This is a genomic window from Cronobacter universalis NCTC 9529, from assembly GCF_001277175.1.
Lineage (GTDB): Bacteria > Pseudomonadota > Gammaproteobacteria > Enterobacterales > Enterobacteriaceae > Cronobacter > Cronobacter universalis.
Window position 1 is genome coordinate 2,569,673 of the sequence record NZ_CP012257.1, and the last position, 56,309, is coordinate 2,625,981.

General features: G+C 59.8%; 53 protein-coding genes (1 of these 53 cut by a window edge). 14 read left to right on the forward strand and 39 right to left on the reverse strand.

Annotation, left to right across the window (positions count from 1 at the left end; translation table 11 throughout):
• Positions 1-51 precede the first annotated feature (51 nt).
• The 3 genes from AFK65_RS11845 to yobA are packed head-to-tail and all read right to left on the reverse strand — an operon-like array spanning position 52 to position 1,653.
• Positions 52-390: a YebY family protein gene (locus AFK65_RS11845; protein WP_007698868.1), complete on the reverse strand. Its 339-nt coding sequence runs from the start codon at positions 388-390 to the stop codon at positions 52-54.
• A gap of 14 nt (positions 391-404) precedes the next feature.
• Positions 405-1,274 (reverse strand): copper homeostasis membrane protein CopD, encoded by an 870-nt coding sequence (gene copD, locus AFK65_RS11850; RefSeq protein ID WP_038856927.1) that lies wholly within the window; start codon positions 1,272-1,274, stop codon positions 405-407.
• 4 nt (positions 1,275-1,278) lie between these two features.
• Complete coding sequence (gene yobA / locus AFK65_RS11855) at positions 1,279-1,653, reverse strand: CopC domain-containing protein YobA (RefSeq protein WP_038856926.1); 375 nt, start codon at positions 1,651-1,653, stop codon at positions 1,279-1,281.
• A gap of 146 nt (positions 1,654-1,799) precedes the next feature.
• Here yobA and AFK65_RS11860 point away from each other — a divergent pair, with 146 nt between their 5' ends.
• Complete coding sequence (locus tag AFK65_RS11860; protein WP_007698883.1) at positions 1,800-2,030, forward strand: DNA polymerase III subunit theta; 231 nt, start codon at positions 1,800-1,802, stop codon at positions 2,028-2,030.
• Positions 2,031-2,099: 69 nt separating this feature from the next.
• On the forward strand, positions 2,100-2,762 hold the full coding sequence (exoX, locus tag AFK65_RS11865; RefSeq protein ID WP_007698885.1) for an exodeoxyribonuclease X: 663 nt from the start codon (positions 2,100-2,102) through the stop codon (positions 2,760-2,762).
• On the opposite strand, the gene ptrB is transcribed toward exoX, so the two are convergent.
• The 4 genes from ptrB to AFK65_RS11885 form a co-directional block, all read right to left on the reverse strand.
• Entirely contained in the window at positions 2,759-4,822 is a 2,064-nt protein-coding gene (gene ptrB, locus AFK65_RS11870; RefSeq protein ID WP_007698888.1) for an oligopeptidase B, read from the reverse strand. The genes exoX and ptrB overlap by 4 nt on opposite strands.
• Positions 4,823-4,911: 89 nt before the next feature.
• On the reverse strand, positions 4,912-5,592 hold the full coding sequence (locus AFK65_RS11875; RefSeq protein ID WP_007794391.1) for a tellurite resistance TerB family protein: 681 nt from the start codon (positions 5,590-5,592) through the stop codon (positions 4,912-4,914).
• Positions 5,593-5,706: 114 nt separating this feature from the next.
• Complete coding sequence (yebF, locus tag AFK65_RS11880) at positions 5,707-6,054, reverse strand: protein YebF (protein WP_007698894.1); 348 nt, start codon at positions 6,052-6,054, stop codon at positions 5,707-5,709.
• A gap of 320 nt (positions 6,055-6,374) precedes the next feature.
• Positions 6,375-6,725, reverse strand: coding sequence for a YebG family protein (locus tag AFK65_RS11885; protein WP_007698897.1), 351 nt, complete (start codon positions 6,723-6,725; stop codon positions 6,375-6,377).
• Between the two features lie 132 nt (positions 6,726-6,857).
• Here AFK65_RS11885 and purT point away from each other — a divergent pair, with 132 nt between their 5' ends.
• Positions 6,858-8,036 carry a formate-dependent phosphoribosylglycinamide formyltransferase gene (gene purT / locus AFK65_RS11890; protein ID WP_038856925.1) on the forward strand — a complete coding sequence of 393 codons (1,179 nt, stop codon included), beginning with the start codon at positions 6,858-6,860 and terminating at the stop codon, positions 8,034-8,036.
• Positions 8,037-8,089: 53 nt separating this feature from the next.
• Here purT and AFK65_RS11895 read toward each other — a convergent pair whose 3' ends face one another.
• The 3 genes from AFK65_RS11895 to zwf all read right to left on the reverse strand — a co-directional run bounded on the left by AFK65_RS11895 (position 8,090) and on the right by zwf (position 12,307).
• On the reverse strand, positions 8,090-8,728 hold the full coding sequence (locus AFK65_RS11895; RefSeq protein WP_007698899.1) for a bifunctional 4-hydroxy-2-oxoglutarate aldolase/2-dehydro-3-deoxy-phosphogluconate aldolase: 639 nt from the start codon (positions 8,726-8,728) through the stop codon (positions 8,090-8,092).
• Positions 8,729-8,785: 57 nt separating this feature from the next.
• Entirely contained in the window at positions 8,786-10,597 is a 1,812-nt protein-coding gene (gene edd / locus AFK65_RS11900) for a phosphogluconate dehydratase (RefSeq protein ID WP_038856924.1), read from the reverse strand.
• 234 nt (positions 10,598-10,831) lie between these two features.
• On the reverse strand, positions 10,832-12,307 hold the full coding sequence (gene zwf, locus AFK65_RS11905; protein ID WP_007698918.1) for a glucose-6-phosphate dehydrogenase: 1,476 nt from the start codon (positions 12,305-12,307) through the stop codon (positions 10,832-10,834).
• Between the two features lie 353 nt (positions 12,308-12,660).
• Between zwf and AFK65_RS11910 the strand changes: the two genes are divergently transcribed.
• The gene (locus AFK65_RS11910; protein ID WP_007698921.1) at positions 12,661-13,527 is read left to right on the forward strand and encodes a MurR/RpiR family transcriptional regulator; all 867 of its coding nucleotides are present in this window, start codon (positions 12,661-12,663) and stop codon (positions 13,525-13,527) included.
• A gap of 129 nt (positions 13,528-13,656) precedes the next feature.
• Positions 13,657-15,099, forward strand: a complete 1,443-nt coding sequence (gene pyk / locus AFK65_RS11915; RefSeq protein ID WP_038856921.1) for a pyruvate kinase — start codon at positions 13,657-13,659, stop codon at positions 15,097-15,099.
• A 67-nt stretch (positions 15,100-15,166) separates the two neighbouring features.
• On the opposite strand, the gene lpxM is transcribed toward pyk, so the two are convergent.
• The 3 genes from lpxM to znuA all read right to left on the reverse strand — a co-directional run bounded on the left by lpxM (position 15,167) and on the right by znuA (position 18,552).
• Positions 15,167-16,135, reverse strand: a complete 969-nt coding sequence (gene lpxM / locus AFK65_RS11920) for a lauroyl-Kdo(2)-lipid IV(A) myristoyltransferase (protein ID WP_007698926.1) — start codon at positions 16,133-16,135, stop codon at positions 15,167-15,169.
• Positions 16,136-16,260: 125 nt separating this feature from the next.
• Complete coding sequence (gene mepM / locus AFK65_RS11925) at positions 16,261-17,592, reverse strand: murein DD-endopeptidase MepM (protein WP_007698929.1); 1,332 nt, start codon at positions 17,590-17,592, stop codon at positions 16,261-16,263.
• A gap of 15 nt (positions 17,593-17,607) precedes the next feature.
• Positions 17,608-18,552 carry a zinc ABC transporter substrate-binding protein ZnuA gene (znuA, locus tag AFK65_RS11930; RefSeq protein WP_007698942.1) on the reverse strand — a complete coding sequence of 315 codons (945 nt, stop codon included), beginning with the start codon at positions 18,550-18,552 and terminating at the stop codon, positions 17,608-17,610.
• Between the two features lie 78 nt (positions 18,553-18,630).
• Here znuA and znuC point away from each other — a divergent pair, with 78 nt between their 5' ends.
• Both znuC and znuB read left to right on the forward strand, forming a co-directional pair.
• Entirely contained in the window at positions 18,631-19,386 is a 756-nt protein-coding gene (znuC, locus tag AFK65_RS11935; protein ID WP_038856919.1) for a zinc ABC transporter ATP-binding protein ZnuC, read from the forward strand.
• Complete coding sequence (znuB, locus tag AFK65_RS11940) at positions 19,383-20,168, forward strand: zinc ABC transporter permease subunit ZnuB (RefSeq protein WP_007698948.1); 786 nt, start codon at positions 19,383-19,385, stop codon at positions 20,166-20,168. The genes znuC and znuB overlap by 4 nt, the downstream gene beginning before the upstream one ends.
• An 84-nt stretch (positions 20,169-20,252) precedes the next feature.
• Here the strand turns inward: znuB and ruvB are convergent, their stop codons facing one another.
• From ruvB to aspS, 6 genes are all read right to left on the reverse strand, one after another.
• On the reverse strand, positions 20,253-21,263 hold the full coding sequence (ruvB, locus tag AFK65_RS11945; protein ID WP_007698951.1) for a Holliday junction branch migration DNA helicase RuvB: 1,011 nt from the start codon (positions 21,261-21,263) through the stop codon (positions 20,253-20,255).
• Between the two features lie 8 nt (positions 21,264-21,271).
• Positions 21,272-21,883, reverse strand: a complete 612-nt coding sequence (ruvA, locus tag AFK65_RS11950; protein WP_007698953.1) for a Holliday junction branch migration protein RuvA — start codon at positions 21,881-21,883, stop codon at positions 21,272-21,274.
• A gap of 144 nt (positions 21,884-22,027) precedes the next feature.
• On the reverse strand, positions 22,028-22,549 hold the full coding sequence (gene ruvC, locus AFK65_RS11955) for a crossover junction endodeoxyribonuclease RuvC (RefSeq protein ID WP_007698955.1): 522 nt from the start codon (positions 22,547-22,549) through the stop codon (positions 22,028-22,030).
• Between the two features lie 88 nt (positions 22,550-22,637).
• A complete protein-coding gene (locus AFK65_RS11960) occupies positions 22,638-23,378 on the reverse strand; it encodes a YebC/PmpR family DNA-binding transcriptional regulator (protein ID WP_004384823.1) in 741 nt (246 codons plus the stop codon).
• Between the two features lie 27 nt (positions 23,379-23,405).
• Complete coding sequence (gene nudB / locus AFK65_RS11965) at positions 23,406-23,849, reverse strand: dihydroneopterin triphosphate diphosphatase (protein WP_007698967.1); 444 nt, start codon at positions 23,847-23,849, stop codon at positions 23,406-23,408.
• Between the two features lies 1 nt (position 23,850).
• Positions 23,851-25,629, reverse strand: a complete 1,779-nt coding sequence (aspS, locus tag AFK65_RS11970; protein ID WP_038856917.1) for an aspartate--tRNA ligase — start codon at positions 25,627-25,629, stop codon at positions 23,851-23,853.
• Positions 25,630-25,894: 265 nt separating this feature from the next.
• Here aspS and AFK65_RS11975 point away from each other — a divergent pair, with 265 nt between their 5' ends.
• From AFK65_RS11975 to cmoB, 5 genes are all read left to right on the forward strand, one after another.
• Positions 25,895-26,461, forward strand: coding sequence for a hydrolase (locus AFK65_RS11975; RefSeq protein ID WP_038856914.1), 567 nt, complete (start codon positions 25,895-25,897; stop codon positions 26,459-26,461).
• Positions 26,458-27,276 carry a DUF72 domain-containing protein gene (locus AFK65_RS11980; protein ID WP_007698981.1) on the forward strand — a complete coding sequence of 273 codons (819 nt, stop codon included), beginning with the start codon at positions 26,458-26,460 and terminating at the stop codon, positions 27,274-27,276. Before AFK65_RS11975 ends, AFK65_RS11980 begins: the two co-directional genes overlap by 4 nt.
• A 67-nt stretch (positions 27,277-27,343) precedes the next feature.
• Positions 27,344-27,739 carry an MAPEG family protein gene (locus AFK65_RS11985; protein WP_007698985.1) on the forward strand — a complete coding sequence of 132 codons (396 nt, stop codon included), beginning with the start codon at positions 27,344-27,346 and terminating at the stop codon, positions 27,737-27,739.
• Between the two features lie 40 nt (positions 27,740-27,779).
• Positions 27,780-28,523 (forward strand): carboxy-S-adenosyl-L-methionine synthase CmoA, encoded by a 744-nt coding sequence (gene cmoA, locus AFK65_RS11990; protein WP_007698987.1) that lies wholly within the window; start codon positions 27,780-27,782, stop codon positions 28,521-28,523.
• Entirely contained in the window at positions 28,520-29,491 is a 972-nt protein-coding gene (gene cmoB / locus AFK65_RS11995) for a tRNA 5-methoxyuridine(34)/uridine 5-oxyacetic acid(34) synthase CmoB (protein ID WP_007698988.1), read from the forward strand. The genes cmoA and cmoB overlap by 4 nt, the downstream gene beginning before the upstream one ends.
• 36 nt (positions 29,492-29,527) lie before the next feature.
• Here the strand turns inward: cmoB and lysM are convergent, their stop codons facing one another.
• From lysM to cutC, 4 genes are all read right to left on the reverse strand, one after another.
• The gene (gene lysM / locus AFK65_RS12000; RefSeq protein ID WP_007698990.1) at positions 29,528-29,974 is read right to left on the reverse strand and encodes a peptidoglycan-binding protein LysM; all 447 of its coding nucleotides are present in this window, start codon (positions 29,972-29,974) and stop codon (positions 29,528-29,530) included.
• Between the two features lie 150 nt (positions 29,975-30,124).
• A complete protein-coding gene (locus tag AFK65_RS12005) occupies positions 30,125-31,777 on the reverse strand; it encodes a J domain-containing protein (RefSeq protein WP_032804709.1) in 1,653 nt (550 codons plus the stop codon).
• Entirely contained in the window at positions 31,777-33,477 is a 1,701-nt protein-coding gene (locus AFK65_RS12010) for a molecular chaperone HscC (protein ID WP_038856910.1), read from the reverse strand. The genes AFK65_RS12005 and AFK65_RS12010 overlap by 1 nt, the downstream gene beginning before the upstream one ends.
• A 211-nt stretch (positions 33,478-33,688) precedes the next feature.
• Positions 33,689-34,420 carry a copper homeostasis protein CutC gene (gene cutC / locus AFK65_RS12015; protein WP_038856909.1) on the reverse strand — a complete coding sequence of 244 codons (732 nt, stop codon included), beginning with the start codon at positions 34,418-34,420 and terminating at the stop codon, positions 33,689-33,691.
• A gap of 85 nt (positions 34,421-34,505) precedes the next feature.
• Between cutC and AFK65_RS12020 the strand changes: the two genes are divergently transcribed.
• Positions 34,506-35,657 (forward strand): MalY/PatB family protein, encoded by a 1,152-nt coding sequence (locus tag AFK65_RS12020; RefSeq protein WP_038856907.1) that lies wholly within the window; start codon positions 34,506-34,508, stop codon positions 35,655-35,657.
• Here AFK65_RS12020 and AFK65_RS12025 read toward each other — a convergent pair.
• The 3 genes from AFK65_RS12025 to AFK65_RS12035 form a co-directional block, all read right to left on the reverse strand.
• Entirely contained in the window at positions 35,647-36,813 is a 1,167-nt protein-coding gene (locus AFK65_RS12025) for a zinc-dependent alcohol dehydrogenase (RefSeq protein WP_038856905.1), read from the reverse strand. The genes AFK65_RS12020 and AFK65_RS12025 overlap by 11 nt on opposite strands.
• A gap of 3 nt (positions 36,814-36,816) precedes the next feature.
• Complete coding sequence (locus AFK65_RS12030) at positions 36,817-37,359, reverse strand: SRPBCC family protein (RefSeq protein WP_038856903.1); 543 nt, start codon at positions 37,357-37,359, stop codon at positions 36,817-36,819.
• Positions 37,360-37,508: 149 nt separating this feature from the next.
• Positions 37,509-38,072, reverse strand: a complete 564-nt coding sequence (locus AFK65_RS12035; protein ID WP_038856902.1) for a VOC family protein — start codon at positions 38,070-38,072, stop codon at positions 37,509-37,511.
• Between the two features lie 185 nt (positions 38,073-38,257).
• On the opposite strand from AFK65_RS12035, the gene argS reads away from it, so the two are divergent.
• Complete coding sequence (gene argS / locus AFK65_RS12040; protein WP_007699008.1) at positions 38,258-39,991, forward strand: arginine--tRNA ligase; 1,734 nt, start codon at positions 38,258-38,260, stop codon at positions 39,989-39,991.
• 65 nt (positions 39,992-40,056) lie between these two features.
• Here the strand turns inward: argS and AFK65_RS12045 are convergent, their stop codons facing one another.
• From AFK65_RS12045 to AFK65_RS12105, 13 genes are all read right to left on the reverse strand, one after another.
• Positions 40,057-40,683: a helix-turn-helix domain-containing protein gene (locus tag AFK65_RS12045; RefSeq protein WP_007699011.1), complete on the reverse strand. Its 627-nt coding sequence runs from the start codon at positions 40,681-40,683 to the stop codon at positions 40,057-40,059.
• A 605-nt stretch (positions 40,684-41,288) separates the two neighbouring features.
• Positions 41,289-42,428, reverse strand: coding sequence for a beta-galactosidase BglB (gene bglB, locus AFK65_RS12050; protein ID WP_038856898.1), 1,140 nt, complete (start codon positions 42,426-42,428; stop codon positions 41,289-41,291).
• The gene (locus AFK65_RS12055) at positions 42,428-44,014 is read right to left on the reverse strand and encodes an MFS transporter (RefSeq protein ID WP_032804713.1); all 1,587 of its coding nucleotides are present in this window, start codon (positions 44,012-44,014) and stop codon (positions 42,428-42,430) included. Before AFK65_RS12055 ends, bglB begins: the two co-directional genes overlap by 1 nt.
• A gap of 273 nt (positions 44,015-44,287) precedes the next feature.
• The gene (flhE, locus tag AFK65_RS12060) at positions 44,288-44,689 is read right to left on the reverse strand and encodes a flagellar protein FlhE (protein WP_038856897.1); all 402 of its coding nucleotides are present in this window, start codon (positions 44,687-44,689) and stop codon (positions 44,288-44,290) included.
• Positions 44,689-46,767 carry a flagellar biosynthesis protein FlhA gene (gene flhA, locus AFK65_RS12065; RefSeq protein ID WP_038856895.1) on the reverse strand — a complete coding sequence of 693 codons (2,079 nt, stop codon included), beginning with the start codon at positions 46,765-46,767 and terminating at the stop codon, positions 44,689-44,691. The genes flhE and flhA overlap by 1 nt, the downstream gene beginning before the upstream one ends.
• Positions 46,760-47,908: a flagellar biosynthesis protein FlhB gene (flhB, locus tag AFK65_RS12070; RefSeq protein WP_032804714.1), complete on the reverse strand. Its 1,149-nt coding sequence runs from the start codon at positions 47,906-47,908 to the stop codon at positions 46,760-46,762. Before flhB ends, flhA begins: the two co-directional genes overlap by 8 nt.
• A 132-nt stretch (positions 47,909-48,040) precedes the next feature.
• On the reverse strand, positions 48,041-48,682 hold the full coding sequence (gene cheZ / locus AFK65_RS12075; RefSeq protein WP_038856893.1) for a protein phosphatase CheZ: 642 nt from the start codon (positions 48,680-48,682) through the stop codon (positions 48,041-48,043).
• Between the two features lie 10 nt (positions 48,683-48,692).
• On the reverse strand, positions 48,693-49,082 hold the full coding sequence (gene cheY / locus AFK65_RS12080) for a chemotaxis response regulator CheY (protein WP_004388326.1): 390 nt from the start codon (positions 49,080-49,082) through the stop codon (positions 48,693-48,695).
• 17 nt (positions 49,083-49,099) lie between these two features.
• Positions 49,100-50,149: a protein-glutamate methylesterase/protein-glutamine glutaminase gene (locus AFK65_RS12085; protein WP_007699027.1), complete on the reverse strand. Its 1,050-nt coding sequence runs from the start codon at positions 50,147-50,149 to the stop codon at positions 49,100-49,102.
• Complete coding sequence (cheR, locus tag AFK65_RS12090; protein WP_007699031.1) at positions 50,146-51,012, reverse strand: protein-glutamate O-methyltransferase CheR; 867 nt, start codon at positions 51,010-51,012, stop codon at positions 50,146-50,148. Before cheR ends, AFK65_RS12085 begins: the two co-directional genes overlap by 4 nt.
• Before the next feature lie 282 nt (positions 51,013-51,294).
• Entirely contained in the window at positions 51,295-52,965 is a 1,671-nt protein-coding gene (tar, locus tag AFK65_RS12095) for a methyl-accepting chemotaxis protein II (protein WP_038856887.1), read from the reverse strand.
• A gap of 96 nt (positions 52,966-53,061) precedes the next feature.
• Positions 53,062-54,015, reverse strand: coding sequence for a Csu type fimbrial protein (locus tag AFK65_RS12100; protein WP_038856885.1), 954 nt, complete (start codon positions 54,013-54,015; stop codon positions 53,062-53,064).
• On the reverse strand, positions 54,012-56,309 hold the 3' portion of the coding sequence (locus AFK65_RS12105) for a fimbria/pilus outer membrane usher protein (RefSeq protein ID WP_038856883.1). It continues 93 nt past the right edge of the window; 2,298 of the gene's 2,391 nt are visible here — the last part of the coding sequence; the start codon falls outside the window, past its right edge — the gene reads right to left on this strand; the stop codon is at positions 54,012-54,014. Before AFK65_RS12105 ends, AFK65_RS12100 begins: the two co-directional genes overlap by 4 nt.

The following is a 56,309-nucleotide window of genomic DNA, read 5'->3' on the forward strand; positions in this document are numbered from 1 at the left end:
CCGCAACGCGCCTTGCTGCGCAGTTGCGGTTTTTTTATGCGTGGCAGGAAATTAGCAGAGTTTCTGCGCGCGCTCGATAAACGGCGCCAGGCTCATCTTCTGCCCCGGGTGCGCCGGATCGTCAATCTGAATGACCGAAATCGGCTGGCCGGTTACTTTCCCCTGCGCCAGCTGCTTTTCAGCGATATCGTTCAGCGGATACTGCATCAGCGTGCTGGGATTGATAGCAAACAGCGCATCGCCAGGACGGCACGCGAGCATCACCTCTTCTCGGTTGAACGCCCATTTGTCTTTGCCTATCTCATAGCGGCTGACCGTAATAATCTGCGGCGCGGCGAGAGCCATGCCGGAACAGGAGAGCATCAGCAGCGCAAGCAGCGATTTCTTCATTTCTTTCTCACCAGTTAAAAAGGTTCCCAGGTGGCGAACAGGCTGACGCTTAGCAGCACCAGCGCACCGAGCGCCACCTCCAGTTTAGTCATCAGGATAAACCGGCGCTGCGCCGTCGCCTGACGTGAAAATTTCGGCACCAGAACATAGCGGTTAATCAGCGCGATGACTACCATCACCGACACCAGCGCGATTTTAAATGCCAGCATACGGACATAGCCACTTTGCAAAGGCCACGCCACGCCGAGGATCAGTACGCTGTTCACAAGGCCTGTCGCGATAACCCCCGCCACGGCCACATGTCCGTAGCGTGAAAAGCGCATCATGGCGGTAATGGCGTCCGCGCGCCACGTCGCCTCTTTCGCCATACGCATCAGCATTAAGAGTGGTACGAGACCGCCAAACCACCAGGCGGCGCACAGCACATGCAGCGCATAACAGAGCCGCTGGAGCGCGCCGGCCAGCCCCTCGTGCATCGCGCCATGCCCGACGCCCGCGAGCAACACGAGCTGCGCGCAAAACAGTAACAGCAACAGTCCACTGCGCCGCAACGCCCGCCAGAAACACGGCAGCGTCACCAGCGCCAGCAGGATTTGCCACAGCCACACCGCGCCAAAGCGCGTCGATAACATCGCCTGCCAGATAGCCGGGCGCAGGCTGTCCGCCGCGCCGTCGCCCATCAGCCCCGCCTGCACCGCGAAAATCGCCACGGCGCAGATAATCGTCGCCAGCGCAGCGCAGAGCCAGAGCGCGCGCAGGCGCTGCGCGAGAGACTGTCCGATCGCGGCAGGCGCCAGCCACGCGCAGAACAGCGCCCCGCCCGCGCCGAGCATCAGCGCGGCGACATGTACGAAGCGCAGCGCGACATAAACGCTTTCCAGCACGACGTTACTTCACGCTAAACCGGTAGCTGCCTTTGGTTTTATGGCCATCCACCGACACCACGTGCCACTGCACCTGGTACTCGCCGCTCGCCAGCGGCGCGGCAAGCGGCGCTACCAGCTGTTTATCGTCATTCGGCGCGCGTTTGACCGCGCCGGTGTCCGTTTTTTTGCCATCAGGGCCGGTCAGCGTTACGCCGCTGAACGCAGGCTCAATGCCTTCGGAAAAGGTTAAGGTCAACGCCTCGGGCGATGCGTCGACCGTCGCGTTCGCGGCGGGCTGCTGCGCTTTCAGATGCGCATGCGCCAGTACGGCGGGCGTGGTCATGACGGCGGCGACAAGCGCCAGCGCACGGCAAAAACGTGCGGCAAACAGTGCCATATCAGTCATTCCTTTTTATTATAAATCAGGCGCAAGAATACCCTCGCGCTGATGGCAAGTCGAGCCGGGAAGGCACATCCCGCCACATAAGGCTTGTCATCCGGCGCGCGGCGCAGTACCTTCACGGCGATTAAGAGGAGCACACCATGAACCAGAACCTTGCCCTGCTTCCGCAGGAAGAGATGGATAAAGTGAACGTCGATCTGGCGGCGTCCGGCGTGGCGTTTAAAGAGCGCTACAATATGCCGGTCATCGCCGAAGCCGTAGAGCGCGAACAGCCTGAGCATTTGCGCGACTGGTTTCGCGAGCGTCTTATCGCGCATCGCCTGGCGTCGGTGAACCTCTCCCGCCTGCCTTACGAGCCTAAAATGAAATAACGGCTTTCTGCCTCGCCCCCGATCCAGTGATGATGGCGGGCGTCTGTTTTCCCTTCCGGCGGAGCGCATATGCTACGGATTATTGATACCGAAACCTGCGGCCTGCAGGGCGGCGTTGTCGAAGTGGCGTCGGTGGACATCATCGACGGCGCGATAGTCAACCCGATGAGCGATCTGGTGCGCCCGGACCGCCCTATCAGCCATCAGGCGATGGCGATACATAACATTACCGAGGCGATGGTCGCGGATAAACCGTATATCGAAGAGGTGATCCCGCGCTACCACGGCAGCCAGTGGTATGTGGCGCATAACGCCAGCTTTGACCGTAAAGTCCTGCCCGAAATGCCGGGCGAGTGGATCTGCACCGTCAAGCTGGCGCGCCGCCTGTGGCCAGGCATTCGCTACAGCAATATGGGGCTGTACAAATCCCTCAAGCTACAGGTGGAAACGCCTGCGGGCCTGCATCATCACCGCGCGCTGTTTGACTGCTACATTACGGCGGCGCTGCTGCTGGAGATCATGAAAGTCTCCGGCTGGACGCCGGAAGAGATGGTGAATATCACCGGCCGCCCGCAGCTTATCGCCACGCTGCCGTTTGGCAAGTACCGCGGCGAGCCGGTGGCGGATATCGCCGGGCGCGATCCGGGGTATCTGCGCTGGATGCTCAATAACGTCAAACAGCTTAACCCGGATTTGCGTCTGACATTAAAGCACTACCTCGATAACGATTAATCCGCGAGCTGGTCCGGCGGCAGCGTGCCCTGGGCCAGCCCAATCAGAAACGCGTACTCCATCGCCACCCCCTCGTACGATTTAAAGCGCCCCGATTTCCCGCCGTGCCCGGAATCCATATCGGTACAGAGCAGCAGCAGATTGTCATCGGTTTTCAGCTCGCGCAGTTTCGCCACCCATTTCGCCGGCTCCCAGTACTGCACCTGCGAATCGTGCAGGCCGGTCGTCACCAGCAAATGCGGATAGCGCTGCGCGCTGACGCAGTCGTAGGGGCTGTAGCTTTTCATGTAGAAATAGTACTCCCTGTCCGCCGGGTTGCCCCACTCCTCAAATTCACCGGTGGTGAGCGGAATGGATTCATCGAGCATCGTAGTGACGACATCGACAAACGGCACCTGCGCAATCACGCCGCGAAAGAGCTCCGGACGCTCGTTAATCGCCGTGCCCATCAGCATGCCGCCCGCGCTGCCGCCCATGCCGAACAGGTATGCCGGATCGCCATGGCCCTGCGCCAGCAGCGCGTCGCACACGTCGAGATAATCGTTAAAGGTGTTTTTCTTCTTCAGGAACTTCCCTTCTTCATACCACTGCTGGCCGAGCTCGCCGCCGCCGCGCACATGGGCGATGGCGTAGACGAAGCCGCGATCCAGCAGGCTCAACCGGCTGGCGCTGAAATCGGCGTCGATACAGGTGCCGTAAGAGCCGTAGCCGTAGACCAGCAGCGGGTTTTTCCCTTCGCGGAAATGGTCTTTGTGATAAACGAGCGACACCGGCACTTCAACGCCGTCGCGCGCGGTGATCCAGAGGTGTTCGCTCTGGTAGTTGGCGGCGTCAAACCCCGCCACTTCGGTCTGTTTCAGCACGCGACGCTCGCCGGTTTCCATGTTCAGCTCAAAAAGCGTGTCCGGCATGGTCATCGACGAGTAGCCGTAACGCAGCTTGCTGGTCTCCGGCTCCGGGTTGTAGGCAACCCAGGTGACATACGCCGGATCGTCAAACGCGATGCCGGTTGATTCATGGGTTTTGCGGTTGATTTGCCGCAGGCTGGTGAGGCCGCGCTGGCGCTCTTCCACCACCAGCCAGTCGGCAAACAGCGTAAAGCCCTCCAGCATCACATGCTCGCGCGCCGGAATAATCTCTTCCCAGCGCGCTTCATCGCGCACGCGGCTGCGGTACAGCCCGAAGTTTTTCCCGGCGCGGTTGGAGCGGATGTAAAACATATGCTGGAAGTGATCGACGCTGTATTCATGATCTTTACGGCGCGGCAGGAAGCTTAGCGGCGGCGCGTCCGGGAGATCGGCGTTCACCAGCAACACTTCCGTCGTGGTGGCGCTGCCGAGGAAAATCAGAATGAAATTCTGCGACGTGGTCTTATAGAGGCTGACGTAAAACGTCTCGTCTTTCTCTTCATAGACCAGCTCATCCTGATCGGCCGCGGTGTCGAGCGTGTGTCGCCAGATCTGGTACGGCAGCAGCGTCACGGGATGTTTACGCACGTAATAGAGCGTGCGGGAGTCGTTGGCCCAGACGAAACTCGCCGAGACGTTTTCCAGCACCTCCGGGTACCACTGCCCGGTGTCGAGATTGCGAAAGCGCAGCCCGTACTGGCGGCGTGACAAAAAATCTTCCGCCACCGCCATCACCGTGTTATCCGGCGCGATATCCATACCGCCGAGCGTATAGAATTCGCTGCGGGCGGCGCGCTTATTGCCATCCAGCAGGATTTCCCACTCTTCCCACTCGCTGTGTATCACCGACTGACGCTGATAAATCGCGTATTCGCAGCCCGTTTCGTAAATCTGCCGGTAGCGATAGCCATTTTTCACATAGGGCGCCGAGACATCACGCGGCGGAATGCGGCTGACCATTTCAGAGAGCAGCCGCTCTTCCAGCGCGCTTTGCGTGGACATGACGCGTCGCCCGTAGTCATTCTCCTGGCGTAAGTAATCCAGTACGTCTGGCTGCGCGCGCGTGTCGTCCCGCAGCCAGTAATAGTTGTCGATGCGGGTGTCGCCATGCTGAGTGATGGCGTAGGGGATCTGTTTCGCTTTCGGTGGCATGTCGCTGTTCTTTTTGTTTAACACCCTGTAAGGGTGGCAAAACCCGCGCGCGTTGCAAGCGAAACATGCCTGTTTATGGCATTATCTGCTTATCCCGGCAGCGCTTTTTTCTCCTGCTGGATGTCGCGCTCAATCTCGTCACGCACCTCCTGCGGGATTTTCAGGGCGTCGCCAAGCGCCTGCAGATAGCTGCGCTCCATAAAGTGATCGATATCGATCGCGGCACAGCTCAGGAAGTAAAGCTCCAGCGCCTCTTCTTCGTTTTTCACGTCGGCGGCAAGACGCATCGGGTCGAGCGGCTGATTGATCGCCTGCTCCACCAGTATCCGCCCCTGCTCTTCAATGCCCGCTTCGCGCAGCTGGCGCTCAATGGCCGCGCGCTCGCTGTCATCGATATGCCCGTCGCTTTTGGCGGCAAACACCAGCGCCAGCACGAGACGCTCGGCGCGGCGATCCAGCGGCGTCTGCTGCTGGCCGTACTGCGGCTCGTCCTGGTGCGCCGCGCGGATTTTATCTTTGTACTTGTTCCACAGTACCGTACCCGCCACGGCCCCGCCGCCCACCAGCAATGCGCCGCCGCCATATTTCGCGAGCAGCTTGCGCGACGATTTGCTGGCCACCAGTAAGCCCGCGAGACCGCCGAGCGCGCCAGGCGTTATCAGGTTGCTTAACCCTTTGGAGCGCAACGCGTCCTGAATGCCGGACTTACCGGACGACGCACCGCCGCTTTGTCCCAGCATCGACTGAAGCTGTGTTAACCAGTTGCTCATTATTGTCCTCTGCGCTGATGAGTGATAACCCAAGCGTAAGCGAGCGGACGTCAAGATGTGTCGGGGAACCGCAAGGAAGGGAAAAGACGCGGCCCCGAACAGGGCCGCAGAGGATCAGTGCTGGTAATGCGCCTCGCCTTTGACGCAGTCGACCATCACTTTATAGTGAATGTCGGTGTTTTTACCGCGCACGGTCAGCGGCACTGTCCATTTATCGTCTTTGCCGACGATCTCTTTGCTGTTGATCCAGGCGACCGGATCGGCCTGCCCTAACGTTTTCTGATCGTCCGCCCACTTCACAATGCGGTTTTGCAGGTAGTCGCGCTTGACGCTCGCTGCGATGCCTTCCGCCGTCATGCCTTCACATTTAGGGAAATGCACCTGGCGCGGATCGTCAGCGTGCGCGGCGTTTGCCGCGGTGAGTAATGCAAAAGAAATCAGGGCTCCTGCGAATTTTTTCATCGTACTTCTCCGAAGACGGGGGATGAAAAAAGTCTGGTACAAAAACAGCGAAGCGCAAGGGAACCCCAACAAGATGAGGGGATAAAACAGAGGGAATAATTTAAAAGCGGACAGCGGACAGCGGACAGCGGACAGCGGACAGCGGACAGCGGACAGCGGACAGCGGACAGCGGACAAAGATAACAGAGAAGAATACGCGCGTGGCAACAGCCACTGCGTTCAGCAGGCGCAGGGCGCGTCACCGGTGCGCAAAATCGCGGCGTAACTGAAAACCGCGCCGCTGGCCAGGTAAACCCGCCAGCGGCACAGGGAGAAGGCTATCAGGCCGCTTTCGTGCGTTTACGCGCGCTGTGCAGCGCGACGGCGCCCTCTTCATCTTCAGCCGTCTCTTCCGGGACAGCCTCTGCCGCGCTGTCAGTCTGCTCGCTGGTCTCCTGCGGCAGACGACCGGTGCGCACGATGGTGCTGAGGTTGTCTTTCTGCTCCGCCATCCACAGCGCCAGCTGTTCGACCTGACCTTCCGCGAAACCGACAGGCGCCTGGCCCAGCCAGCCTTCCAGGGCTTCGGCTAAGTCCAGCATTTTGTCCCAGGCGTCGGCTTCCTTCTTACTGGCAAATGACATTTTTTCCACACCCTCACGGATAACGACGTATTTAATTTCTACCGCCATGATGCAACTCCCGTTACTGTATTTATATACAGTATAAACCTGTGCGAATCGAAATGCAAACAGCGCGCGATGCGCAAAGCAAACGTTTTCGTATATACTGCCGCCAGAATTTCACACAGCAGGAATATCGCTATGGCTATGTTAGGAACCGCACTGCGCCCGTCAGCAACCCGCGTAATGCTGCTCGGCTCAGGAGAGCTCGGAAAAGAAGTGGCGCTTGAATGCCAGCGTCTGGGCATTGAGGTCATCGCCGTCGATCGCTACGCCGATGCGCCCGCCATGCAGGTGGCGCACCGCAGCCACGTTATCAATATGCTCGACGGCGCGGCGCTGAAAAAACTGGTGGCGCAGGAGATGCCGGATTTCATCGTGCCGGAGATTGAAGCCATCGCGACCGACGCGCTTGTCGAGCTTGAACAGCAGGGCCAGCGCGTGGTGCCCACCGCGCGCGCCGCGCGTCTCACCATGAACCGAGAAGGTATTCGCCGCCTCGCCGCCGAAGAGCTTGGCCTGCCGACCTCCGCGTATCGCTTCGCCGAAAACGAAGCGGAATTTCGTGAAGCGGTGGAGGAAATCGGCCTGCCGTGCATCGTCAAACCCGTCATGAGCTCCTCCGGCAAGGGCCAGAGCTTTATTCGCAGCGAAGAGATGCTGGACGGTGCCTGGCGGTACGCGCAACAGGGCGGACGCGCAGGGGCGGGCAAAGTCATCGTTGAAGGCGTGGTGCAGTTCGATTTTGAGATTACCTTACTGACCATCAGCGCCGTTGACGGCGTGCATTTCTGCGCGCCGATAGGCCATCGCCAGGAAGATGGCGATTACCGCGAATCCTGGCAGCCGCAACAGATGAGTGATGTGGCGCTCGCGCGCGCGCAGGAGATTGCGCAAAAGGTGGTAGAGGCGCTCGGCGGTTACGGTCTGTTCGGCGTAGAGCTGTTTGTCTGCGGCGACGAGGTGATATTCAGTGAAGTGTCGCCGCGCCCGCACGATACCGGGATGGTGACGCTTATCTCTCAGGATCTCTCAGAGTTCGCGCTGCACGTACGCGCGTTTCTCGGCCTGCCGGTCGGCGGCATTCGCCAGTACGGCCCAGCCGCCTCGGCGGTGATCCTGCCGACGCTGAAAAGTGATGACGTGAAGTTTGGCGAACTCTCCGGGGCGCTGGGCGCCGGTCTGCAACTGCGCCTTTTCGGCAAGCCGGAAATCGACGGTTCACGCCGCCTCGGCGTGGCGCTCGCGACAGGCGAGACGGTCGATGACGCCATCGCGCGCGCGAAGGCCTCCGCCGCCGCCGTGATCGTTAAAGGATAAAAAAACGCGCCGCCCGTGAAGGCGGCGCGCTGCATTTCAGGTCGCGTAAAAAGTTACTGCGCGCCTTCCACCGCTTCGCGGGCAAGTTTGGTAATACGATCCCAGTCGCCCGCTTCCATCGCGTCCGCCGGCACCAGCCAGGAGCCGCCGATGCACAGCACGCTTTTCAGCGCCAGGTAGTCGCGGTAGTTGGCAGGCGAGATGCCGCCGGTCGGGCAGAAACGCACCTGGGAGAACGGGCCGGCGATAGCCTGCAACGCTTTGGTGCCGCCATTGGCTTCCGCCGGGAAGAATTTGAACTCTTTCAGGCCGTAATCCATGCCCAGCATCAGTTCGGAAACGGTGCTGATGCCCGGGATCAACGGAATAGTGCCTTCGGTCGCGGCCTTCAGCAGCGGCTCGGTGAGGCCCGGGCTGATGGCGAACTGCGCGCCGGCCTCGGTGACGTCTTTGAGCTGCTGCGCGTTCAGCACGGTGCCCGCGCCAATGATGGCGTCCGGCACTTCGTTGGCGATAGCGCGGATAGCGTCCAGCGCGCACGGGGTGCGCAGGGTCACTTCCAGCACGCGCACGCCGCCTGCCAGCAGCGCTTTCGCCATCGGGACCGCGTGCTCCAGTTTGTTAATCACAATCACCGGCACAACCGGACCGCTTTTCAGGATCTGTTCGGCACTCGTTTTCCAGTTTTTCATCTGTGGATCTCTCCCGCCATTTTTAAAGAGTGTGGCGCGCGCCTGCGCACCTGATAGTTAAAAGTCGATGCAGGTCGCGCCCTGCTCCGCCCCGGACAGTTTTTCACGCAGCGCACCGAACAGCTCGCGCCCCGTTCCCACGCGCTGGGCGCTGAGATCCGGGTGGTAAGGCTCGCGCCGCGCCAGTTCGGCGTCATCCACCAGCAGCGTCAGTTCGCCGGTCTGTCCGTTGACGCGAATGATATCGCCGTCGCGCACTTTCGCGAGCAGCCCGCCGTCGTATGCTTCGGGCGTCACATGAATGGCCGAAGGCACTTTCCCCGACGCGCCGGAAAGGCGACCGTCCGTGACCAATGCGATTTTGAAACAGCGGTCCAATAATACACCAAGCGGCGGCATAAGTTTATGTAATTCTGGCATCCCGTTCGCTTTCGGCCCCTGATGGCGCACGACTATCACGCAGTCGCGGTCCAGCCGCCCGGCCTCAAAGGCAGGCAAGACGTCGTGCTGACTTTCGAAGACCACGGCGGGCGCTTCCACGACCTGGTTTTCCACCGGCACGGCAGAGGTTTTCATCACCGCGCGGCCCAGATTGCCGCTCAGCACTTTGGTGCCGCCATGTTTAGAGAACGGTTTATCGATGGTGGCGATGATAGCGTTATCCAGCGAAGCCTGCGCCCCGTCGCGCCAGGCGAGTTCGCCGTTATCGAGCCACGGCTCTTGGGTGTAGCGCGCAAGACCAAAACCGGCCACGGTGTTGACATCTTCATGCAGCAACCCGCCTTTCAGCAGCTCGCGCATCAGCACCGGTACGCCGCCCGCGGCCTGGAAGTGGTTGATATCCGCCGGGCCGTTCGGGTAGAGACGCGCCAGCAGCGGCACGGCCTGGGAGATCTCGGAGAAATCATCCCAGTTGATGATAATGCCCGCCGCGCGCGCCATCGCCACCAGATGCATCGTGTGGTTGGTGGAGCCGCCGGTGGCGAGCAGCGCCACGATACCATTGACCACCACTTTCTCATCCACCAGTTTGCCAAGCGGCATCCAGTCGTTGCCGTTGCCGGTGAGGCGCGTCACCTGGCGCGCGGCCGCGGCGGTCAGCGCGCGGCGCAGCGGCGCGTCCGGGTGAACAAAGGAGGAGCCTGGCAGCTGCATCCCCATAAATTCAATGACCATCTGGTTGGTGTTAGCGGTGCCGTAGAACGTGCAGGTGCCGGGCTCATGATAAGACGCGGCTTCGGATTCCAGCAGCGCCGCGCGATCCACTTTGCCTTCGGCGTAAAGCTGGCGAATGCGCACTTTCTCTTTGTTCGGCAGGCCGCTCGACATCGGCCCCGACGGGATAAACACGGCGGGCAGATGCCCGAAAGAGAGCGCCGCCATCACCAGCCCCGGCACGATTTTATCGCACACGCCCAGATAGAGCGCGCCGTCGAACATGTTGTGCGACAGCCCCACCGCCGCCGACATGGCGATCACTTCGCGGCTCAGCAGCGACAGCTCCATACCGTCCTGCCCCTGCGTCACGCCGTCGCACATGGCGGGCACGCCGCCTGCGACCTGCGCCACCGCGCCGACGCTGTGCAGCGCCTCGCGGATCTGCTGCGGGTAGTTTTCGTAAGGCTGATGCGCGGAGAGCATGTCGTTATAGGAGGTAATGATGCCGATATTGTTACGCAGCATGCTTTTCAGCGCCGCTTTGTCATCCGGCTGGCAGGCGGCGAAGCCGTGGGCCAGATTGCCGCAGGCGAGGCTGGCGCGATGCACGGTCTGGCTTTTCGCCGCTTCGATGCGCGCAAGGTAAGCTTCGCGCGTGGCGCGGGAGCGTTCGGTAATACGTTTTGTTACCCGTAACAATTCAGGATGCATAAAAAGTCCTCTCTGTTATTTCTGCCTGAGGCCGCCTTTTCAGGCGTTGCGCAATACCACGAGGTTAGCACGTACACGCGCCAGCCGCGCCTCACAAGAGCAAAATCGCTTCAGCCAGTGTAATGAAAAAAGCCCCGCTGGTGAATCCAGACGGGGCTTTAAAAAAGAATTTTTTACACAACACCTGTTCGGGATCATGTTACCGGTAAAGCAACACTCCTCCGTACCGGTCGATTACTCGAACTCGTTCCAGGAACGGCCGTCACGGGTAATCATCGCCACCGAGGCGACAGGGCCCCATGTGCCGGCCTGATACGGTTTCGGCGCGTCGTTGTCCGCCGCCCAGGCTTCGGTGATGGAGTCGACCCACTTCCAGGCTTCTTCCACTTCATCACGGCGCACGAACAGCGCCTGGATGCCGCGCATGGTTTCCAGCAGTAGACGCTCGTAGGCATCGGCAAGGTGGCTTTCGTTAAAGGTTTCCGAATAACTCAGATCCAGCTTGGTGGTTTGCAGGTTGTGCTTGTGATCCAGCCCCGGCACTTTGTTCAGCACCTGGATATCCACGCCTTCGTCCGGCTGCAGACGGATAGTCAGCTTGTTCTGCGGCAGATCCTGCCAGGAGTCTTTAAACAGGTTCAGCTCCGGCGTTTTGAAATAGACCACCACTTCAGAGCATTTGGTCGGCAGACGTTTGCCGGTACGCAGGTAGAATGGCACGCCCGCCCAGCGCCAGTTGTCGATATCGACGCGGATAGCGACGAAGGTTTCCGTATGGCTGGTCTTGTTGGCGCCCTCTTCTTCCAGATAGCCCGGCACTTTTTTGCCCTGGGCGAAACCGGCGGTGTACTGGCCGCGAACGGTTTTCTCACGCACGTTAGAGCGGTCGATACGGCGCAGCGAGCGCAGCACTTTCACTTTTTCGTCGCGAATGCTGTCGGCGGTCAGATCAGACGGCGGAGACATCGCAATCATGCAGAGAATTTGCAGCAGGTGGTTCTGGATCATGTCGCGCATCTGGCCCGCCTGATCGAAATAGCCCCAGCGGCCTTCGATGCCCACTTCTTCGGCCACGGTGATTTCCACATGGTCGATAGTGCGGTTGTCCCAGTTATTGACGAATAGCGAGTTCGCAAAACGCAGCGCCAGCAGGTTCAGCACCGTCTCTTTACCGAGGTAGTGGTCAATACGGTAGACCTGGCACTCTTCGAAGAATTTACCCACCTGATCGTTGATCTCGCGGGAGGTTTCAAGCGAAGTGCCGAGCGGTTTTTCCATCACCACACGCGCGGGTTTGGCGTTAAGCTTCGCCGCCCCGAGGCCTTCGCAAATCGCGCCAAAGGTGCTTGGCGGCATCGCGAAATAGTTGATAGTGACGCGGTTTTTCTGATCCAGCATTTTGCCGAGACGAGTAAACGCGGCGGTGTCATTGACGTCCAGATTACAGAAATCGAGGCGGCCGCTGAGAGTATCCCACAGGGCTTCGTCGATTTTCTCTTTCATGAAGGTTTCAAGCGCTTCACGGACGACTTTGGTATAGGCTTCTTTATCCCAGTCCGCGCGGCCTACCCCCAGAATGCGGGTATCCGGATGGATTTGGCCCGCTTTTTCCAGCTGATACAGGGAAGGCAACAGTTTTCGGCGCGCCAGATCGCCTTTGGCGCCGAAAATCACTAAGTCGCACGCCTGCGCTGTTTGCGTTACCGCCATGTCTTTCTCCTCGTTTCGGAATCCCTGTCGGGACAGGTCATCATTGTAATTTTCTTACAGTGCACTCTACTGCTTTTAGGTCTTTCAGGATACTCCTAAGCGTCTGGCGTCGGTCACTAAAGCGCCATGCGCCGCGGAGAATGCTGCGAAATCAGGCTGTCGCGCCCGGCTGGCGCTTTTCACGCCACCGTCGCCATAACAAAATCAGACCGCGATCATGTTATGAAAAAAAACAACAACATTGTCTTTCGACGCCCGTCCGCGACTGTACTATCAGGAGTATATTCTTGATAAAACTAATCGTCGTTTCCCAATCGTGTGAAATGGCTCTTTCTGCGGGTCTCATGTTAGCAATGAACATGCTGGAAAAGATCCAGTCGCAACTGGAACATCTGAGTAAATCTGAACGCAAAGTCGCTGAAGTGATTCTGGAATCCCCTTCACAGGCCATTCATTCGAGCATCGCGACGCTTGCAAGCGAAGCGGGCGTCAGCGAGCCGACCGTCAACCGCTTCTGCCGGAGCCTTGAGACCAAAGGCTTTCCCGATTTCAAACTGCATCTCGCCCAGAGTCTCGCCAACGGCACGCCCTATGTAAATCGCAATGTCGATGAAGATGACAGCGTCGAAGCCTATACCACGAAAATTTTCGAATCGGCGATGGCGAGTCTCGATCACGTCCGCCAGTCGCTCGATATGGCGACGGTGAACCGGGCCGTGGATATGCTCACTCAGGCGAAGAAAATCGCGTTTTTCGGTCTCGGCTCGTCGGCAGCCGTGGCGCATGACGCTATGAATAAATTCTTCCGTTTTAACGTCCCTGTCGTCTATTCAGAAGATATTGTGGTTCAGCGCATGAGCTGCATGAACGGCGGAGCCGATGACGTGGTAGTGCTGATTTCGCACACCGGGCGCACCAAAAGCCTGGTGGAGCTGGCGCGTCTTGCCCGTGACAACGACGCGCTGGTGCTGGCGATCACCTCGCGCGGTTCACCGCTCGCCCGCGAGGCGAGCCTCGCCCTGCTGCTGGACGTGCCGGAAGATACCGACATCTATATGCCGATGGTCTCACGGCTTGCGCAGCTGACCGTCATTGATGTGCTGGCGACCGGGTTTACGCTGCGGCGCGGGGCAAAATTCCGGGATAACTTGAAGCGAGTCAAAGAAGCGCTCAAGGAATCGCGTTTTGATAAGAGCTTACTGGTTTCTGACGACCAGTAAGCATTTTTATAACAAAGTTGTAACTTACAAAGCCATTCGGTTATGGTTTGTGTCTCTATTCGAAACAGGCCACCGTGCCGAATTTATGTTCACGCAACACCAAAGTTGTTTCAGTCAACGGAGTAATACATGTCCAGACGGCTTCGCAGAACCAAAATCGTTACCACGTTAGGCCCGGCTACCGACCGCGATAATAACCTGGAAAAAATTATCGCCGCCGGCGCGAACGTAGTACGTATGAACTTCTCGCACGGGACGCCGGAAGATCATCAGCTTCGCGCTGATAAAGTCCGCGAGATCGCGGCCAAACTGGGACGTCACGTCGCTATCCTTGGCGACCTTCAGGGACCGAAAATTCGCGTCTCTACCTTTAAAGAAGGCAAAGTTTTCCTCAACATTGGCGATAAATTCCTGCTCGACGCCAACCTCGGCAAAGGCGAAGGCGACAAAGAGAAAGTCGGTATCGACTACAAAGGCCTGCCGGCGGACGTGGTGCCGGGCGATATCCTGCTGCTGGACGACGGCCGCGTGCAGCTGAAGGTGCTGGATGTTCAGGGCATGAAAGTGTTTACCGAAGTCACCGTGGGCGGCCCGCTGTCGAACAACAAGGGCATTAACAAGCTGGGCGGCGGTCTTTCCGCTGAGGCGCTGACTGAAAAAGACAAAGCGGACATTATCACCGCGGCGAAAATCGGCGTGGATTATCTGGCCGTCTCCTTCCCGCGCTGCGGCGAAGATCTTAACTACGCTCGCCGCCTGGCGCGCGACGCGGGCTGCGACGCGAAAATTTGCGCCAAAGTCGAGCGCGCCGAAGCGGTATGCAGCAACGAAGCGATGGACGACATCATTCTGGCGTCTGACGTGGTGATGGTCGCGCGCGGCGATCTGGGCGTTGAAATCGGCGACCCGGAGCTGGTCGGCATCCAGAAAACCCTCATTCGTCGTGCCCGTAAGCTGAATCGTGCCGTCATCACCGCGACCCAGATGATGGAGTCGATGATAACCAACCCGATGCCGACCCGCGCGGAAGTGATGGACGTGGCGAACGCCGTGCTGGACGGCACCGACGCCGTGATGCTGTCGGCGGAAACCGCCGCGGGCCAGTACCCGGCAGAAACCGTTTCAGCGATGGCGCGCGTCTGCCTCGGCGCGGAGAAAATCCCGAGCATCAACGTGTCCAAGCACCGCCTCGATGTTGAATTCGATAACGTTGAAGAGGCGATTGCGATGTCGGCCATGTACGCCGCCAACCATCTGAAAGGCGTGAGCGCGATTATCACCATGACCGAATCGGGCCGCACCGCGCTGATGACCTCCCGTATCAGCTCCGGCCTGCCGATTTTCGCGATGTCCCGCCATGAGCGCACCCTGAACCTCACCGCGCTTTACCGCGGCGTGACGCCCGTCTATTTCGACAGCGCCAACGACGGCGTGGCGGCGGCGCAGGATGCCGTCAACCTGCTGCGTGACAAAGGTTATCTGGTGACCGGCGATCTGGTTATCGTCACCCAGGGCGATATGATGGGTACCACCGGCAGCACCAACACCACGCGCGTGCTGACCGTCGAGTAAACCCCATAAAAAAAGGGGCCAGCGCCCCTTTTCGTGATGCGTAAGCCGCTCGCCCTGAGCGGCTTTTTTATTTCGGGTAGAGATCCTTGCGGCGGTAAGGCTCGGTCTCGCCGTCTTTACGCGTTTTCAGGAGCTTGAGGATCCAGGCGTACTGCTCCGGATGCGGGCCGACGAAGTACTCGACCTCTTCATTCATGCGGCGCGCCAGCGTCACGTCATCGGCGTCCATCAGATCATCCATCGGCGGGCGCACCAGCACGTCCAGACGGTGTGTTTCGGCATTATAGACCGGGAAGAGCGGGATCACGCGCGCGCGGCAGACTTTCATCAGGCGGCCCACCGCAGGCAGCGTCGCTTTATAGGTCGCGAAGAAATCGACAAATTCGCTCTGCTCCGGCCCGTGATCTTCATCCGGCAGGTAATAACCCCAGAAACCATCGCGTACCGATTTGATAAACGGCTTGATACCGTCCTGGCGGGCATGCAGGCGACCGCCAAAACGCAGGCGGACTTTATTCCAGACATAATCCAGCAGCCGGTTGCCCTGATGATGGAACATCGCCGCGACATGCACGCCGCGCGAGGCCAGCAGCATCGCCGGAATATCCACGCCCCAGCCGTGCGGGACGAGGAGGATCACGCTCTCTTTACTGTCCAGCATCTCGTTAAGAATGGCTTCGCCGTGCCAGTCGACGCGGCTGAGCACCTTTTCCGGGCCACGCAGCGCCAGCTCGGCCATAAAGACCATCGACTGCGGCGCCGTGGCGAACATATTGTCGATAATCGCTTCGCGCTGCGCCTCGGTAAGCTCCGGGAAGCAGTAGAACAGGTTGATACGCGCGCGACGGCGGGCGCTCTTGCCAAACTTACCGGCCAGCCGCCCGATTTTACCGAGCAGCGGATCGCGAAAAGACGGCGGCGTCAGGGCCAGCGCCGCGCAGGCGCCAATCCCAAGCCAGGAGCCCCAGTAGCGCGGGTGCAGGAACGCGCGCTCGAATTCAGGAATGTATTCACTTTTTGTTTTTTTAGTGTCCATGACGGTTCTCAGGCCAGAGCCAGGTAATCAAAAGAGAAAATAATGAAGGAGTTTAGCGGCGCGAAGGCCGCCAGACAAAATAAAAAGCCGGCGCACGGTGGCGCCGGCTGTTAATTGCCGCGCTTTTAATCAAGCGTCAGTTGCGGCACCACTTCTTTAACCTGCGCCAGGTAATCGCGGCGATCGGAGCCTGCGAGGCCTTCGGAGCGCGGCAGTTTGGCGGTCAGCGGGTTAACGGCCTGCTGGTTGATCCAGATTTCATAGTGCAGGTGGGGGCCTGTGGAACGCCCGGTGTTGCCGGAAAGCGCGATGCGATCGCCGCGTTTCACTTTCTGGCCCGGTTTTACCAGCAGCTTTTTCAGGTGCATATAGCGGGTGGTATAGGTGCGGCCGTGACGGATAGCGACATAATAGCCCGCCGCCCCGCTACGTTTCGCCATCACCACTTCGCCATCGCCCACCGCCAGTACCGGCGTGCCCTGCGGCATCGCGAAATCGACGCCTTTATGCGGCGCCACGCGCCCCGTTACCGGGTTCAGACGACGCGGGTTAAAGTTAGAGGAGACGCGGAACTGACGCGACGTCGGGAAGCGCAGGAAGCCTTTGGCAAGCCCGGAGCCGTTGCGGTCGTAGAATTTGCCGTCTTCTGCGCGGATGGCGTAGTAATCTTTACCGGAAGAACGCAGGCGAACGCCGAGCAACTGGCTCTGTTCACGCTTGCCGTCCAGCATCTCGCGCGACATCAGCACCGAGAACTCGTCGCCTTTTTTCAGCTTACGGAAATCCATCTGCCACTGCATCGCTTTGATGACTGCGCTGATTTCCGCGCTGGTGAGCCCCGCCTCTTTGGCGCTGGCGACGAAGCTGCCGCCGACGGTGCCTTTAATCACGTTATTGACCCAGTCACCCTGCTGGACTTCGCTGCTCATTTTAAAGCCGCCGGCAGGCGTGCGGTCATAAGTGCGGGTTTCGCGGCGCGACATCTCCCAGGTCAGGCGCTGCAATTCGCCGCTGTCGGTAAGCGTCCAGGAGATCTGTTGACCGATTTTAAGATTACGCAGGTCTTTATCGACCGACGCGAGCTGGCTGATGTCCCCCATGTCGATACCGTACTGGTTCAGCACGCTGCTTAAGGTATCGCCGGTGGAGACCACATATTCATGCACCCCGGCTTCGCCGGCGGTTTTATCGTCAAGCTCATCCTGCGGGATAGCTTCGTCATCTTCTGGTGCTGCCTGATCGATAGGCTCGCTCGCCTCCGGCAGCAGAGAGCGGATCTCGCTCTTACGCAGCTCGATGGTTTTAACGACAGGCGCCGATTCGGATTCGGGGTGGTAAATGTACGGCCGCCAGACGGCGACCGCGAGTGTGAGAACTGTAAGAGACCCCAGCATAACGCGATGGGGTCGTGGCAGGTTGTTAAATGCCAGGGCGACAGAGCGGGCTATCTGTTGCACGTATCCACTTCCTCGTTAATCTCCTTTCAGGCAGCTGGCATATTGGTTAGATAACTGAGTCAGGAACTGCATGTAGCTGTCCTTACCCAGGCTGACAGACGTTCCCAGCGGGTCGAGCGTTCCCATTCGAACTTTCGTGCCCCTGGCAACGGCTTCAATCACCGCTGGCCTGAACTGTGGCTCAGCAAAAACGCATTCGGCCTTTTGCTCAACCAACTCTGTTCTTATTTCATGTAAACGCTGCGCACCAGGCTGGATTTCGGGATTCACGGTAAAATGGCCGAGCGATGTCAGGCCGTAATGTTTTTCGTAATAGCCGTAAGCGTCATGAAAAACGAAGTATCCTTTCCCTTTCAGCGGTGCCAGCTCGTTCGCCACCTGTTTGTCTGTCCGGGCCAGTTCGGCCTCGAAGCGCTGGAGGTTGGCGTCCAGTTTGGCTTTGCTTTGCGGCATAAGTTCCACTAATTTTTCGTGGATTGCAACCGCCGACGCCCGGGCGATTTCCGGCGACAGCCAGATGTGCATGTTATAATCGCCATGATGGTGATGTTCGTCACTTTCTGCGCCATGATGAGCGTGATCTTCATGCTCGTCATCGTCATCATCAGCGCCTTTCATCAGCAGCGGTTTTACAGAAGCGAGTTCGGCCAGCGCCAGATTTTTTTGTGCCGGCAGCGCCTTCACGGATTTATCCATAAAGGCTTCCATGTCAGGACCGATCCAGACCACTAAATCCGCTTTCTGTAAGCGTTTAACATCGGAAGGGCGCAGCGCGTAATCATGCTCTGACGCCCCGTCCGGCAGCAGGACTTCGGTAGGCGTGACGCCATCAGCGATAGCGGCGGCGATAAAGCCCACCGGCTTAAGCGAAGCGACTACGGCGGCCTGCGCGCTGGTGGCTGCGCCGCCCAGGATTGCTGCACTGAGTGCAGCGCAAAGAAGCGTATTTTTATGTAACATAATGCGACTTATCATCGTTATGAATGTTGGAAGTGTGATATTATAACATTCGAAAACTTCTGCAATCACTAAATTGCCATGACTAATCTTGTATCGCTTCAGAATGTTAGCGTCTCCTTCGGGCAACGCCGCGTTTTATCTGACATTTCTTTAACTCTCACGGGGGGCCGCATCCTGACGTTGCTGGGTCCCAACGGCGCCGGAAAATCGACGCTGGTCAAAGTGGTTCTTGGCCTGGTAGCACCCGACGAAGGGGTTATCAAGCGTGAACCCCAGCTGCGCATCGGCTACGTGCCGCAAAAGTTGCACCTCGACGCCACTCTGCCGCTGACAGTAAGTCGCTTTTTGCGCCTGCGCCCCGGCACCCGCAAAGCGGATATCCTGCCTGCGCTCAAGCGCGTCCAGGCCGGACATCTTATCGACGCCCCGATGCAGAAACTCTCCGGCGGCGAAACCCAGCGCGTGCTGCTGGCGCGCGCCCTGCTCAACCAGCCGCAGTTGCTGGTGCTCGACGAACCGACTCAGGGCGTGGACGTCAACGGCCAGGTGGCGCTGTATGATTTAATCAACCAGTTGCGTCATGAGCTCCACTGCGGCGTGCTGATGGTGTCGCACGATCTGCATCTGGTGATGGCCAAGACCGACGAAGTGCTGTGTCTGAACCATCACATTTGCTGCTCCGGCGCGCCGGAAGTTATCTCCACACACCCCGAATTTATCTCTATGTTTGGCCCGCGCGGCGCAGAACAGCTGGGGATTTACCGTCACCACCATAACCACCGTCACGATTTGCAGGGACGGATTATTCTGCGCAAGGGAAATGGCTCGTTATGATTGAACTTCTGCTTCCCGGCTGGATGGCCGGTATGCTGCTGGCCTGCGCCGCAGGCCCGCTGGGCTCGTTCGTGGTCTGGCGCCGGATGTCTTATTTTGGCGATACGCTGGCGCATGCCTCGCTTCTTGGCGTGGCGTTCGGGCTGCTGTTTGATGTGAATCCGTTTTATGCGGTGATTGTCGTCACGCTGATGCTGGCGGGCGGGCTGGTATGGCTTGAGAAACGCCCGCATCTGGCGATCGACACGCTGCTTGGCATTATGGCGCACAGCGCGCTGTCGCTGGGCCTGGTGGTGGTGAGCCTGATGGGCAACATCCGTGTCGATTTAATGGCGTATCTCTTTGGCGATCTGCTGGCGGTGACGCCTGCCGATCTGGTCTCCGTAGGGGCAGGCGTCGCGGTCGTCCTCGGCGTGCTTGGCTGGCAGTGGCGTAATTTACTCTCCATGACCATCAGCCCGGATCTCGCGTTTGTGGATGGCGTGCCGTTACAGCGCGTCAAAATTCTGCTGATGATGGTGACGGCGCTGACGATTGGCGTGGCGATGAAGTTTGTCGGCGCGCTGATTATTACGTCGCTGCTGATTATCCCGGCGGCCACGGCACGTCGTTTTGCCCGCACGCCGGAGCAGATGGCTGGCATTGCCGTCGTGCTTGGCATGGTGGCGGTGACGGGCGGCTTGACGTTTTCCGCATTCTACGACACGCCCGCCGGGCCGTCGGTGGTGCTGTGCGCGGCGTTGCTGTTTATTTTCAGCATGACGAAGCGACCGCCAGCCTGACGCGGGCTGCCCGGTGAACCGGTTAACAAAAAAGCGCCCTGAGGGCGCTTTTTTTATGCATGGCTTTCACTCGCACCAGTCATGTCACGGCATCTGCGGCGGCGTAATGCCGAAATGGTTCCAGGCGCGGGTCGTCGCCATTCTTCCGCGCGGGGTGCGCTGCAAAAAGCCCTGCTGGATGAGGAACGGCTCCAGCACATCTTCGATGGTTTCGCGCTCTTCGCCGATGGCCGCCGCCAGGTTGTCGAGCCCCACCGGGCCGCCGAAGAATTTGTCGATCACCGCCAGCAGCAGTTTACGGTCCATATAGTCAAAGCCTTCCGCATCGACATTGAGCATATCCAGCGCCTGAGACGCCACATGCTGATTGATAACGCCGTCGTGGCGCACCTCGGCGAAATCGCGCACGCGGCGCAGCAGGCGGTTGGCGATACGGGGCGTGCCGCGCGAGCGTTTCGCGACTTCAAAGGACGCCTCGTCATTCATCTCAAGTCCCATATGGCGCGCGCTACGGCTGACGATATGTTGCAGATCGGCGACCTGATAGAACTCCAGACGCTGCACGATGCCGAAGCGGTCACGCAGCGGCGAAGTGAGCGACCCGGCGCGGGTGGTGGCGCCAATCAGGGTAAACGGCGGCAAATCGATTTTGATCGAGCGCGCCGCCGGGCCTTCGCCGATCATGATATCGAGCTGGTAGTCTTCCATCGCCGGGTAGAGCACCTCTTCCACCACGGGCGAGAGACGATGGATCTCGTCGATAAACAGGACGTCGTGCGGCTCAAGGTTGGTGAGCATCGCCGCCAGATCGCCGGCCTTTTCCAGTACCGGCCCGGAGGTGGTTCGCAGATTGACGCCCATTTCGTTGGCGACGATATTGGCGAGCGTGGTTTTCCCAAGCCCCGGCGGACCGAAAATCAGCAGATGATCGAGCGCATCGCCGCGCAGCTTCGCCGCCTGGATAAAAATCTCCATCTGGGAACGCACCTGCGGCTGGCCGATGTACTCGTCGAGTAATTTGGGGCGCATGGCGCGATCGGCCACGTCTTCCGCCACGATGCTGCCCGGCGCCACCAGGCGGTCTGCTTCAATCATCCTCTACCTCACAATGCCGCGCGCAGCGCTTCGCGAATCAGCGTTTCGCTGGTCGCATCCGGCTGGGCGACTTTACTGACCATACGACTGGCTTCCTGAGGTTTATAACCCAGCGACACCAGCGCGGCAACGGCTTCCGCCTCGGCATCATCCACCGCTGGGCTTGCAGGCGACGTCAGCACCAGATCCGCCGCTGGCGTGAAGAGATCGCCATGCAGGCCTTTGAAGCGGTCTTTCATCTCCACCACCAGACGTTCGGCGGTTTTCTTGCCGATGCCCGGCAGCTTCACCAGCGCGGCAGGCTCTTCGCGCTCAACCGCATTAACGAACTGCTGGGCGGACATGCCGGAGAGTATAGCCAGCGCCAGTTTCGGCCCGACGCCGTTCACTTTGATCAGCTCGCGAAACAGCGTGCGCTCTTGTTTGTTATTAAAGCCGAACAGTAAATGCGCATCTTCACGCACCACAAAATGGGTGAAGACCACCGCTTCTTTGCCGGTTTCCGGCAATTCATAGAAGCAGGTCATCGGCATATGGACTTCATAACCGACGCCGCCCGCCTCCAGTAATACCAGCGGGGGCTGTTTTTCCAGTACGATGCCTCTGAGTCTGCCTATCACGTTGCGCTCCTGCGTGGGGCTTATAAAGTTGCTGGCTATAATATAAAAAAAGCTGGACAGATATCCAGTCAAGAAATCGCGGCGCCGGTAAGGGATGTGACCGTTGCGAGGCGTCTCGCAAAGGAACGGTAACGCGGGTTGCCGCTAACGCAGCCGCCCGCGCGCCAGGTTGAGGCGCGATTCGCTGACCTGCATCGCGTTCTGGCTGACATGACAATGGGTAATGGCGATAGCGAGCGCATCCGCCGCATCCGCCTGCGGGTTAGCGGAGAGTTTCAGCAGCGTGCGCACCATATGCTGCACCTGGCTTTTTTCAGCGCTGCCGATGCCCACCACCGTTTGCTTCACCTGACGCGCCGCATATTCAAACACCGGCAGATCCTGGTTCACCGCCGCGACAATCGCCGCGCCGCGCGCCTGCCCGAGCTTCAGCGCCGAATCGGCGTTTTTCGCCATAAAGACCTGTTCGATGGCGAAATAGTCGGGGTGGAACTGGGTGATGATTTCGCTGACGCCCGCGTAGATAAGCTTCAGACGTGACGGCAAATCCGTGACGCTGGTGCGGATACAGCCGCTGCCGAGATAGGTCAGCTGGCGCCCGGTCTGGCGGATAACGCCGTAACCGGTGACGCGCGACCCCGGGTCGATGCCCAGAATAATGCTCATTGCGCGTCTCCTGAGGAAAAGCCAGTGGGAATAAAGAAAGATATCAGACTGCGGACGTCGCCGCCCGCGGTCTGAAAGATGACGGGTATCACAGGGTCGCCGCAACCTCGTCGGAGATCTCACCGTTGTGGTAAACCTCCTGCACGTCGTCGCAGTCTTCCAGCATATCGATAAGACGCAGCAGCTTCGGCGCGGTTTCCGCGTCCATATCCGCTTTGGTGGACGGGATCATGGAGACTTCCGCGTTGTCGGCCTTCAGGCCCGCCGCTTCCAGCGCGTCACGTACCGCGCCCATCTCTTCCCAGGCGGTGTAGACGTCGATAGCGCCGTCGTCATAGGTCACGACATCTTCAGCGCCCGCTTCCAGCGCGGCTTCCATGATGGTGTCTTCGTCGCCCGCTTCGAAGGAGATAACGCCCTTCTTACTGAACAGGTACGCCACGGAGCCGTCGGTGCCGAGGTTGCCGCCGCACTTGCTGAAGGCGTGACGCACTTCGGCGACGGTACGGTTACGGTTGTCGGAGAGACACTCCACCATGACCGCGGTGCCGCCAGGGCCGTAACCTTCATAAATGATGGTTTCCATGTTCGCGTCTTCGTCACCGCCGACGCCGCGCGCGATGGCGCGGTTCAGGGTGTCGCGCGTCATGTTGTTGGACAGCGCTTTATCGATGGCCGCGCGCAGACGCGGGTTAGAGCCCGGATCGCCGCCGCCCAGACGCGCTGCTGTCACCAGCTCGCGAATAATTTTAGTGAAGATTTTACCGCGCTTGGCATCCTGTGCCGCTTTGCGGTGTTTGGTGTTGGCCCATTTACTATGACCTGCCATAAAAATATCTCCAGAAAGCGCGCCTTTTCAGGCGGCGTTAATAACAAATTCTTCAATCGCCTGCCGGTTGCTCCAGGACTTGGTCAGCATAGCCGCCTCGGCGGCGTCAACCCAGCGGTACGTCAGGTGCTCGGTAAACACGATCTCCCGCTCCGTCGGCAGCGCCAGACAGAACCAGGACTCCGTATTACGCGTGACCCCCGGCGCATAGCGATGACGTAAATGACTGAAAATTTCAAACTCCACCGTGCGCTGACAGTCCATCAAGGTCAGTTGCTCAGAAGCAACGTCAATGGAGACCTCTTCCTTTACTTCGCGCGCGGCGGCCTGCGGCGCGGTTTCCCCCTCCTCCAGGCTGCCGGTAACCGACTGCCAGAAATCAGGATCGTCGCGCCGCTGCAACATGAGCACCCGTTTCGTGTCCTGGGCGTAGATCACCACCAGCACGGAGACAGGGTGCTTATAGTGCATATTACTTATTCTCCGGCGACGCTTTTTTCACGACTTCGATGCCCAGCTCAGCCAGCGCGGTCGGGTTCCCGAAGCTCGGCGCTTCGGTCATCAGACAGGCGGCCGCGGTGGTTTTCGGGAAAGCGATGACATCGCGGATGTTATCCGTGCCGGTCAGCAGCATGGTCAGACGGTCAAGGCCGAACGCCAGGCCCGCGTGCGGCGGCGTACCGAATTTCAGAGCGTCCAGCAGGAAGCCGAACTTCTCGCGCTGCTCTTGCTCATTGATGCCCAGAATGCCGAACACGGTCTGCTGCATTTCGCCACGGTGGATACGCACCGAGCCGCCGCCCACTTCATAACCGTTGATAACCATATCGTAGGCGTTCGCTACAGCGTCTTCCGGCGCCGCTTTCAGTTCTTCCGCGGTCATGTCTTTCGGCGCGGTAAACGGATGGTGCATCGCGCTCAGGCCGCCTTCGCCGTCGTCTTCAAACATCGGGAAGTCGATTACCCACAGCGGCGCCCATTTGGCTTCGTCGGTCAGGCTCAGATCTTTACCGAGCTTCAGGCGCAGCGCGCCCAGCGCGTCGGCGACCACTTTTTTGTTGTCGGCGCCGAAGAAAATCATGTCGCCGTCCTGCGCGCCGGTGCGCTCAAGAATGGCTTCTACGATTTCCGCGTTCAGGAATTTGGCGACCGGGCTGTTAATGCCGTCCAGGCCCTTCGCGCGCTCGTTGACTTTGATATACGCAAGACCTTTAGCGCCGTAAATTTTGACGAAGTTGCCGTAGTCGTCAATCTGCTTGCGGCTCAGCTGGGCACCGCCCGGCACGCGCAGCGCGGCGACGCGGCCCTTCGGATCGTTGGCAGGGCCCGCGAAGACCGCGAACTCTACGCTTTTCAGCAGATCGGCCACGTCCACCAGCTCCATCGGGTTACGCAGATCCGGTTTATCGGAGCCGTAACGGCGCTCGGCTTCGGCGAAAGTCATGACCGGGAACTCGCCCAGATCTACGCCTTTCACGTCAAGCCACAGCTGACGGATCAGTTTTTCCATCACTTCACGCACCTGCGGCGCGGTCATGAAGGAGGTCTCGACGTCGATCTGGGTAAATTCAGGCTGACGGTCAGCGCGCAGGTCTTCGTCGCGGAAGCATTTTACAATCTGATAGTAGCGATCGAAGCCGGACATCATCAGCAGCTGTTTGAAAAGCTGCGGAGACTGCGGCAGCGCGTAGAACTTGCCTTTATGCACGCGAGACGGCACGAGATAGTCGCGCGCGCCTTCCGGCGTGGCTTTGGTCAGCATCGGCGTTTCGATGTCGAGGAAGCCGTGGTCATCCATAAAGCGGCGCACGAAGCTGGTGATTTTCGCGCGGGTTTTCAGGCGCTGGGCCATTTCCGGGCGACGCAGGTCAAGATAGCGGTATTTCAGACGCGCTTCTTCGCTGTTGACCTGGTTGGAGTCGAGCGGCAGCGGCTCGGCGCGGTTGATGATGGTCAGTTCGGTGGCGAACACTTCCACTTCTCCGGTCGCCATATCGCGGTTGACGTTTTTCTCGTCGCGCGCGCGCACGGTGCCGGTGATTTGAATGCAGAACTCATTACGCAGTTCAGAGGCGAGGCTGAAGGCGTCGGCGCGATCCGGGTCGAAGAACACCTGAACGATGCCTTCACGATCGCGCATGTCGATAAAAATCAGACTGCCGAGATCGCGACGACGGTTGACCCAACCACACAGAGTCACTTGCTGTCCGACGTGGGACAGATTGAGCTGCCCGCAATATTCTGTACGCATGAGATATCCCTTAATTTAGCCGCAGGCCGTTTGTCGCCTGCCCTGCAGGCACCACTGTCGCAGCTTTGGCTGAATGTCACTACTGGATGAAAAAAGGGGGCTATTATACTGGAAATTCCGCGCCGCGATAAGCCCGAAGCCGCGCGCCCGCGCGATTGCTGCGCGTAAACTGGCGCTTCTCACAAAATTTAACAAAAATAGACACTCGTCCGGCCCGCGACGCCAGTAAGGTACTCATCCAAAACACGCTTTAAGGGGAGTCTCTATGTTAACGCTTAATCCCGCGACCACCGCGCTGGTGGTGATTGATTTACAGGAAGGGATCCTGCCCTTTGCCGGCGGTCCGCACAGCGCCGACGACGTCGTGGCCCGCGCCGCAAGGCTTGCGGAGAAGTGCCGCGCGGCGGGCGCGCCGGTGGTGATGGTGCGTGTCGGCTGGTCGAAAGATTTCAGCGAAGCGCTGAAGCAGCCGGTGGATGCGCCGATTGCCGGACATACCCTGCCGGACGAATGGTGGCACTACCCGGTAGCGCTCGGCAAACGCGACAGTGACATCGAAGTGACCAAACGTCAGTGGGGCGCCTTCTACGGCACCGATCTGGAGCTACAATTACGTCGTCGCGGCATCACCACTATCATTCTGTGCGGCATCTCCACCAACATTGGCGTGGAATCCACCGCGCGCAACGCCTGGGAGATGGGCTTTGAACTGGTCGTCGCCGAAGACGCCTGCTCGGCCGCCGACGCCGATCAGCACAACGGCAGCATGACGCATATTTTCCCGCGCATCGGGCGGGTTCGTTCCACAGAGGAGATCCTCGCAGCCCTATGATTTATCTCGGTCTGCCGCAATGGTCGCACCCGAAATGGGTGCGGCTTGGCATTACATCGCTTGAAGATTACGCCCGCCACTTTAACTGCGTGGAAGGCAATACCACGCTGTACGCGCTGCCAAAGGCAGAGATCGTCGGGCGCTGGCACGCGCAGACCCACGACGATTTCCGCTTCTGTTTTAAATTCCCGGCCACCATTTCGCATAACGCCGCGCTGCGCCACTGCGACGATTTAACCGCCGAGTTTTTCGCGCGCATGGCGCCGCTCGAAGCCCGCATCGGCCAGTACTGGCTGCAACTGCCCGCCGCGTTCGGCCCGCGCGATCTGCCTGCGTTGTGGGCGTTTCTTGACGCCCTGCCCGGCGGTTTTACGTATGGCGTTGAAGTGCGCCACCCCGATTTCTTCGCGAAAGGCGAGGCGGAGCAGTCGCTTAACCGCGGGCTTATCGCGCGCGGCGTTAACCGCGTGATGCTCGACAGCCGTCCGGTGCATGCCGCCATCCCTCACAGCCCGGCGGTCATCGACGCGCAGCGGAAAAAGCCCAAAGTGCCGGTGCACGCGCTCGTCACAGCGCAGCATCCGATGGTGCGGTTTATCGGCAGCGACGATATGGCGCAAAACGCGGAGTTTTTCGCGGTGTGGCTTGCCAAACTCGCGCAGTGGCAGCAGACCGCCACGCCTTATCTCTTTCTCCACACGCCGGATATCGAGCATGCGCCGGAGCTGGTGCACACGCTCTGGCCGGCGCTTCGCGAGGCGCTGCCGACACTCGGCGACGAACCCGCCATCCCCCATCAGGACACCCTCTTTTAGGGCAGCGACAATATGGCCGCGCCACGCTATCATAAAGGCGCCATTAACAGCGTTAAACGGAGTTTCTATGGTAAGCGCGCTTTATGCGGTTCTGGGTGCGTTGTTGTTGATGAAGTTCTCTTTCGATGTGGTTCGTCTGCGGATGCAGTACCGCGTCGCCTATGGCGATGGCGGTTTCAGCGAGCTGCAAAGCGCTATCCGTATTCATGGCAACGCGGTGGAGTATCTGCCCATCGGCCTGTTGCTGCTGCTGTTTATGGAGATGAACGGCGCGCAGAACTGGATGCTGCACGTCTGCGGCCTGCTGCTGCTGGTCGGTCGTCTGATGCACTATTACGGCTATCATCATCGCCTGCTGCGCTGGCGGCGTAGCGGCATGAGCGCCACCTATACCGCGCTGCTGCTGATGGTGCTGGCCAACATCTGGTATATGCCCTGGGAGTTGGTTTTCTCGTTTCATTAGCGCAAAATACGCCCCTTTCGTTTTCCCCAGGATTTACGCTATGTCAAATCGCGACACGCTGTTCTCCGCGCCCATCGCCCGTCTGGGCGACTGGACTTTCGATGAGCGGGTGGCTGAAGTCTTCCCCGATATGATCCAGCGTTCCGTGCCGGGCTATTCCAATATCATCTCTATGATTGGCATGCTGGCGGAGCGCTTTGTCCAGCCCGCAAGCCAGGTTTACGATCTTGGCTGTTCGCTCGGCGCCGCCACGCTCTCGGTGCGCCGCAACGTGCATCATGACGGCTGTAAAATCATCGCGGTGGATAACTCGCCCGCCATGGTGGAGCGCTGCCGTCGCCATATTGACGCGTTCAAAGCGCAGACGCCGGTCGAGGTGATTGAGGACGATATCCGCAATGTCACCATCGAGAACGCCTCCATGGTGGTGCTGAACTTCACGCTCCAGTTCCTGAACCCGGACGATCGCCAGCTGCTGCTCAATAAAATCTGTCAGGGCCTGAATCCTGGCGGCGCGCTGGTGCTGTCGGAGAAATTCAGCTTTGAAGACAGCGTGGTGGGCGAACTGCTGTTCAATATGCATCACGACTTCAAGCGCGCCAACGGCTACAGCGAGCTGGAAATCAGCCAGAAACGCAGCATGCTGGAAAACGTGATGCTTACCGACTCCGTGGAAACCCACAAAGCGCGCCTGCGCAAGGCCGGGTTTGAACACAGCGAACTCTGGTTCCAGTGCTTTAACTTCGGCTCGCTGGTGGCGGTGAAAGGCGGGAGCGCGGCATGATCGATTTTGGCAAGTTTTATCAGCAGATCGCCTGTGGGCCGCTCGCCCACTGGCTGGAAACCCTGCCCGCCCAGGTCGCGGCCTGGCAGCGCGACGCCCTGCACGGCCAGTTTAAACAGTGGAAAAATTCCCTCGATAATCTGCCTGCGCTGGCGCCGGACCAGCTTGATCTGCTGCACAGCGTCAGCGCGCAGAGCGCGGAGCCGCTTAGCGACGGGCAGCGCAAGCGCATCGAACAGCTGCTGCGCACGCTAATGCCGTGGCGTAAAGGGCCGTTCTCGCTCTACGGTATCGACATCGACACCGAGTGGCGCTCCGATCTCAAATGGGACCGCGTGCTGCCGCATATCACGCCGCTTGCCGGGCGCACCATTCTGGATGTCGGCTGCGGGAGCGGCTATCACCTGTGGCGTATGGTCGGCGCGGGCGCGCAGCTCGCGGTCGGCATCGATCCGACGCAGCTCTTCCTGTGCCAGTTTGAAGCGGTGCGTAAGCTTTTAGGCGGCGACAACCGCGCGCATGTGCTGCCGCTCGGCATCGAGCAGATGCCCGCGCTGAACGCGTTCGACACCGTCTTTTCGATGGGCGTGCTCTATCACCGCCGCTCGCCGCTGGATCACCTCTGGCAGCTTAAAGATCAGCTGGTGAAAGAAGGCGAACTGGTGCTGGAAACGCTGGTGGTGGAAGGCGATGAAAATACGGTGCTGGTGCCGGGCGAGCGCTACGCGCAGATGCGTAACGTCTACTTTATTCCCTCCGCGCCCGCGCTGAAAAACTGGCTGGAGAAGTGCGGTTTTGTGGATGTAAAAATCGCTGATTTCTCGGTCACGACAGTAGAAGAGCAGCGCCGCACCGCCTGGATGGAAACGGAGTCGCTGGCAGATTTCCTCGATCCCCATGACGCCACCAAAACCCGCGAAGGCTACCCTGCCCCGCTGCGCGCCGTGCTTATCGCACGCAAACCCTGATGTTTTCTCCCGCACCGGCGTGCGGGAGACGTTTTTTTACTGCGGAATACGCAGCACCTGGCCCGGATAGATTTTTTCCGGGCTGGTCAGCATCGGTTTATTAGCTTCAAAGATTTTAGGGTATTGATTCGCGTCGCCATACACCTCTTTGGAAATGGCGCTGAGGGTGTCGCCTTTTTTCACCGTATAGTACTGGCTTTCCGGCGCCGGGCTCGCCACCGCGACGTTGTCATCGACATGCCCGATGCCCGCGATGTTCCCGACGGCCACCAGGATTTTCTCTTTCGCTTCCTGGCTTAAGCCCTGTCCGGTCACGGTCGCTTTGCCGTCATCCACCTGCACCTGCACTTTATCGGCATCCGGGATGCCGGTTTTCTTGAGGTGCTCCTGCACTTTGGCGTTCTGCGCCGCCGCATCGTTATGTCCGGAGACGCTGTCCCAGATTTTCTCGCCCGCTTCTTTCACAAAATTCAGTAAGCCCATAGTTCCTCCTCAAAAAAAGTCACCTGAGAAGTCTGGCAAAAAAATGAAGAAATAAGCCAGGCGGCAGCGCGCCGGTTGCCTGAAAAGCGAGCAGCCCGGCGAGGCCGGGCGGGTGAAGTTATTTGTCAATGCGCGTGGCGCTGTTGTTTGTCACGCCCCCAGCAGCACGCGCGCGCCGGTGACGATAGCGAAAAACAGCAGCGCCAGCAGGACAAACTTCAGACGTCCGCCGCGTTTCGGCGTCGGTTTTTTGCGAAACCGCCGCAGCGCGCCGGGATAACGCCAGAGATCGGTCCAGGCCAGCAGCAGCGTCACGACCACGAAAATCCACATCGTCAGCCTGCCACAGACCAGCGCGATAACAACGCTCACGACGCAGAACGGGATCACATGCGCGAACAGCCGCCAGCGTTTACGCCGCGGGGAGTAGATAAACCGCGGCAGCAGCCGCTCGCTCAGCGCCGCGTCTCTGTCCGAGAAGGGCCGGGCCAGTCCCCGCCATAAAACTACCGGGAAAATACCCACCACCATTGTCACCACGGGCGCCACCAGCACACGGAGCACCACGTCCCACGGGGTGACAGTGCCGTCATACACCGCGGGCAGCATCCAGCCAAACGTCGCCATCATCATCCCGATCAGCCAGAGGCTGCGCAGCATCGGACCGTGCGCCTCATTAAGCTTGTGGTACGTCTGTTGCCACGCGTGGATATCCGCGCCCGCAAAACGCGGGATAAGCGCCGGATGGCCGAGCGTCAGCAGGTCGGTCAGCCGGCCACAGGCCTGCCAGTCTTCATCGGTGTAGTCGAGCCCGGCCAGCATGCGGGCGTCTTCATCCTGCACACGTAATACCATCTGCGCCGCCCGGTGCGCAGAATCGTCGCCTGGCGCGTCGCGCTGCGCAATAAGCTGCGCAAAAAGCGCTTCGTCTTCGTTGCGGGCGATGACCTGCGCCCACAAGTCCGGCAGATCTGGCCGTTCGCCGCGCGTCTCATCCCAGTGAAACAGCCTGCACAGCGCCGCGAAGCGTTCCGCAGACCAGTCAGGCTGCGCATCCAGCAGCGTCAGCGCCAGCTGTTGCAACTGGCGTTGCCCGTCGTAGCTCTGCAGCCAGGGCGTATTCGCCAGCGCGCGCAGGCAGGCGATGTAACCGGCGTCGTGTCCCTCTTCCAGCGCCGCCTGCATCTGTTCGGCATAAGGGTTCAGCAGCACATGGCGTAACCGGTTCTGCTGCGACTCGTCAATCCTGACGATCTGGGCCGGCGTCAGCCACTCAAAGCGCGCCTGCGCGTGGGCGGCGAGGGCGTGCTCGTCCGGCGCGAGATGCCAGAGACAGCGCGTCAGCACCGCCTCTTCAAATTCGCGCCGTTCCCCCATCGCGCGCGCTTCCAGCCAGCGGGCGTTGAGGTTTTCCTCATTTAACCCGTCGAGCAAGGCCGCGGTGCGCGGCGGCTCATACAGAGGGGCGGGACGAACGGGTTCGTTTTCCGGCGGCGCAGGTTCGGGCTCGCGCTGAGGCTTCGCCAGCGGCGGGTCATCAGCTTGCCTGCGCGCGTCTGCTTCGCTGTCGTCATCGTGCTCATCGTTAGCATCGTCACAGGCGTCGTCTTCGTTGTATTCATCGTCGTCGTCCGCGACGCCGCGACGCGCCTGATCCAGCGCCGCTTCATAGGCGTCGCGCAGTTGCTGAAAGCCTTGCGGATCGTCATCAGGGCGGCACCCTTTCAGAAGTCTGGCGTAGGCACGTTTAATGGCGCGCTCATCCGCGCCGGGCGCAAGCCCGAGGATCTCCAGCGCGCGCATCAGAAAAGCCACATCCCGGCTTCGATAGCGTCCGCCTGCTGCGTTATCTCGTGACGGGCTTTATCGATGCGCGCGTCATCCTGGCTTTCCAGCGCCTGCTGGAATCGCGCCCCGAGATAGCTTATCTCCTCGCGCATCTCGCCGGTGTTCTCCTGATACAGACGATCGAGACGGGCCATCAGATGGGTGTTGGGCTGGCGTTCGCGCGGGTGAATTTTCAGCGCGCTCAGCTGTGCGAGGCGTTCGGCAATCTCTTGCGGCGTCAGCACGCCGGGATTATTTTCGATAATCAGCTGATGGCGCTCGCCGGTCAGCGGCACCGTGACTTCGGCTTCCAGAATGCCATTAATGTCATAGGTAAACCGTACGTCCAGCGACACCTCGCCCGCCGGTCTCGGCGGCACCGGCACGCGCATTTTGCCGAGCTCAATGTTGTCTTTCACCATCCGGCTCTCGCCCTGGTAGATAGTAAACTCCACCATCGTCTGGTTATCGGCCAGCGTACAGACCGTTTTCACCCGGCTCACCGGCACCACCACGTTGCGCTCGATGACCGGCAGGTAATAGCCGTCATCGTGATGGCGGCCAAAGGCTTTGACGGTTTCAATGCCCAGCGTATAAGGACAGACATCCGTCAGCACCACTTCTTCCAGCGCCGCGTCGCGTTTTTTCAGCGCCGCCTGCACGGCAGCGCCGAGCGCCACCGTCTCGTCAGGGTTTATCGACACCGACGGGAAACGGCCAAACAGGCCGGCGGCCAGGCGGCGCACCAGCGGCATACGGGTCGCGCCGCCCACCAGCAGGATCTCGTCGAGATCCGCGACACGAATGCGGGCGTCGCGCAGCGCGCGCTCAATGGGCATGCGCAGGCGGGTCAGCAGCGGCGCGAAAATATCATTCAGCTCACCCTGATGAAAGTCCTGGCTCCAGGTCTGGTCTTCGGCACGCAGCGTAAAGGTGGCGACATGTCGCTCGCCAAGCGCCTGTCGCACCCGCTCGGCCTCGCGGCGCAGGGCATGGGTGTGCGCCGCCGGGTCGGGCAGTCCGCCCGCCGCCAACTGGCGCGCCACGAACGCATCAATCAGCGCCTGGTCGAAATCTTCGCCGCCGAGAAAGTTGTCGCCTGCGCTGGCGCGCACTTCCATTACGCCTTCGAACAGCTCCAGTACCGAAACGTCAAAGGTGCCGCCGCCGAGATCGAACACCAGAAAGGTGCCCTCTTCTCCCCGACGATGCAGGCCGTAAGCCAGCGCCGCCGCGGTCGGTTCGTTAATCAGTTTTTCAACGTGCAGCCCGGCCAGTTCGCCCGCGATGCGCGTGGCTTTACGCTGGGCATCGCTGAAATACGCCGGTACGCTGATGACCGCTTCGGTGACCGTTTCGCCGCAGGCGCGCTCGATATCGTCCTTCAGGCTTTTCAGAACCAGCGCCGAGAGCTCTTCGGCGCGAAACAGCTTATCTCCAAGCCGGACGGTCCAGGCGGTGCCCATATGACGTTTGAAAAGCGCGGTAGTGAGATGGGGGTGCGTGTGCAGGCGCTCGTGGGCGGCTTTACCGACCAGCACGCGCCCCTCGTCGTCGAGGCCGACGACGCTTGGCGTGAGCAATTCTCCCAGCGCGTTAGCGATAAGCCGTGGATGGCCTTCCTGCCAGATGGCGGCGAGGCTATTGGTGGTGCCGAGATCGATGCCGACGATCATCCTGTTCTCCCTTTGCAGGTCTGCGACAGACATTGACGATGCGTGGCATCTTCTCTGAGGAGCCGGGGAAAGACAAGATGATGACCAGATTTGGTAGCGCAACGCGGCGCGCGCATAAAAAAAGCCCCGGCAAAAGACCGGGGCCTGGTACGAGCAAGCATCATATTGGGCGACATGATGTGCGGTAAAAACTGAGGGCAAAAATCTTCGCTTACGAAAGCGCCGCCTTCATGGCGGCTACCGCGTCGCCATCCACCTGGTAACGGGAGTATTCGTCAACGCTTGCGTCCGATGACATCGAGACGCCGGTATTGCGATAACGCATGGGAGAGGCTACATGGATGCCCGCCGAGCTGTGAAGCTCGTCTATCCCCTGCGTCAGGAACAGGTTAAGGTTGCTAAGCCGTACCCCTGCACCGGCCATAATGATTGGAGCACGGGATTTCTGTTTTAGTTCCGTAATTAATAAAATTCCTTTTTCCGCCGTCGCCTGCTGCCCGGAAGTCAGGATGCGCGCCACCCCGAGATCGGTTAATTCTTCCAGCGCTTTCAACGGGCTGGCGCACATATCAAAGGCGCGATGAAACGTCACCGCCATGCCGTCGGCGGCGCGCATTATTTTACGCATCCGGGCGAGATCCACCCCGCCGTCCTCATTGAGCACGCCCGTCACCAGCCCCGGAAAGCCCAGTTCGCGGATAAACGCGATATCGTCCAGCATCGCCGCGAACTCGCTCTCGCTATAGCAAAAATCGCCGCCGCGCGGACGCACGATAGGATGAACGGGGATCGTTATCTGCGCCCGCACGCCTTTGAGCACGCCCGCGGAGGGCGTCAGGCCGCCCTCATTCACCGCAGAGCACAGCTCAATACGGTCAGCGCCCGCCGCCTGCGCGGTCATTGCGCACGCCTGGCTGTAACAGCAGATTTCCAGTAACGCCATGGGTAACTCCCTGTAAATAAAAGTAGTGGTCAGTCAGGGGCAAACGTCTTAGTCTGAAATCCCCTTTGCCGCAGGACAACGTATCATGGCATTCAATTTTGACGAAGAGATCAACCGCCGTCACAGCGACAGCATCAAGTGGAACGCCCATGAGGAATCGGTACTGCCGATGTGGGTGGCTGATACCGATTTCCGATCCCCCGCCTGTATTACCGATGCCCTGATGGCGCGCGTGCAGCACGGCGTGTTCGGTTACGGCGCGCATCCGCAGGAGCTGGCGGAAGCCTTCGTTGAGTGGTGCCAGCGCCGCTACCAGTGGCGCGTCGATCCGCAGTGGCTGGTGTTTATGCCAGGCATTGTCGCGGGGCTGAATCTCTCGGTGCGCGCCTTCACCACGCCTGAGGAAACCACGGTTGCGCCCACGCCGATTTACCCGCCGTTTCGCAAATCCGCGGCGCTGGCCGGACGCGCCCAGCTTAACGCGCCGTTGCAGCCGCGCGGCGAACGGCTGGTGCTGGATCTCGAAAGCCTGCGCCCGCAGCTCACCGGGCGCGAAAAACTGCTGATGCTCTGTAATCCGCAAAACCCCGGCGGCACGGCGTACCGCCGCGACGAGCTGGAGGCGCAGCTCGCGTTCGCGCAGGAGCATGACCTTATCGTCTGCTCCGATGAAATACACTGCGATCTGATCCTCACGCCCGACGTGCAGCATATTCCGTTCGCCTCGCTGAGCGAAGACGCGGCGCGGCGCTCCATTACGCTGATGTCGCCTTCCAAAACGTTCAATATCGCCGGGCTTGGCGCGTCGGTGGCGGTCATCCCGGATGCCGCGCTGCGTCAGCGTTTCTGCGCCGCGCGCGAAGGCATTGTGCCCCATGTGGACGTACTGGCGCTGACGGCCGCCGAAGCGGCCTGGCGCGGCGGCGAACCGTGGCTTGCTGAACAGATTACGTATCTGCGGCGCAACCGCGACCGGTTATACGCGGCTGTTGAGGCGCTTGCAGGGCTTAAGATGGTGCGCCCGGAGGCGACCTATCTGGCGTGGGTCGACGCCGCAGGGCTTGGGGTGGAGAACCCGACGCGCTTCTTTAAGCGCCAGGGGCTCGGTTTCTCCCCCGGCGCGGATTTCGGCGCGCCGCAGCATGTGCGGATTAACTTCGGCTGCACGGCCGCCACGCTGGAGACCGCCATTACGCGCCTGCAACGTGCGGTCGAAGCGGCGAACGTCAGGGCTTAAACACCGCCCGCACGCAGCCGTCTTCTTTGTTTTTGAACATTTCATAGCCGCGCGGCGCGTCTTCCAGCGAGAAGCGGTGCGTGGCGAGGAAATCGGTGCGCAGCTCGCCCCGCGCGGCGTGATCCAGCAGGCGTTTCATGTAGGTCTGTCCGTGCTGCTGGGCGGTGCGAATGGTTAACCCTTTGTTCATCGCCACGCCGAGCGGGAATTTATCCATCATCCCGTAGACGCCCAGAATGGCGAGCGTGCCGCCTTTACGGCAGGCGCGGATCGCCTGGCGCAGCGCGGCGCCGATGTCGGTATGCATTTTGAGCGCCTGTTTGGTGCGGTCATAGGCGTATTCCAGCCCTTCGCCGTGCGCCTCCATGCCGACCGCGTCGATGCAGCTGTCCGGGCCGCGACCGCCGGTTATCTCAAGCAACGCTTCGTAGATATCCACTTTGGTGTAATCCAGCGGGATCGCGCCGACAATATCGCGCGCCATCGCCAGCCGCTCGGGGAAACGGTCAATGGCGATCACTTTCTCGGCGCCCATCAGATACGCGCTCTGGGCCGCCATCAGCCCGACGCCGCCGCAGCCCCACACCGCGACCGTATCGCCGGGGTGGATATTGCAAAAATCCGCGCCCATGTAACCCGTCGGCGCGGCATCAGAGAGAAACAGCGCCTGCTCGTCAGAGACGGTTTCCGGCACGATAAAGCAGTCGTTATCGGCGAACGGCACGCGCACATATTCGGCGTGCGAGCCGGCGTAGCCGCCGAACGCGTGGCTGTAGGCATAAATGCCCGCCGTCGGGTAGCCGAGGATTTTTTCCTGCATGTGCGCGTTCGGGTTGGTGTTATCGCAGCAGGAGGTCAGCCCGTGGTTACAGTACCAGCAGGAGCCGCACGAGATAAACGACGGCACCACGACGCGATCGCCGCGGCGGATGTTTTTAACGTCCGGCCCCACCTCCACCACTTCGCCCATAAATTCATGGCCGAGGATATCGCCCTCTTCCATGCTCGGAATAAGCCCGTCGATGACGTGTAAATCGGAGCCGCAGGTCGTGGTCAGCCCCACTTTAAGGATCACATCATGCGGGTTGACGATAGTGGGATCGCCTACGGTCTCCACACGCAGATCGTTAACGCCGTTCCAGCAGAGTGCTCGCATCGGTTATTCCTCCACCTTATCCATGCCGCCATGACGCGCCGCCGGTTGCGGTTTGTTGGTCGCGATTTCGCCGGTTTCGGCGAGGCTTTTAAAGCGCCGCAGCGCCTGGCTCAGCATCGCCTCCGGCACCAGATCGATTTTCTTCGACAGCCACTCGCCTAAAAAACCGCCCGGCGGATCGAAGTGCAGCGCCAGCGTCACTTCGGTGCCGCGCTCGTCCGAAATATGACGAAACGTCAGCCTGCCGGCGTTCGGCACGGTGGCTTTTTTCTCAGACGCCCAGCTGATGTAGTGGCCGCGCTCTTCATCGACAATATGCGCATCCCACTCCACGGTTTTGCCAAGCGGCATCCGCACGGCCCAGTGGGACGCGGTGTTGCTGAGAATGGTGATGCGGGCGAAGTGTTCCATGATGCGCGGCAGGGTTGAGGGGGCGCGCCATAAATCAAACAGCTCCTCGGCGGAGCGGTGGATAAGCAGGGAGCGGCGCAGCCCAGGCTCATCACGGTTAATCCAGAGATCGGTATGTTTTACGGTTTGTTGCATGAGTCTCTCCCATCGGGTCGAAAACAGACGTCGGGTCTCTCCTTACTTTTTTCATGCGGGGGCGTGCGGGAAAAGGTCCCCTGAATACTATAGACAAAAAACGGGGCCAGACCTTGCGCCAGTCTGGCCCCGCGGATCGTCACGAACAATTACTGCTGTTCGCTTGCGACGATCTCTTCGATGGAATACGGATGGAATTTGATGGTAACGATGCGATCGGTGACGGCGAGGGTCGGGTTCGGCAGCCGCTCATGCTCGCCCGCAGGCGAGCTGGTTTTCACCGAAATGTCCGGCGCCATCAGGCCTTCGTCGCCCAGCAGCGCCAGCGCGCGCTGGTTGAGCGTCTCCGGCGCGCCGGGCAGCACGATTTCAATATGCTCCCAGCCTTCATGTGGATAGCGCTTCTCGCCAGGCCACGGCAGTTCGACGACCGTAAAGCGCCACGGCCCGACGCAGACCGGCTCATCCAGGCGAAAAAGGCAAATCGGGCGGCCATTAATGATGTTTTCGCTAAGCAGCGTGCCGCACTGCTCAAACCCTTTCCGCCAGCGCTCGGCGGTGGCGTTCTGGTGGCAGCGCAGGGAGATATGATCGGCATGCAGCCCGTTAATATCGAGCGCAAGACGCCCGGCGAGCGTCTGTAACGCCGCCTCGAAGCGCGGCAGATCCGCGCGGATATCCTGGAGTGCTTCTGGTGTGTGCCAGTGGGTCATCGGCTTTTCCCGTAGGGTGACAAAGGCGCTAATCTACCCTGTTTGACGCCCGCGCTCCAGCGCGCGCCGCCCTGCCCGACGGTGCTGACGCCGCCGCCTAAATGCAGTATACTTTTGCCCTCTTTTTTCTTAAGACCGCACGCTGCCGCCTTCGACAGGCAGCGTTATTAACGTAAGGTATCCCGGTGAATATTCAGGCTCTTCTCTCAGAAAAAGTCAGTCAGGCGCTGATTGCCGCAGGTGCGCCTGCGGATTGCGAACCGCAGGTTCGTCAGTCAGCCAGAGCGCAGTTCGGCGACTATCAGGCTAACGGCGTGATGGCTATCGCGAAAAAACTGGGCATGCCGCCGCGACAATTCGCCGAGCAGGCTCTGGCCCATCTGGATCTCACCGGGATCGCCGCGAAGACCGAAATCGCGGGCCCTGGCTTTATCAATATTTTCCTCGACCCGGCGTTCCTTGCGAAAAATATCGAGGCGGCCGTCGCCTCCGATCGCGCGGGCGTTGAGAAAGTGAGCGCGCCGCAGACCATCGTTGTCGATTACTCCGCGCCGAACGTCGCCAAAGAGATGCATGTGGGCCACGTTCGCTCCACCATTATCGGCGACGCCTCTGTACGCACGCTGGAGTTCCTCGGCCACAAGGTCATCCGCGCCAACCACGTCGGCGACTGGGGCACCCAGTTCGGTATGCTGATCGCTTATCTTGAGAAACAGCAGCAGGAAAACGCCGGCGAGATGGCGCTCTCTGACCTCGAAGGGTTCTACCGCGAAGCCAAAAAGCATTACGACGAAGATGAAGCGTTCGCCGAGCGCGCGCGCAGCTACGTGGTGAAACTGCAGGGCGGCGACGAATATTGCCGCGACATGTGGCGCAAGCTGGTTGACATCACCATGACGCAGAACCAGATAACGTATCAGCGTCTTAACGTGACCCTGACGCGCGATGACGTGATGGGCGAAAGCCTCTATAACCCGATGCTGCCCGGCATCGTCGCCGATCTGAAAGCCAAAGGGCTGGCGGTGGAGAGCGAAGGCGCCACCGTGGTGTTCCTGGATGAGTTCAAAAACAAAGAAGGCGAGCCGATGGGCGTTATCATCCAGAAAAAGGATGGCGGCTACCTCTACACCACGACCGATATCGCCTGCGCGAAATACCGCTATGAAACCCTGCACGCCGACCGCGTGCTTTACTACATCGACTCCCGCCAGCACCAGCATCTGATGCAGGCGTGGACTATCGTGCGTAAAGCGGGCTACGTGCCGGAATCCGTCCCGCTGGAGCACCACATGTTCGGCATGATGCTCGGCAAAGACGGCAAACCGTTTAAAACCCGCGCGGGCGGCACCATCAAGCTCTCCGAGCTGCTGGACGAAGCGCTGGATCGCGCGCGTCGCCTGGTCGCTGAGAAGAACCCGGATATGCCTGCCGACGAGCTGGAAAAACTGGCGAACGCCGTGGGCATCGGCGCGGTGAAATATGCGGATCTCTCGAAGAGCCGCACCACCGACTACATTTTCGACTGGGATAACATGCTGGCCTTCGAGGGCAACACCGCGCCATATATGCAGTACGCCTACACCCGCGTGCTGTCGGTGTTCCGCAAAGCGGGCGTTCAGGAGAGCGAACTGACCGCGCCGGTGGTGATTCAGGACGATCGCGAAGCGCAGCTCGCCGCACGCCTGTTGCAGTTTGAAGAGACGCTGGGCGTGGTGGCCCGTGACGGTACGCCGCACGTCATGTGCGCCTATCTCTACGATCTGGCGGGTCTGTTCTCCGGCTTCTATGAGCACTGCCCTATTCTCACTGCCGAAACCGACGCGCTGCGCCAGAGCCGCCTGAAGCTGGCGCTGCTGACCGCGAAAACCCTGAAGCTGGGTCTCGATACGCTCGGTATTGAAACCATCGAACGCATGTAACGCTGCGTTCAGCTATAAAAAAGGCCCGTCACTGACGGGCCTTTTTACTGGCGCTCCCCGGCGGTTTAATATTTTTGCGGCAGCTTGCCGAGGGAAACCAGACGGCCGCGCTGGATTTCGATATAGCCGCCTTTGCGTAACTCCTGAATCACTTTCATCACGTAGCTTTTCGATAAATTGGTGGTGCTGGTAATATACTGGCTGGCATTTATATTCATGCGCGTTTCCGGCAGCATTTCACCGAGCGTAATGAGCGATTTCCTCACTAATACGTAAGAATCGGCGGCATAAAAATGGTAGTTTTTCCACAACAGGGCATGGTAATAAAAAGATATAACGTGGCTGGTCTCTTTCCAGAGTTTTTGCTCTTCGATAACGTTAAAAAAATCCGCCCGACTTATCTTTTTGACCAGACTGTCTTCTTTTATTATTAACCGAAAACGTTCAAATCGGGGATTATGCGGCTCCAGAGAAATACCGATAATATTAGGCCGGTGAGTTTCAAAGAAAATGAGATTATCCCAATCTCGCGTCATAGCGAGACTGCCTGACAGTAAAATATTGACAGATTCTTCATTCTGCGTCAGGCAGGAACCGCGCGGATATTCTTTAATCATACCGTGTCCCTGCAGGGCATTAATCAGCGCGTTTATCTGGGCGTCCGGCCGTGGGGGTAAAGGATAGTGGTTCATTTATATGATCCATCAGGATTAACGGCGTCGCAGAACCGTACCGTCATTCCGGCGAATTTCCGGGATTCAGGCCGGCAGCGAATGCGTTATCAGTTATGCAACCGCGTAGCCAGACGAAAAGCGATGTCCCTGGGTCTGCTTAATACCGTGGCAGTCATTAATGCGACATAAAGACACCGAGTGAAATGTATCCATGAACAGCATTTAAAGAGAATATCCTTCGCGTAATGCAAAGAATCACAGGCGTCCTGGCAACGACATGACGAAAATTACCTGATTATTGTTTCTGATTAAATGAATCAACAATAATGGCAGTGCGGCTGGCATTTTAAGGACTGACTACAAAGAAACAAGCCACAATAAATTACTTTTTTGGAAAAAGTTAATATTGAAAATATAATAATAGCCGAATAAGCACATAATAAATATCATCAGAGCCATAAGACGAGGCGTAGTGTATAAATAAGCTAATACTGATGATTTAAATGCCTTACTGGTAATGAGAGCAGCCGGACGGGTGATGCAGTGCAGAATTCAGCATTAAAAGCCGTGTAAGGATAATCAAATAACCGCCGCGCGGCGAGGGTGGCGCGCGGCGGACAACGTTACAGGTAAGTGCGCAGGTATTCCGTCAGGCAGAGGATCGCCATCGCCTGGCCGTAGGGCATCGACGTGAGCGGGATCTGGCGATAAAACTCGAGATCGCTGCCCATGCCGGTGCCAAATGAGACCTGCAACAGCTCGCCCTGCGGCGAGACGTTCGCCACCACGCCTTTGATGGCCTTCTCCGCCACCGCGGCATACGCCTTGTCGATATAGCGTTTGCGCACCGCCTTCAGCAGCCCGCAGGCGAATCCGGCGGTGGCGGACGCCTCAAGGTAGGAGTGGGGATCGTCCAGAAGCGTATGCCACAGGCCGCTCTCATCCTGACACGCCGCCAGCGCCGCCGCCTGGCGCTCCAGCACCTGCGTCAGGTAGCGGCGCACCGGGTGACGCTCCGGCCAGTCCATCAGCTCCAGGAAATCGGGGATAACGATAGTCACCCAGCTATTGCCGCGCGCCCAGCGGGCATTAGCGAAATTATGGTGCCCCTCATAATTCCAGCCGTGGAACCACAGCCCGGTCTCCCTGTCCATGAGGTTCTCGACATGCAGCAGGAACTGATAGACCGCCTCATCGACGTACTCCTGACGTCCGAGCAGCTTGCCGATTTTCGCAAGCGGCAGCACGGTCATCATCAGCGTGTCGTCCCACATCTGCTGATGATTCTCTTCAGCGAGCGTAATGTGCTGCATCCCGCCCTGGTCGGTGCGCGGCATCTCATACATCGCCCACTCCGCCCAGCTCTCAAGCCAGGGTAACAGCGCGGCGTCGCGCGTCTCTTCGTAGCGGTACGCCAGCGTCAGGAACGGGGCCATCGTATTGACGTTTTTGGTGGTGGCGCCTTCCGCAAAGCGCGCCGCGAACCAGTCGTCAATCACCGCGCGCATCCGATCATCGCCGGTCTGGCGGTAATACTGATAAATACCGTACAGCCCGACCCCGTGGGTCCACTCCCAGCCTGCCCAGCCTTTGGTGTCGATCACGCGCCCGTCGTCCAGGCGCAGGAGGAACTGTCCGGTTTCATCCTTAATGTTGATCAGGTTGTCGGTAATTTTGTGGATCATCGCCTTGAGTTCGTCACGGGCAATGAAGCGCTCCGGCTGACGCAGCAGCGGGCTGTGTTTTACAGGCCAGACAATCATTAACTTAACCTCTGTGTCGTATCGAATTCAGGAGTGACGCCTTTCAGCGGTGGCGCCGCCGGCTTGTTGCGGTTCAGATAGCCAATGTTGTTATTCCCCCACAGGCTTTCATAAGGCATGCCCGCCAGCATCTCGACCGTCGCGCGGTTCGCCGGGCTGATGCTCTCCGGCATCACGCGGCCGCTGGCGCGCATCTTCTCAGTCTCTTCGCGCAGAATGCTGTGGGTTTTCAGGTTGAGCTTAAAGCGCAGGGAAATCAGGAAACCGCAGGCCAGCACAATAAGCGTGCCGACGCTTAAAATGGTCAGAATGGTATGGCTCACCGCAGGCGCCTGGGTGCTCTGACCGGAGACGAAACCGGACATCTGCATCACAATCCCCACCAGCATCACCGCGCCCGCCTGAGAGGCTTTGCGGGTGAGCGTCATAATGCCTGCGAAAATCCCTTCACGGCGCTGGCCGGTCACCACTTCGTCGACATCGGCGATATAGGTATAGGTGTTCCACGGCACATAGTTAATGCCGCCGCGACCAAGACCCGCCACCGCAGAGACCAGCAGCAGCAGCGAGTAAATGTCGCTCATGCCGGCGTAATAGAGCAGCGCGTAAGAGAGCGAACTCAGCCCAAACAGCACCACCACCATGCGGTAAGACGGCGCCGGCCCGAAGCGGATACAGAGCGGGATCATCGCGATGACGGCGATAAACTGGAAAATCGCCATCGTGCCGAGCAGGTTAGACGCGACAGACGCCTCCTGCATCAGCACAAACACTACGTAGTAGGTAAATACGGCGTTGAACACGTCCTGGGCGATATAGCCGCCGAGATACATGCCAAGATGCTGGCGGAAAATGCGGATGCGCAGCGTGGAAGAGAGTTCGACCACCAGGCGGCGCAGGCTCTGGCCGAGCGTCAGCGTTTTCTTCTCTTCTTCGGCGCGCAGCGCGGCTTCCGACCAGGCTTCGCGCGGGCGCTCCCAGGTGAAAATCCACACCAGCGTCAGCATGATCGCGCAGAGTACCGAGAAGACCAGGCTCGCGTAGAAGAACGACACCGCGTTATCTTTCCCGAAGTGCGTCAGCAGCACGCCCGGCAGGAACGATGCCAGAATGGCGGACATCTGCGCCATCGAAATGCGCGCGCCGGAGAATTTGGTTTTCTGTTTGAAATCGTCGGTCATCTCCGGCACCAGGGTTTCGTAAGGCACCAGAATCATGGTGTAGACGATATCAAACAGCAGATACGTCAGCAGGTAGTACCAGAACCCCATATCCCCCACCCACATCAACGAGTAGCTAAAGACGCAGGGAATGCCGAGTAAAATAAAAAACTTACGGCGGCCGAAACGGCGGCCGAGCCAGGTGGTGCCGAAGTTGTCAGTGAGAAAGCCCATCAGCGGGCTGACCACGGCGTCGGCGACCCTCGCCGCTGCGAAAATAAAGGTCGCCTCAATCGGCGTTAAGCCGCAGAAGGTGGTATAGAAATAGAGAAGCCACGCTGCCGTGAGGGCGGTCGTTCCTGCGCCGAGGAAGTCTCCTGACCCATAGGCAAGGTAATTTGCCAGTCCTGGTTTACGCGTTTTCATCGCCGTCACCCTGTGTATTTTTATGTGGAGCCCCGCGGCAAAGCGCAGAGCTATCAGGGCTAAAGTAAAAGTATGGCGGGTGGGAAACCTTTCCTTTTCTGCCACCTGAAACGGAAAACTGGCAAAAATACAAAGAGCGCCGCCACCGGCTTCACTGATTTATAAAACAGCGTTTTGAAGTGTTCAAAGCGGGAGTTCAGAACTGCGAGCCAGCCGCCAAAATTCGGGCGGCTGGAGGTGGAAAACGCGCGCTGGCGCGTTACATGAAGAAGATTAGCGGTAGTTAACGATGACCTGGCTGCTGCGCACTTCCAGCGCGGGAAACAGTCTGCCGCCGCCCGGCACTTCAAAAATAAAGCGCAGCGGCTCGGCGGCTGAGACATTGGTAAACGCGCGCGTGGTGCCGGTCTGGTCTTCCACTTCCACGCAGCGGGTCTGCGAACAGAGCCGCGCCACCATACCGGCAGGCGTCGGGCCTGCCAGTTCATAGCGCCAGACCACCACGGTCATCACGCCCTGCGGCGGCGGTGAGTCCGGCGCCAGCACCGGCGACGAGGCCGCCATGCCGCGCTGGCTCAATACTGGCCCCATTGCGCTCGCCTGCCAGGCGCCCTCTCCCGCGGCGTTCGCCAGCACGGGCAGCGTCAGTAATGCCATTAACAAGCGCGCGCGCATTATCTGCCTCCGATGCTGGACGTCATGCGGATGTTGCGGTTATCGGACAGCTCAAGGTTCGAAAGCACCACCAGCTGCGGCAGATTACGGCGCAGGAAGCGCGCCAGCAGCGGACGCAGCGCGTGGTTCACCAGCAGTACCGGCGGCGCGCCGAGCATCTCCTGACGCGACAGCGCCTCCTGCGCCTGCTCAAGCAGACGATCCGCAAGGCCCGGTTCCAGGCCGCCGCCGCCCTGCAGCGCCTGCAGCAGCAGACGCTCAAGCGACGTATCCAGCCCAATCACCTGCACTTCGTCGTTGCCAGGGAACCACTGCTGGGTAATCGCGCGGCCCAGCGCCACACGCACCACGGAGGTGAGTTCGTTCGGATCGTTCTGTACCGGCGCGTGCTCGGCGAGCGTCTCCAGAATGGTGCGCATATCGCGAATTGGCACTTTCTCGGCGAGCAGGTTTTGCAGCACTTTATGCAGCGTGGTCAGCGTCACCACGCCCGGCACCAGATCTTCGGTCAGTTTCGGCAGCTCTTTGCTCACGCGGTCAAGAAGCTGCTGTGCCTCCTGACGACCAAACAGTTCGGCGGAGTACTGCGCGATCAGATGGTTCAGGTGCGTCGCCACCACGGTGCTGGCCTCAACCACCGTAAAGCCCTGGATCTGCGCCTGCTCTTTCAGCGCGCTTTCAATCCAGATAGCCGCCAGGCCAAAGGCCGGATCGACGGTCGGCTCGCCCGGCAGCGAACCTGCGGCGGTGCCAGGGTTAATCGCCAGCCAGCGGCCCGGATAGGCTTCGCCGCTGCCGATTTCCACGCCTTTCATCAGAATGCGGTAGCGTGCCGGCGGCAGATCCATATTGTCGCGGATGTGCACCACCGGCGGCAGGAAGCCGAGATCCTGCGCGAATTTCTTACGAATACTGCGGATGCGGCCCAGCAGTTCGCCGTCCTGCTGCATATCCACCATCGGGATCAGGCGATAGCCCACTTCCATCCCGAGAGAATCTTCGAGCTGCACATCGTTCCAGGTCGCTTCCACGGCCTGCGGATTATCCTGCTGGATAACCGGCGCGGGCGCGGCGGGCGCCTGCTGATCGCGGCCGCGCATCCACCAGGCGAGGCCCAGCAGCGCCGCGGTAAACAGCAGGAACACTAAGTTAGGCATCCCCGGCACCATGCCGAGCAGGCCGAGTACGGCGGCGCTCAGCACCATGACGCGCGGGTTATTGAACAGCTGGCCGACCATCTGCTCGCCGACGTCCTGATCGGTGCCGACGCGGGTCACGATAACGCCCGCCGCGGTCGAAATCACCAGCGCCGGGATCTGCGCGACCAGGCCGTCACCGATGGTCAGCAGCGTGTAGCTTTCCGCAGCGTGGCCAACCGGCATACCGTGCTGTACGACACCTACCAGCAGGCCGCCGATGATGTTGATCGCCATAATCAGCAGACCGGCGACGGCGTCACCGCGCACGAACTTACTCGCACCGTCCATCGAGCCGTAAAAGTCCGCTTCCTGGGTCACTTCGGTACGGCGTTTTTTCGCTTCCTCTTCGCCGATAAGCCCGGCGTTAAGGTCGGCGTCGATAGCCATCTGTTTGCCTGGCATCCCGTCAAGCACGAAACGCGCGCCGACTTCCGCGATACGCCCCGCGCCCTTGGTGATAACCATGAAGTTGATGATGACGAGAATGATGAACACCACGATACCGATGGCGAAGTTGCCGCCGACCAGGAAGTGGCCGAACGCCTCCACCACTTTACCCGCCGCCGCCGAGCCGGTATGGCCGTCAAGCAGAATGATACGCGTGGACGCGATATTCAGCGCCAGACGCAGCAAGGTGGTAAACAGCAGAATGGTCGGGAACGCCGCGAACTCCAGCGTACGCTGGGTGAACATCGCCACCAGCAGCACCATGATGGAAAGCGCGATGTTAAAGGTGAACAGCATATCCAGGATAAAGGCCGGCAATGGCAGCACCATCATCGACAGGATCATCAGGATGATAACCGGCCCGGCGAGTATCTGCCATTGGGTCGATTTCAAATTGCCAGGCAGGCGCAGCATTGCCACCAGATTAGCCATCAGTGTCCTTCTCGTTCATAAAATCCAGCGCCTCAGGCACCGGAAGGTTTTCAGGTTTCTTCGGAATCAAACCGCCAGCCAGACGCCAGCGCTTGAGTTGCCATACCCATGCCAGCACTTCCGCCACGGCGGCGTACAGCTGCCCTGGGATCTGCTGGCCGATCTCCGCGTGCCGGTATAACGCACGCGCCAGCGGCGGCGCTTCCAGCATCGGAATTCGGTGTTCGTTACCAATCTCGCGAATACGCAGCGCCACCAGCCCCGCGCCTTTGGCCACTACTTTCGGGGCGCTCATTTTGTTCTCGTCATACTGCAACGCCACCGAGTAGTGCGTCGGGTTATTGACGATAACGTCGGCTTTCGGCACGTCCGCCATCATGCGACGACGGGCCGCTTCGCGTTGCTGCTGGCGAATACGCCCTTTGACGTGCGGGTCGCCTTCCTGGTTTTTGAATTCGTCGCGAATATCCTGGCGCGACATGCGTAATTTTTTGGTGTGGCTGACTATCTGCCAGAACACGTCGAAGCCCACCATCGGCACCAGGCCCATCACAATCAGGATGCAGCACAGCGCGACCAGATTCATCGAGTTGCGCATGGCGGCGATGGGCGATTCGCTGATAAGGCGCATCATGTCCGGCCAGTTGTACCAGAGGAAAACTCCGGTCACGATGCCCACCAGCACCGACTTCAGCACCGCTTTTAACAGCTCCGCCAGCGACTGCGATGAAAAAATACGTTTGATGCCCGGCAGCGGGTTCAGTTTTTCGGGCTTAAACGCCACGGCTTTCGTGTTAAACAGCAGGCCGCCCAGCAGCATCGGGGCGAACAGCGCCACAATCACCACGCCCATAATCAGCGGAACCAGCGCCATCAGCGCCTGCTTTATCAAAAAGCTAATCTGTCCGACCACGAGTTTCGGGTCGTTAATAATGCTGTGATCGAAATGGAGGCCGTGAGCGAGCATGGCCGCCAGCTGGCGCGCCAACAGCGAACCGCCCATCCAAATCACCGCGACGCCGACCAGCAGCATCAGCATAGAGGTCAGTTCACGGGAACGGGGGATCTGCCCTTCTTCTCGCGCCTTTTCTCGTCGGTGGGGTGTGGGGGCTTCTGTTTTGTCGTCGCTATCGTCTGACACGATTCGATTCTCGCAGCTACTATTACGCAGCTAGCATGCCAGAGGCGGGAAAAGCTAATGGGAAGAGAAAAGCGCAAAACCAGTGGTTGTTTCGCGCTTTAATGCCCTCCCCGAAGGGAGGGTTAACTGGGTTCAGAAGCCCAGACTGTCGAGCAGGTCGTCGACCTGATCCTGGCTTGCCACGACGCCTGCGGCGGTGGCGTCCAGCTGCGGGCCGTTGAGCAGGCTGTCGTTCGGGCGCTTGGCGCGCGCGTTCGGCTCCGGCATGTTCTCCAGCAGCACCATCAGAAGCTGGCGCTCAATCTCCTGGATAACATCCATCATGCGCTTAATCACCTGACCGGTCAGATCCTGGAAATCCTGTGCCATCATGATTTCCAGAAGCTGGGCGTTGGTGAAGCTGGTGTGATCCGGCACCTCCGCCAGGTACTGGCGGGTGTCGGTCACCAGCTCGCGCGCGTCGCTCAGTTCGATAGGGTTCTCGAACCACTCGTCCCAGCGGCCGCTCAGCGCTTTCGCGTCGTTTTCCAGTTTGTTCTGGTGAGGCTGCGAAGCCTCGACGCAGTTCAGGGCGCGTTCCGCGGCCTGCGCCGTCATCTGCACCACGTAATCCAGACGGTCGCGCGCGTCCGGGATAGCTTCCGCCGCTTCCGCAATCGCCTGATCAAGCCCCAGTTCGCGCAGGCTGTCACGCAGCATGCGGGTCAGACTGCCGATACGGACAATAATGTCGCCAGTCGAATGCTCGTCAGTCGGTTTTATCGATGCCGTCATCTGCCTGTCCTCACATGCCGAGTTTTTCGAAAATCTTGCTCAGTTTTTCTTCAAGCGTCGCCGCCGTGAACGGTTTCACCACGTAGCCGCTGGCGCCTGCCTGCGCTGCCGCGATAATGTTCTCTTTCTTGGCTTCCGCCGTCACCATCAGTACCGGCATGGACGCCATGGCACCGTCGGCGCGAATGGTTTTGAGCAGCTCAAGACCATCCATATTGGGCATGTTCCAGTCGGAAATCACAAAACCGAAACCGCCGGTCTGCAGTTTGTTGAGTGCATCCACACCATCTTCCGCTTCTTCTACGTTGTTGAAACCCAGCTCTTTGAGCAGGTTACGTACAATGCGGCGCATGGTGGAGAAGTCATCCACAACCAGAAACTTGAGATCTTTATCCGCCATAAAAACTGTACTCCTCGTTAAATACGTATTGCCTGTCCGGCACTGATTTTCGCCAGCATCTGCTGGCTGACCTGGCTTAGATCGACGACTTCGCTGACGCCACCCATGTTGATGGCCTCACGCGGCATGCCGAACACCACACAACTCGCTTCGTTCTGGGCGATGGTCCAGGCGCCCGCCTGGTGCATCGCCAGCATTCCCGCCGCGCCATCGTTGCCCATCCCGGTGAGGATCACGCCCACCGCGTTGCGCCCCGCATGTTTGGCTACGGAGTGAAACAACACATCCACGGCCGGACGGTGCCGGTTGACCGGCGGCCCGTCGTGGATCTTGATCTGGTAGTTAGCGCCGCTGCGCGCGAGCTCCATATGCTTATCGCCTGGCGCGATATAGGCATGGCCCGGCAGCACGCGCTCGCCGTCTTCGGCTTCTTTCACGCTAATCTGGCACAGCTTGTTCAGTCGCTCGGCGAAAGAACGGGTAAAGCCTGGCGGCATGTGCTGGGTAATCAGCACCGCCGGGCTTGAAAGCGGCAGCGGCTGGAGCACATGGCGGATAGCTTCGGTGCCGCCCGTGGAGGCGCCGATGGCAATCAGCTTTTCCGAGCTCAGCAGCGGGCCCGCTTTCAGCGTCTTCGGCACCACGTCCGGCAAGCGGGCGGAGATGCGCGCGCGCGACGCGGTACGCACTTTATCGGCAATCAGCTCGCTGTAGGCCAGCATCCCTTCGCGAATGCCGAGCTGCGGCTTGGTCACGAAATCCACGGCGCCCAGCTCCAGCGCGCGCAGCGTAACTTCCGACCCTTTGCCCGTCAGCGACGACACCATCACCACCGGCATCGGACGCAGACGCATCAGTTTTTCCAGGAAATCGAGGCCGTCCATGCGCGGCATTTCGACATCCAGCGTTAACACATCCGGATTGAACTGCTTAATCAGATCGCGGGCCACCAGGGGGTCCGGCGCTGTCGCCACCATCTCCATATCGCTGTGACTGTTGATAATTTCGGTCATGATCTGACGCATCAGCGCCGAATCATCTACTGACAACACTCTGATTTTACTCATTCTTTTTCCTTACTCAGGGCATACACCGTCTGACCGCGCAGCGAGAAATCCCGGCTGAGGTTACTGAAGTTTTCCGAGTGGCCCGCAAACAGCAGGCCGCCCGGCTTCAGCAGCGGAACAAAGCGTTTGAGGATCTCCTGCTGTGTTTCTTTATCGAAATAAATCATCACGTTGCGGCAGAAAATCGCATCAAATGGCCCTGGTACGTTGTACTGCTTATCAAGCAGGTTCAGCGAGGCGAACTCAATCTGGTTCGCCAGTTCGTTACGCACGCGCACCAGCCCCTGGTGAGGCCCTGTGCCGCGCATAAAATAGCGTTGCATCTGCTGTGGCGAGAGGGTTTTCAGCTCCTCCTGCCGGTAAATTCCGCTCTGCGCCTTTTGCAGCACTTCGGTATCGATATCCGTACCGTAGACTTTCCAGCGGCCCGGCGCGGTGCCCAGCGTATCGGCAAGCGTAATGGCGATAGAGTAAGGCTCCTCGCCGGTTGATGCCGCGGCGCTCCAGATACGGTACTCGCCGCTGCGCTTACGCGCGTGCTCCGCCAGCACCGGAAAATGGTGCGCCTCGCGGAAAAACGCCGTCAGGTTCGTGGTCAGCGAGTTGATAAACGCCTGCCACTCGGCGCTGTTGGCGTTGGCTTCCAGCATGCTGAGATAGCGTCCGAAATCATCCAGCCCGAGCGTGCGCAGACGTCGAACCAGACGGTTGTAGACCATATCCCGCTTATGTTCGGCCAGCACGATCCCGGCGCGCTGGTATATCAATTGACATATCCGACGGAAGTGGGTGTCGGACAGCGCGAGGCGCTGTGTCATCTGTACTAATAATGACGTTTGCCCAGCAGGCATGGATGATGTCATGTTGCCTTCTTCTTCACAGTCAGAGTGTTACTGGCACCACGCTCAGGGTGGTGCGGCCATCTTGTTACGCTTACAAAAGCCGTGTTCAAGGTTTAAGACTGAATCTTTTTTCATCTCAGACGCGCCCCGCGGCGCGCGTCCGGTGCTGTTCTTTTGCGCGGACGCGCTGTGCAGTGCGTCCCACGCTTTCGCGCAACGCGCGCTTCCCGAAAATGCTGCCGACCGCGTTCCCCTTCGGTACACCATGCCTGCTTCCTTAGCCGGTCATACGCCGGAATCTGTTCAGAACGTTTCCCAGTTGTCCTGGCCTGCGGCGGCCGGTTTACTTGCCACCGCGAGCGCCGGGCTTGCGCTCACGGGCGCGGTCGCGGGCACGCTACGCGGAGCATTGGCGCGCGCGCTGGCGAGGCGGAAGGCGGCGACGGCCTGCGACAGGCGGCTTGCCTGGTCTTCCAGCGCGCTCGCGGCGGCGGCGGATTGCTGCACCAGCGAGGCGTTTTGCTGCGTCACGCGATCCATTTCGGAGACCGCCAGCGCCACCTGATCGATGCCGCGGCTCTGTTCGTCGGAGGCGGAGGCAATCTCGCCCATGATGTCAGTCACGCGCGTTACCGCCCCGACAATCTCCTGCATCGTTTCGCCCGCGCTTTCCACCAGCACGGAGCCGGAATCGACGCGCGAGACGGAATCTTCAATCAGCGCTTTAATCTCTTTCGCCGCCTGGGCGCTGCGGCTGGCGAGGTTACGCACTTCGCCCGCCACCACCGCGAATCCGCGGCCCTGCTCCCCTGCCCGCGCCGCTTCCACCGCGGCGTTCAGCGCCAGGATGTTGGTCTGGAAGGCGATGCCGTCAATAACGCTGGTAATGTCTGAAATCTTTTTCGAGCTGGCGGCGATGTCGTGCATCGTGTTCACCACGCCGTCCACCACTTTGCCGCCGCGCTGCGCGGTATCCGACGCGCTCAGCGCCAGCTGCGACGCCTGACGGGCGTTCTCGGCGTTCTGCTTCACGGTCGCGGTCAGCTCTTCCATGCTGGCGGCGGTCTGCTCCAGCGCCGAAGCCTGCTCTTCGGTACGTGAAGAGAGATCGGTATTGCCCGCGGCGATTTCGCTGGTGCCGCTGTAGATAGCATCGGTGCCTTCACGCACGCTGCTTACCGTCTGGATCAGCGCCTGTTGCATATGCTGAACGCTCGCGGAAAGCTCAGTAATTTCGTTACGGCCGGAGACCGTAATGGTTTCAGTCAGGTTGCCGCCCGCAATCTCGCGAATGTGGTGGATAACGCCCGCCAGCGGCGTCAGCAGAACGTGGCGGATGCCGTACCACACCATCGCGATAACCAGCACCACCAGCACGGCCAGGATGGCGGTCTGCCACTGGGCCAGACGGAAATCGCTGCGGCTCTCTTCCCAGGCCTGTTGCGCCAGGCGCACGTTCACGTCGTCATAACGCGTCACAGCTTTTTCCAGCGCGTTCTGTTTGCCCTGGGTCGCCTGGGCGAAATAGGCGTCCATGTTGCCGGTTTCCAGGTACTGCACCAGTTCGGTCAGCGCCTGGTAGTACTCGCGATAGCTTTGCTCGACGTCGCCCGCGGCGGCGTTGATCTCCGGGACATCCACCTGCACGCCTTTAAACGCGCTGAAGTGGGTATCCGCTTCAGCCAGCACTTTTTTCGCCGTGTTGAGCAGGTCGGTTTTCGCGCTGCTCTGCTGGTTGCTGGCGTCCATCATCATGCGCGCCGCCGAGCGGCTTAAGTTGATGCGGGTTTGCAGCAGCAGGTTCCACGACTGGTTGAGCTGCGCCTGTTGCAGTCGCAACTGGTGCGACGCGGCGAAACTCTGCTGGTTTTCATTCAGCGACGAAAAAAACACCCCACCGGAAATGAATTGCAGCAGTGCGAACACCACCAGCACCATCATCAGCAGTGAGACAACGCGGATACGATTCAACATGCGACACCTTCCTTCTGGTTCCTGAAGGGGTTATCGGCATGGCCTGGGGGAACTTTATCGTTGTGTAAAGGAAATTTGCGTTAGTCGGCGGCGGGGTCAGAAGGCGACGTCCACCACCAGCGTATCGGTGTAGCTCCCGGCGGGCGGCGTGTTCTGGGTCGCGAGGATACGCGCCGTGTATTGGTAGGATCGCAGCAGGCCGTCGGTGCTGACCTGCGAGGCGCTGGTGCTGGCCCAGCGTTCGGTGCCGCTGACGCCCCAGCGGTTGGTGGTGTTGCCTTTATAAATCTCATAGCTGAGCCGGTTCGCGCCGCTCGCCATATTGCGCACGCTGCCCACGGCATTGTTGCCGTTATTGATGCCGACGGTATACGCGCTCCCTTTGGTGCAGGTGATGGCGATGGTTTGCGATACGGGCGCGAAATCTTTCACCAGCGGCGCGCTGGCGAAATTCAGGTTGGGCGCGCTGATGGTGCTGCAATCGTTCGTAACGGTGAGCGTCACCAGACTGGTGAACGTCGAGGTGCCGTTCTGCGGCGTCAGGCAGACCGCGACGCCCACGGCGCAAATACTGTAGTTGACGCTGAAACTGAGCGTGACCTGATAGGCGCCCGCCGCGACGTTCTGCCCCTGAAGCGTGCGGATATAGATCGGGAAAGTGTAGCGTTTGCTGGTTAAGAGGTTCAGCAGCGCCTGGCCGCTCCAGCGATAGCTGCCGTTGATGGCAAGCTCGCTGCCGGACGGACAGCCGCTCTGGGCGCACACCTGGAGCGGAATACGGTCGGTGGCGTCGCCGCTGCGTCCGAGCGTGGCGCGGGTGCCGGCGCTGGTTGTGGCGCCGGTGAGCGTCAGGTTGACGAAGTCGTTATTCAGCACGTTCAGCACCGCGTCGCAGTCCAGGGTCAGCGTCGCCGTCGTGGTCTGCACGGTACTGTTGATGACAAATGACGTCTGGCTGCCGTAAGCCGCGCTGGTGCCGCTGACGCGGCAATCGGCGAGCGCAGGCAGGCTTACCAGAGACAGGAGAATAATCAACAGCAGACGAATCATGGCGTAACCTCACGACAAATAAGCGGACCATAGGTTTCCAGGCGATGGGTGCGGTTCGCCCCGACCGTCAGGGTGACGCGGCACGTTTTACCGTCAGGCTTCACGACGCGCAGCGGGTTCACCTCACCGATATCTTCAAGCCACGCGATGCCGTCGTAGCCCACGACCGCCGTCGGGCGATCGTCGCGAAACACCTGGCTTGATACCGGCAGCGGCTGGTCATTTTCATCATGCAAAATCACGCTCGCCACCCGCTCCTGCTCCATCGGGAACGTCACCAGATAACCGCTGTTGCGCCGCAGCGCGAGACGCCGCTCGGTATCGCGAATGCGGGTATCGGCAGGCAGATTCAGCGCGTCGATGCTGTAGGTGGCCGGATAGTAAGAGGTCACGCCGCTCACCAGCAGATAGCCCTCTTCGTCGGTCTCCCCTATCGGCTGGTTTTCAAAGTTCACCGTCACGCCCGGCTGCCCCTCGGTGCTGACTACCGCGAAGGCGTCGTTAATCTGGTTGGCCGCGAAGAGTTCGCCATCCATCGTCACCAGCGAGCCGGTGGCTTCGGCCCAGCGCGTGAAGTTTTTAGACTGGCCGTAGATCCCGCCCTGCGTCTCGACATGGTTATTGCGCCAGCCCAGCGTCGCCTGCTGATAGTTGTCGTCGCGCGACTGATTCGCATAGGCCAGATTCCAGCTAAAACCGCCATCGCTCGGCATCGCGCGGTTAACGTTGACGCGCTGCGTGGAGCCGCTTTCCGGCGTGGTCTCCGCGCTGAAGGCGACGGAGTTCTGCTCACCGAGCGGAATTTGCAACGAGAGCGCGAACGTCCAGTCACGCTCCTCGTAGTCGTGGCTGGCGGCCAGGTAGAGGCTGCTGTTCCAGAACGTTTTATTCCACGACAGGTTCAGCAGCCGCGTGTGATCGCGGTTAAATGACTGCACATCGATCCAGGCCGCGCCGACGCTGCCCGCCGCCCCCATATTGAGCGTCAGCGCGTACTGCGTGGTGGCGCGGCTTAACGTGATGATGGGCTGCTGATACTGATCGTACCGCACGGGCTGATCGTAGAGCGCCATGTTGCCGAACCCGCGCGTGCGGCGGGTCTGCTGCGTCGACAGGCTGAAGCCCGCCGTGTTGTACTGGTAACCCCAGTTCCACTGCTGGCCGCTGTTCTCACGCATCTTGCTCCAGCTGCCTGCGCCGTTGACCACGCCGAACCGGCCAAGCTTCACCAGCGATCCGACGCCGCCGAGCTTAAGCTTTTCCGCCGCTTCGCCGTGGGTCTCCAGCGTCCAGAAATCCGTCACCCCGTAGCGCCAGGAGCCGCTCGCCGCCGCCGGGCCGTAATCGAAGTTTTTCACGCCGTAGTTGCGGCGCAGCGCGCCCGCGCTGAACGACCCGTCGCTTAAGCCTGGTTTCAGCAGTTCGCTGGCCACATAGAACGGCAGCGTGGTGGAGACCTGGCGGCCCAGTGCGTCGGTCGTGACCAGCACCGCGTCGCCGGAGCCGTTAATATAAGGCAGATTAGTCAGCGTAAACGGGCCGGGCGCCAGCTCGGTGGAGCCGGAGCGATAGCCATTGATAAACACATCCACGGTGCTCGGTACCGCCGCCTCGCCGGAAAAGGCAGGCAGCGGATAGGTGATGAGATCGGGGCGCAGCGAGAAATCGCGCCCGACCGAGATGCCGCCCATGCGCACGCTGTTGCTCCAGCTCAGGCTGTCGCTGATGACATCGCCGAGCGACCAGCTCCAGGCGTTGTCGTCGTTGGTGCTGTTAAACATGGTGTCGTAGCGCATATAGCCTTCATCCTGGCCCGGATAACCGCGAAAGACTTCCCGTAACGCCCCGGTGGACGAGAACGACCCCGCGTTGCCGAAAAGGCGCATCTCGTGCCAGAGTGCCGCCTGGCGCAGACCGTTATTCGTATCGCTGGCGTAAAAATCGTAGTTGAGCACCGCGCCGTTGCTGGCGCGCGGGCGCACCCGCCGCTCCTGCTCGCCGAGCGCCACGGTGCGCGCGGGCACCCAGTCGGCAGGCACGGTCAGCAGGAGCCGCTGCCCGGTGCTGTCGTAGCGGCTTTTGACCTGCGGGAGCGTATCGACGTTGACGTCGCCCTGCGGGATTTTATCGCCCGGCAGCCCGGCGCGCTGGAGATCCGCCGACGACACCCACATCGCCCCGCCGCGCCGCGTCACGGGGACGACCAGCCCGGTGTCGTAATAGTTGACCACCAGCGACAGATGAAACACCGCCTGGCGATCGATAGCCTGCGCGTCCGGTGGCGGCGGCAGCGC

What these genes read in the sequence shown, in the direction of transcription:
- AFK65_RS11960 (WP_004384823.1), bottom strand. Translation starts at nt 23,378, where the DNA reads ATGGCAGGTCATAGTAAATGGGCCAACACCAAACACCGCAAAGCGGCA.
- lpxM (WP_007698926.1), bottom strand. Translation starts at nt 16,135, where the DNA reads ATGGACACTAAAAAAACAAAAAGTGAATACATTCCTGAATTCGAGCGC.
- AFK65_RS12055 (WP_032804713.1), bottom strand. Translation starts at nt 44,014, where the DNA reads ATGAAAACGCGTAAACCAGGACTGGCAAATTACCTTGCCTATGGGTCA.
- zwf (WP_007698918.1), bottom strand. Translation starts at nt 12,307, where the DNA reads ATGGCGGTAACGCAAACAGCGCAGGCGTGCGACTTAGTGATTTTCGGC.
- aspS (WP_038856917.1), bottom strand. Translation starts at nt 25,629, where the DNA reads ATGCGTACAGAATATTGCGGGCAGCTCAATCTGTCCCACGTCGGACAG.
- AFK65_RS11980 (WP_007698981.1), top strand. Translation starts at nt 26,458, where the DNA reads ATGATTTATCTCGGTCTGCCGCAATGGTCGCACCCGAAATGGGTGCGG.
- AFK65_RS11895 (WP_007698899.1), bottom strand. Translation starts at nt 8,728, where the DNA reads ATGAAAAACTGGAAAACGAGTGCCGAACAGATCCTGAAAAGCGGTCCG.
- AFK65_RS12020 (WP_038856907.1), top strand. Translation starts at nt 34,506, where the DNA reads ATGGCATTCAATTTTGACGAAGAGATCAACCGCCGTCACAGCGACAGC.
- ruvC (WP_007698955.1), bottom strand. Translation starts at nt 22,549, where the DNA reads ATGAGCATTATTCTGGGCATCGACCCGGGGTCGCGCGTCACCGGTTAC.
- AFK65_RS11985 (WP_007698985.1), top strand. Translation starts at nt 27,344, where the DNA reads ATGGTAAGCGCGCTTTATGCGGTTCTGGGTGCGTTGTTGTTGATGAAG.
- ruvB (WP_007698951.1), bottom strand. Translation starts at nt 21,263, where the DNA reads ATGATTGAAGCAGACCGCCTGGTGGCGCCGGGCAGCATCGTGGCGGAA.
- AFK65_RS11910 (WP_007698921.1), top strand. Translation starts at nt 12,661, where the DNA reads ATGAACATGCTGGAAAAGATCCAGTCGCAACTGGAACATCTGAGTAAA.
- AFK65_RS11845 (WP_007698868.1), bottom strand. Translation starts at nt 390, where the DNA reads ATGAAGAAATCGCTGCTTGCGCTGCTGATGCTCTCCTGTTCCGGCATG.
- cutC (WP_038856909.1), bottom strand. Translation starts at nt 34,420, where the DNA reads ATGGCGTTACTGGAAATCTGCTGTTACAGCCAGGCGTGCGCAATGACC.
- znuB (WP_007698948.1), top strand. Translation starts at nt 19,383, where the DNA reads ATGATTGAACTTCTGCTTCCCGGCTGGATGGCCGGTATGCTGCTGGCC.
- cmoB (WP_007698988.1), top strand. Translation starts at nt 28,520, where the DNA reads ATGATCGATTTTGGCAAGTTTTATCAGCAGATCGCCTGTGGGCCGCTC.
- AFK65_RS12045 (WP_007699011.1), bottom strand. Translation starts at nt 40,683, where the DNA reads ATGAACCACTATCCTTTACCCCCACGGCCGGACGCCCAGATAAACGCG.
- edd (WP_038856924.1), bottom strand. Translation starts at nt 10,597, where the DNA reads ATGCATCCTGAATTGTTACGGGTAACAAAACGTATTACCGAACGCTCC.
- purT (WP_038856925.1), top strand. Translation starts at nt 6,858, where the DNA reads ATGGCTATGTTAGGAACCGCACTGCGCCCGTCAGCAACCCGCGTAATG.
- znuC (WP_038856919.1), top strand. Translation starts at nt 18,631, where the DNA reads ATGACTAATCTTGTATCGCTTCAGAATGTTAGCGTCTCCTTCGGGCAA.
- AFK65_RS12035 (WP_038856902.1), bottom strand. Translation starts at nt 38,072, where the DNA reads ATGACCCACTGGCACACACCAGAAGCACTCCAGGATATCCGCGCGGAT.
- AFK65_RS11975 (WP_038856914.1), top strand. Translation starts at nt 25,895, where the DNA reads ATGTTAACGCTTAATCCCGCGACCACCGCGCTGGTGGTGATTGATTTA.
- lysM (WP_007698990.1), bottom strand. Translation starts at nt 29,974, where the DNA reads ATGGGCTTACTGAATTTTGTGAAAGAAGCGGGCGAGAAAATCTGGGAC.
- AFK65_RS11885 (WP_007698897.1), bottom strand. Translation starts at nt 6,725, where the DNA reads ATGGCGGTAGAAATTAAATACGTCGTTATCCGTGAGGGTGTGGAAAAA.
- znuA (WP_007698942.1), bottom strand. Translation starts at nt 18,552, where the DNA reads ATGTTACATAAAAATACGCTTCTTTGCGCTGCACTCAGTGCAGCAATC.
- cheY (WP_004388326.1), bottom strand. Translation starts at nt 49,082, where the DNA reads ATGGCGGATAAAGATCTCAAGTTTCTGGTTGTGGATGACTTCTCCACC.
- ptrB (WP_007698888.1), bottom strand. Translation starts at nt 4,822, where the DNA reads ATGCCACCGAAAGCGAAACAGATCCCCTACGCCATCACTCAGCATGGC.
- exoX (WP_007698885.1), top strand. Translation starts at nt 2,100, where the DNA reads ATGCTACGGATTATTGATACCGAAACCTGCGGCCTGCAGGGCGGCGTT.
- tar (WP_038856887.1), bottom strand. Translation starts at nt 52,965, where the DNA reads ATGTTGAATCGTATCCGCGTTGTCTCACTGCTGATGATGGTGCTGGTG.
- AFK65_RS12100 (WP_038856885.1), bottom strand. Translation starts at nt 54,015, where the DNA reads ATGATTCGTCTGCTGTTGATTATTCTCCTGTCTCTGGTAAGCCTGCCT.
- AFK65_RS11860 (WP_007698883.1), top strand. Translation starts at nt 1,800, where the DNA reads ATGAACCAGAACCTTGCCCTGCTTCCGCAGGAAGAGATGGATAAAGTG.
- AFK65_RS11875 (WP_007794391.1), bottom strand. Translation starts at nt 5,592, where the DNA reads ATGAGCAACTGGTTAACACAGCTTCAGTCGATGCTGGGACAAAGCGGC.
- cheR (WP_007699031.1), bottom strand. Translation starts at nt 51,012, where the DNA reads ATGACATCATCCATGCCTGCTGGGCAAACGTCATTATTAGTACAGATG.
- yobA (WP_038856926.1), bottom strand. Translation starts at nt 1,653, where the DNA reads ATGGCACTGTTTGCCGCACGTTTTTGCCGTGCGCTGGCGCTTGTCGCC.
- cheZ (WP_038856893.1), bottom strand. Translation starts at nt 48,682, where the DNA reads ATGACGGCATCGATAAAACCGACTGACGAGCATTCGACTGGCGACATT.
- bglB (WP_038856898.1), bottom strand. Translation starts at nt 42,428, where the DNA reads ATGATTGTCTGGCCTGTAAAACACAGCCCGCTGCTGCGTCAGCCGGAG.
- AFK65_RS12005 (WP_032804709.1), bottom strand. Translation starts at nt 31,777, where the DNA reads ATGCGCGCGCTGGAGATCCTCGGGCTTGCGCCCGGCGCGGATGAGCGC.
- AFK65_RS12010 (WP_038856910.1), bottom strand. Translation starts at nt 33,477, where the DNA reads ATGATCGTCGGCATCGATCTCGGCACCACCAATAGCCTCGCCGCCATC.
- nudB (WP_007698967.1), bottom strand. Translation starts at nt 23,849, where the DNA reads ATGCACTATAAGCACCCTGTCTCCGTGCTGGTGGTGATCTACGCCCAG.
- AFK65_RS12030 (WP_038856903.1), bottom strand. Translation starts at nt 37,359, where the DNA reads ATGCAACAAACCGTAAAACATACCGATCTCTGGATTAACCGTGATGAG.
- pyk (WP_038856921.1), top strand. Translation starts at nt 13,657, where the DNA reads ATGTCCAGACGGCTTCGCAGAACCAAAATCGTTACCACGTTAGGCCCG.
- yebF (WP_007698894.1), bottom strand. Translation starts at nt 6,054, where the DNA reads ATGAAAAAATTCGCAGGAGCCCTGATTTCTTTTGCATTACTCACCGCG.
- AFK65_RS12025 (WP_038856905.1), bottom strand. Translation starts at nt 36,813, where the DNA reads ATGCGAGCACTCTGCTGGAACGGCGTTAACGATCTGCGTGTGGAGACC.
- flhA (WP_038856895.1), bottom strand. Translation starts at nt 46,767, where the DNA reads ATGGCTAATCTGGTGGCAATGCTGCGCCTGCCTGGCAATTTGAAATCG.
- flhE (WP_038856897.1), bottom strand. Translation starts at nt 44,689, where the DNA reads ATGCGCGCGCGCTTGTTAATGGCATTACTGACGCTGCCCGTGCTGGCG.
- cmoA (WP_007698987.1), top strand. Translation starts at nt 27,780, where the DNA reads ATGTCAAATCGCGACACGCTGTTCTCCGCGCCCATCGCCCGTCTGGGC.
- AFK65_RS12085 (WP_007699027.1), bottom strand. Translation starts at nt 50,149, where the DNA reads ATGAGTAAAATCAGAGTGTTGTCAGTAGATGATTCGGCGCTGATGCGT.